The organism is Pseudoalteromonas sp. S1727 (assembly GCF_005886375.1).
GTDB lineage: Bacteria > Pseudomonadota > Gammaproteobacteria > Enterobacterales > Alteromonadaceae > Pseudoalteromonas > Pseudoalteromonas haloplanktis.
This window is the reverse complement of the sequence record NZ_PNDT01000007.1, coordinates 1-57,671: the sequence shown is the minus strand read 5'-3', so window position 1 is coordinate 57,671 and position 57,671 is coordinate 1. Positions and strand designations below refer to the sequence as shown.

Annotated in this window: 37 protein-coding genes (1 of these 37 running past the window's edge); 21 read left to right on the top strand and 16 right to left on the bottom strand. The window is 38.5% G+C overall.

The window, feature by feature from the left end; all coding sequences use genetic code 11:
- From CWB85_RS01720 to CWB85_RS01710, 3 genes are all read left to right on the top strand, one after another.
- A protein-coding gene (locus tag CWB85_RS01720; protein WP_171038971.1) for a sulfatase family protein crosses the window boundary here: on the top strand, nucleotides 1–189 show its final stretch. It extends 1,260 nt beyond the left edge of the window; only the last 189 of its 1,449 coding nucleotides appear in the window; the start codon falls outside the window, past its left edge; its stop codon occupies nucleotides 187–189.
- A 64-nt stretch (nucleotides 190–253) separates the two neighbouring features.
- The gene (locus tag CWB85_RS01715; RefSeq protein ID WP_138553921.1) at nucleotides 254–2,134 is read left to right on the top strand and encodes a CRTAC1 family protein; all 1,881 of its coding nucleotides are present in this window, start codon (nucleotides 254–256) and stop codon (nucleotides 2,132–2,134) included.
- A gap of 90 nt (nucleotides 2,135–2,224) precedes the next feature.
- Nucleotides 2,225–4,672, top strand: a complete 2,448-nt coding sequence (locus tag CWB85_RS01710; protein WP_138553920.1) for an alpha-amylase family protein — start codon at nucleotides 2,225–2,227, stop codon at nucleotides 4,670–4,672.
- A gap of 439 nt (nucleotides 4,673–5,111) precedes the next feature.
- Here CWB85_RS01710 and CWB85_RS01705 read toward each other — a convergent pair whose 3' ends face one another.
- The 5 genes from CWB85_RS01705 to CWB85_RS01685 all read right to left on the bottom strand — a co-directional run bounded on the left by CWB85_RS01705 (nucleotide 5,112) and on the right by CWB85_RS01685 (nucleotide 9,913).
- Nucleotides 5,112–5,618, bottom strand: coding sequence for a YgjV family protein (locus CWB85_RS01705; protein WP_138553919.1), 507 nt, complete (start codon nucleotides 5,616–5,618; stop codon nucleotides 5,112–5,114).
- Nucleotides 5,619–5,745: 127 nt separating this feature from the next.
- Nucleotides 5,746–7,197 (bottom strand): tetratricopeptide repeat protein, encoded by a 1,452-nt coding sequence (locus CWB85_RS01700; protein WP_138553918.1) that lies wholly within the window; start codon nucleotides 7,195–7,197, stop codon nucleotides 5,746–5,748.
- Nucleotides 7,198–7,233: 36 nt separating this feature from the next.
- A complete protein-coding gene (locus CWB85_RS01695) occupies nucleotides 7,234–8,652 on the bottom strand; it encodes a cellulase family glycosylhydrolase (RefSeq protein WP_138553917.1) in 1,419 nt (472 codons plus the stop codon).
- Nucleotides 8,653–8,667: 15 nt separating this feature from the next.
- The gene (rhaM, locus tag CWB85_RS01690) at nucleotides 8,668–8,982 is read right to left on the bottom strand and encodes an L-rhamnose mutarotase (protein WP_138553916.1); all 315 of its coding nucleotides are present in this window, start codon (nucleotides 8,980–8,982) and stop codon (nucleotides 8,668–8,670) included.
- 13 nt (nucleotides 8,983–8,995) lie between these two features.
- On the bottom strand, nucleotides 8,996–9,913 hold the full coding sequence (locus CWB85_RS01685; RefSeq protein WP_138553915.1) for a DUF4861 family protein: 918 nt from the start codon (nucleotides 9,911–9,913) through the stop codon (nucleotides 8,996–8,998).
- 265 nt (nucleotides 9,914–10,178) lie between these two features.
- Between CWB85_RS01685 and CWB85_RS01680 the strand changes: the two genes are divergently transcribed.
- The 12 genes from CWB85_RS01680 to CWB85_RS01625 all read left to right on the top strand — a co-directional run bounded on the left by CWB85_RS01680 (nucleotide 10,179) and on the right by CWB85_RS01625 (nucleotide 35,721).
- Nucleotides 10,179–11,645, top strand: a complete 1,467-nt coding sequence (locus tag CWB85_RS01680; RefSeq protein ID WP_249314758.1) for a sulfatase — start codon at nucleotides 10,179–10,181, stop codon at nucleotides 11,643–11,645.
- A gap of 164 nt (nucleotides 11,646–11,809) precedes the next feature.
- Nucleotides 11,810–13,219 (top strand): sugar porter family MFS transporter, encoded by a 1,410-nt coding sequence (locus tag CWB85_RS01675; RefSeq protein ID WP_283235126.1) that lies wholly within the window; start codon nucleotides 11,810–11,812, stop codon nucleotides 13,217–13,219.
- 102 nt (nucleotides 13,220–13,321) lie between these two features.
- Nucleotides 13,322–14,797 carry a sulfatase gene (locus tag CWB85_RS01670; protein WP_138553913.1) on the top strand — a complete coding sequence of 492 codons (1,476 nt, stop codon included), beginning with the start codon at nucleotides 13,322–13,324 and terminating at the stop codon, nucleotides 14,795–14,797.
- Nucleotides 14,798–14,952: 155 nt separating this feature from the next.
- Nucleotides 14,953–16,344, top strand: coding sequence for a BNR repeat-containing protein (locus tag CWB85_RS01665; RefSeq protein WP_138553912.1), 1,392 nt, complete (start codon nucleotides 14,953–14,955; stop codon nucleotides 16,342–16,344).
- 653 nt (nucleotides 16,345–16,997) lie between these two features.
- Nucleotides 16,998–17,585, top strand: a complete 588-nt coding sequence (locus CWB85_RS01660) for a sigma-70 family RNA polymerase sigma factor (protein ID WP_016710577.1) — start codon at nucleotides 16,998–17,000, stop codon at nucleotides 17,583–17,585.
- Nucleotides 17,582–19,273, top strand: a complete 1,692-nt coding sequence (locus CWB85_RS01655) for a LamG-like jellyroll fold domain-containing protein (RefSeq protein ID WP_138553911.1) — start codon at nucleotides 17,582–17,584, stop codon at nucleotides 19,271–19,273. The genes CWB85_RS01660 and CWB85_RS01655 overlap by 4 nt, the downstream gene beginning before the upstream one ends.
- 183 nt (nucleotides 19,274–19,456) lie before the next feature.
- Nucleotides 19,457–21,844: an alpha-L-rhamnosidase-related protein gene (locus CWB85_RS01650; protein WP_138553910.1), complete on the top strand. Its 2,388-nt coding sequence runs from the start codon at nucleotides 19,457–19,459 to the stop codon at nucleotides 21,842–21,844.
- A 580-nt stretch (nucleotides 21,845–22,424) separates the two neighbouring features.
- Nucleotides 22,425–23,390: a heparin lyase I family protein gene (locus CWB85_RS01645; protein ID WP_138553909.1), complete on the top strand. Its 966-nt coding sequence runs from the start codon at nucleotides 22,425–22,427 to the stop codon at nucleotides 23,388–23,390.
- Nucleotides 23,391–23,617: 227 nt separating this feature from the next.
- Entirely contained in the window at nucleotides 23,618–27,157 is a 3,540-nt protein-coding gene (locus tag CWB85_RS01640; protein ID WP_138553908.1) for a glycosyl hydrolase, read from the top strand.
- 143 nt (nucleotides 27,158–27,300) lie between these two features.
- Nucleotides 27,301–30,909 (top strand): glycosyl hydrolase, encoded by a 3,609-nt coding sequence (locus CWB85_RS01635; protein ID WP_249314756.1) that lies wholly within the window; start codon nucleotides 27,301–27,303, stop codon nucleotides 30,907–30,909.
- Nucleotides 30,910–31,029: 120 nt separating this feature from the next.
- Nucleotides 31,030–33,876, top strand: coding sequence for a family 78 glycoside hydrolase catalytic domain (locus CWB85_RS01630; protein WP_249314754.1), 2,847 nt, complete (start codon nucleotides 31,030–31,032; stop codon nucleotides 33,874–33,876).
- A gap of 447 nt (nucleotides 33,877–34,323) precedes the next feature.
- On the top strand, nucleotides 34,324–35,721 hold the full coding sequence (locus CWB85_RS01625) for a BNR-4 repeat-containing protein (RefSeq protein WP_138553906.1): 1,398 nt from the start codon (nucleotides 34,324–34,326) through the stop codon (nucleotides 35,719–35,721).
- 54 nt (nucleotides 35,722–35,775) lie between these two features.
- On the opposite strand, the gene tkt is transcribed toward CWB85_RS01625, so the two are convergent.
- From tkt to xylB, 4 genes are all read right to left on the bottom strand, one after another.
- Nucleotides 35,776–37,794 carry a transketolase gene (gene tkt, locus CWB85_RS01620; RefSeq protein WP_138553905.1) on the bottom strand — a complete coding sequence of 673 codons (2,019 nt, stop codon included), beginning with the start codon at nucleotides 37,792–37,794 and terminating at the stop codon, nucleotides 35,776–35,778.
- Between the two features lie 63 nt (nucleotides 37,795–37,857).
- Complete coding sequence (gene tal / locus CWB85_RS01615; RefSeq protein ID WP_036981656.1) at nucleotides 37,858–38,799, bottom strand: transaldolase; 942 nt, start codon at nucleotides 38,797–38,799, stop codon at nucleotides 37,858–37,860.
- A 36-nt stretch (nucleotides 38,800–38,835) separates the two neighbouring features.
- Entirely contained in the window at nucleotides 38,836–40,155 is a 1,320-nt protein-coding gene (gene xylA / locus CWB85_RS01610; protein ID WP_087532994.1) for a xylose isomerase, read from the bottom strand.
- A gap of 30 nt (nucleotides 40,156–40,185) precedes the next feature.
- On the bottom strand, nucleotides 40,186–41,643 hold the full coding sequence (xylB, locus tag CWB85_RS01605) for a xylulokinase (protein WP_138553904.1): 1,458 nt from the start codon (nucleotides 41,641–41,643) through the stop codon (nucleotides 40,186–40,188).
- 370 nt (nucleotides 41,644–42,013) lie between these two features.
- Between xylB and CWB85_RS01600 the strand changes: the two genes are divergently transcribed.
- Nucleotides 42,014–43,051 carry a LacI family DNA-binding transcriptional regulator gene (locus CWB85_RS01600; RefSeq protein ID WP_138553903.1) on the top strand — a complete coding sequence of 346 codons (1,038 nt, stop codon included), beginning with the start codon at nucleotides 42,014–42,016 and terminating at the stop codon, nucleotides 43,049–43,051.
- A 38-nt stretch (nucleotides 43,052–43,089) separates the two neighbouring features.
- Here the strand turns inward: CWB85_RS01600 and CWB85_RS01595 are convergent, their stop codons facing one another.
- The 3 genes from CWB85_RS01595 to CWB85_RS01585 form a co-directional block, all read right to left on the bottom strand.
- On the bottom strand, nucleotides 43,090–43,959 hold the full coding sequence (locus CWB85_RS01595) for a DNA replication terminus site-binding protein (protein ID WP_138553902.1): 870 nt from the start codon (nucleotides 43,957–43,959) through the stop codon (nucleotides 43,090–43,092).
- A 186-nt stretch (nucleotides 43,960–44,145) separates the two neighbouring features.
- On the bottom strand, nucleotides 44,146–45,498 hold the full coding sequence (locus tag CWB85_RS01590; RefSeq protein ID WP_016710609.1) for an ATP-binding protein: 1,353 nt from the start codon (nucleotides 45,496–45,498) through the stop codon (nucleotides 44,146–44,148).
- Between the two features lie 124 nt (nucleotides 45,499–45,622).
- Nucleotides 45,623–46,636, bottom strand: a complete 1,014-nt coding sequence (locus CWB85_RS01585) for a tyrosine-type recombinase/integrase (RefSeq protein ID WP_138553901.1) — start codon at nucleotides 46,634–46,636, stop codon at nucleotides 45,623–45,625.
- A 334-nt stretch (nucleotides 46,637–46,970) separates the two neighbouring features.
- Here CWB85_RS01585 and CWB85_RS01580 point away from each other — a divergent pair, with 334 nt between their 5' ends.
- On the top strand, nucleotides 46,971–47,333 hold the full coding sequence (locus CWB85_RS01580; RefSeq protein WP_171038970.1) for a hypothetical protein: 363 nt from the start codon (nucleotides 46,971–46,973) through the stop codon (nucleotides 47,331–47,333).
- Between the two features lie 291 nt (nucleotides 47,334–47,624).
- Here CWB85_RS01580 and CWB85_RS01575 read toward each other — a convergent pair whose 3' ends face one another.
- On the bottom strand, nucleotides 47,625–48,116 hold the full coding sequence (locus tag CWB85_RS01575; protein WP_249314752.1) for an Xre family toxin-antitoxin system antitoxin: 492 nt from the start codon (nucleotides 48,114–48,116) through the stop codon (nucleotides 47,625–47,627).
- Nucleotides 48,117–48,390: 274 nt separating this feature from the next.
- Here CWB85_RS01575 and CWB85_RS01570 point away from each other — a divergent pair, with 274 nt between their 5' ends.
- Nucleotides 48,391–48,798 (top strand): energy transducer TonB, encoded by a 408-nt coding sequence (locus CWB85_RS01570; protein ID WP_138553898.1) that lies wholly within the window; start codon nucleotides 48,391–48,393, stop codon nucleotides 48,796–48,798.
- A gap of 537 nt (nucleotides 48,799–49,335) precedes the next feature.
- Here CWB85_RS01570 and CWB85_RS01565 read toward each other — a convergent pair.
- On the bottom strand, nucleotides 49,336–50,349 hold the full coding sequence (locus CWB85_RS01565; RefSeq protein ID WP_138553897.1) for a GGDEF domain-containing protein: 1,014 nt from the start codon (nucleotides 50,347–50,349) through the stop codon (nucleotides 49,336–49,338).
- A gap of 192 nt (nucleotides 50,350–50,541) precedes the next feature.
- Nucleotides 50,542–51,957: an FGGY-family carbohydrate kinase gene (locus CWB85_RS01560; RefSeq protein ID WP_138553896.1), complete on the bottom strand. Its 1,416-nt coding sequence runs from the start codon at nucleotides 51,955–51,957 to the stop codon at nucleotides 50,542–50,544.
- 402 nt (nucleotides 51,958–52,359) lie between these two features.
- Between CWB85_RS01560 and CWB85_RS01555 the strand changes: the two genes are divergently transcribed.
- The 3 genes from CWB85_RS01555 to CWB85_RS01545 all read left to right on the top strand — a co-directional run bounded on the left by CWB85_RS01555 (nucleotide 52,360) and on the right by CWB85_RS01545 (nucleotide 55,694).
- Nucleotides 52,360–53,139 (top strand): DeoR/GlpR family DNA-binding transcription regulator, encoded by a 780-nt coding sequence (locus CWB85_RS01555; protein ID WP_016710615.1) that lies wholly within the window; start codon nucleotides 52,360–52,362, stop codon nucleotides 53,137–53,139.
- A 347-nt stretch (nucleotides 53,140–53,486) separates the two neighbouring features.
- Entirely contained in the window at nucleotides 53,487–54,683 is a 1,197-nt protein-coding gene (locus CWB85_RS01550) for an AAA family ATPase (RefSeq protein ID WP_212748228.1), read from the top strand.
- A gap of 6 nt (nucleotides 54,684–54,689) precedes the next feature.
- Nucleotides 54,690–55,694: a ParB/RepB/Spo0J family partition protein gene (locus CWB85_RS01545; protein ID WP_138553894.1), complete on the top strand. Its 1,005-nt coding sequence runs from the start codon at nucleotides 54,690–54,692 to the stop codon at nucleotides 55,692–55,694.
- Nucleotides 55,695–55,792: 98 nt separating this feature from the next.
- Here CWB85_RS01545 and CWB85_RS01540 read toward each other — a convergent pair whose 3' ends face one another.
- Nucleotides 55,793–57,115 (bottom strand): Fic family protein, encoded by a 1,323-nt coding sequence (locus tag CWB85_RS01540; RefSeq protein WP_138553893.1) that lies wholly within the window; start codon nucleotides 57,113–57,115, stop codon nucleotides 55,793–55,795.
- Between the last annotated feature and the right edge of the window lie 556 nt (nucleotides 57,116–57,671).

The following is a 57,671-nucleotide window of genomic DNA, read 5'->3' as shown; positions in this document are numbered from 1 at the left end:
AATGATATTGAAGAGAACCATGACATCAGTGCTCAACATCCATTGATTTTAAAAGATATGGTGCGCGAAATGGAAAAATGGAGCTGGGATAACCAACAACCACTGTGGTTCCATGAGCATTATGAAGGCGCGCATTGGCGCTTGAATGCGATGCCTCGTTTTGAGCAAACCTTTAAGACTGACCAATAAGCTATAACTAATACTAGCCCGCATTCTTTCAATAACAAAATGCGGGTTAATCTAAGGGCTAATTATGAAAAATAATAAATTACTGTCTACTGCACTTGGTTTAAGTGTGGTTTTTACTCAGTTAGTCGCATGCCAAAGTTTAGCTGTGCCTACTAGCACAGCAAGTGATACGTCCCGAGGGTTGGTTTTTAGCTCTGCAACCGCAATTAAGTTAGAGAACAAAAATCGTCGTAAATGGGATAACCCTGTCATAGCCGATTTTGATCAAGATGGTTATGCCGACTTGTTATTGGTTGATCATGGTTATTCTGTACGCCTGTATTGGAATAATAAAGGAGTGTATAGCAAAGGGACTGATCTGATCGTTGGAGATATGCACGGTATCGGTGTAGGTGACTATGATAATGATGGCAAGATTGACATTTTAATTGCTCGTGGTGGTGGTTCTGGCTCAAACGCTCGCAATACTAAAGTTTATCACTTTGATAAGCGTCAAGTTATTGAAGGTAAAGAGTTTACACCAGCATTACAGAATCTTCGCGGCCGTACAAGTAAGTTGTTTGATGGGGATAATGACGGTGATCTTGATTTACTATTGATGGGCTTTCCATCACGTAATATAGGTAAACAAACAGAGAATTTTGTTTATAAAAATACGCAAGGTAATCTTACTCATGCAACGGATTTACCAAAAACACATCGAGACGGACAAAAAGTATTAATTACTGATTTTAATGGCGATCATATTGATGACATTTTTGTATACGGTGATGGCAAGTTAATGATTTTACAAGGAGGGGCTGATCTCTCTTATACCGATGTCAGTAAAAATGTTCTGAGTACAGATATTTATGACATTACGGGTATTGCTGAAATCGACTATGACAATGATGGGGATTTTGATTACTACTTAACGCGAAGCTTTCCTTTAGAAGCTGGGGATACGTTTTATGATAAAGAAACACACGTTTTTGGTTTTTATACAAAGCGTGGACCATTTAAATTTGATGACTTACTCATTGGCGATACATTTAACTTAGTTAATTATCAATCCCCTTACCCTGATCAAGAAGTATTTATTGGTGAAGGAACTTACACCTATCAATTTGATGGTGAGCAACATAGCGGTCAAAACCTAAAATTAGTCAGTAGTAACGGCTTAGGCTGGCCAGATACAACTCCAAAAAAAGGCCTTTATGTTGGCTATATAGGTAATGATACTTGGCGCATTGCAGGTAATACATTCTCGCCAACCACTGGCGTGATCACCTCTGTTAAAGATTACAAGGCGACTACACGTAAAACGCCACCACAAGATTTATTACTTAAGAATAATCAAGGTGTTTTGACTGATGTCAGCCATGCAAGTGGGCTTGACCTAAAACTTGATACTACAGGGGTTGCTGTTGCTGATTTTGATAACAACGGCTGGCAAGATCTTTTTGTTGTAAAGCAAGGTAATTTAGTGACAGCGACGACCCAGTTAGTCTTTCTAAATCAGGGCGATGGCACATTCAAAAATTATAATGGACACCGCATTACTTCGGCTGAATTAGGCGCAGTAGGCGCGGGTGCTGATGCTTTTGATTATGACTTGGATGGTGCTATTGATATTGTTTTTGCTAACGAGCGCGGTCAGTGGCATATGTTTAAAAATCACTACAATGACGGCCAAAACTTTGCATTATTAAGAATATTAAATTCACCTTCAGGCCAAGTAACGGCACAAGGGGCAATCGTGGAAATATCAGCTTGTCATACTAAGCAAATTAGAAAAGTTGGCGCATCTGCAGCTCCCTACACTCAATCATTTAATAATGTGCTCCATGTTGGTTTAGGTGACTGCCAGCTTATTGATAATGCCACAGTGCGTTTTAGTAATGGTGAAACCATGGTTGAGAAGCATATTAAACTTAATAAGTTAACAGTGTTAGGACACAACTAGTTATTTATTTAAATGAGGTAAAAGCAAGGTGTGTTGCTCTGCGCTTTTATCGTTACTTGTTATTCCATTACTAAAATTGAAGATAACATTATGAGAAAAAAAATATCTTATGCCATATGGGCTAGTTTATTACCATTTTGCTTAGCATCTTGTGAAGACACTACAAACTCATTTCAACAAGAAGCTAAAAGCACTGAAAGTACTCACCCAGCTCCTTTAGCCAGTGAAAATGCTTTGGTGATCAGTGCACAACAAAAAATGGCCGTGTTAGAAACTAAAATGGCGCAAGCAGAAGCACAAAATATCGATGTAACACGTGAAGAAACAGTAATGTGGTTCGCTAAGGAATTTTTAAAGTTTGCTGATTGGGACGAAAAAAATGAAGCCGCGGTTGAAAAAGCATTTTCATATTATGCGCCTTACAGAGATAAATCCAAGCAACTAGCTAAAGAGCTACCTGATTTTGAACGAAGTAAAGTTAACGATATCCTCGACGCGGGTATCAGTGAATTAGATTTAGTGCTAAATGGTGGAATCAAACGTCGCCCAGTCAATAAAGTTGATTGGCAAAATATTGAAGTTGCAGAGAATATGCTGAAAAGTAACTCAAAACCGATATTTCTTTATGATTATTTTTCAAAAACTGTCGGACAGCCACTTACTAACAAAGCAGTTTATAACGATCATTTAGGTGCTATCTATCATGGTGGTGAAAATTTATACCCAGTTGATCATGACCGTGCTATCAACTCGTTCTTATTAAAAGAAGATGGTAGTTACGATCAAGCACTTTTAGATGAAGTAACGCAAATAGATGGTAGCAATGTTGGGTTTTTGATTTACTGGAACATGGGTGTACCACAGTGGATTGAAAAACGAGAGCCGGAAGTACGAAAAGGGCGTTCACTTTTTACCGGGTATGATATTGATAACCCATTGATCCGAGATACTTGGGGAAAAATAGCCAGAGATACCGGTGAGTTGACGCGAGGTAAAAAAGTAACTCAGTTAGGGTATATTCTCGCTAATGAACCTCATTGGTTTTCTGAATCGGATCATTGGAGTCATCAGTTTAAAGAAATGAATGATATTTCATCTTATACGCTGAATAACTTTCGTGATTGGTTAAAAGATAAATATGCAGGGGAAATTGCAGCGCTAAATAACAATTGGCAAAGTGATTTTAGTTCCTTCGAAACTGTGCAAATTATTATTCCTATAGATAAAAATACGCAAGGTACACCTATTTGGTACGATTGGAATCGTTATCATATGGATAGGAGTATCAGTTGGTTTTCTCATTTACAGGATGAGTTGAGAAAAGGGAACCCTGAGGCTGATACTCACCTAAAAATTATGCCAAATATGTTCAGTGAGAATAACCGTTCCCATGGAATTGATGTTGAGGCATTAACTGAACTAACCTCTTTTATTGGTGATGATGCCAAGGCAGCTGAAAAACGTTTTCTTCATCTAACAACCGAGCAAGAGTGGGAAAAACATTACGCTTATATGTGGGAAGAGTTGAGTTTGTCATATGACTTTATGGAATCTGTCGCGCCAAATAAAATTCATGTGAACTCAGAGTCTCATTTTCTATCAGCTTCATGGTGGCGGGACTTAGATACCTCAGTTGAGTATGTAGAGAACGTGTACTGGTTAGCGACGTTACAGGGAATGGACGCGAACATGGCTTGGTTTTGGGCACGTGATCCTGATGGCTCATTTGAAGACCGTCTAGAAGGGGAACTCAACTTTTTTGATCCCGCTTTGGCCGGATCTTTTGCGGGCTCTGTTAATCAACAACCGCATATAGCCAATGCATATACGCAAGTAATGTATGACTTGAATAGCTTCTCAGAAGAAGTGATTGCGCTACGAAAGCAACGCCGGCCAGTAAGAATGTTTTATTCAGAAACGTCAGCCATCAATAAAAAAACTCACATGTCACAGCAGTTTAAAATGTATGAAAAGTTATTTTTTGATGGCTTCCCTATGGGGTTCACGACTCAAAAAATTATTGAAAAACAAGATAACTCCCAATGGGATAATATTGTTGTTTATAAAACTGAGTTTGTAACAACCGCAGAATTACTCGCTTTGCAATCATATTTAGATCAAGGCGGTACTGTGATTATTGATAGCCCTCAGAGCCTCAGTAAAGATGAATATGGTAATCCACACAAAAACACGTTAAAGGCATCAAAAGGCAAGTTAGTTCAATTAGATGGAAAGCAAACTTTAGCACAACTACGTGCTGTGGCGCTTGAATATGCACAGCCCGGTCTGCCTGATATTACTTTAGTGGAAAATAATGGTACGCAGCATAAAGGTGTTCGCTGGCAAGTCGTTAAACAAGCGGACGGCAGTTATTTGGTTAGCTTATTAAATTTAGGTAAACAGACTGCGGATATCACGTTAGCTTTAAGGGATGGTAAATCCATTAAGGTTATAGATTTATTTACTGAAAATAAGCTAAATACACAGCTAAGTTTACCATCGAAAGGGGTTAAATTACTTAAGGTTGTTGCAAACTAGTAGAGCATTTATAAAGTTTTGAAGTGAGAACAAAAGCAAGGTTCGGTTTCGAGCCTTGCTTTTTTTATTACATGTAACTTGTTTTGGTCTATTGCACTAGCAGAGTGGTTACTCATATACTCTGGACAAACAATATTATTTATTAAGCTGCCGGCAAGTTGTTCAACATTAAATACATTTCCACTAGCACCCGATTGAAATTTAACTTTATTTAACAACAATTATAGGGACAGCCAATTAGCTTTATGTATCTCTTCCTAAAGGTACTGGGTTGATGGGCTTGCGATTGATCAACAAGATAATATTATATATTGCATGTTTCTTGAAAAACAAACGTTATCAGTTAGATATTAATAAACATTGAATTTTTTGCCGAAGATCTTGATAATATTGGTGAGCATGACTATATGAGCCAGCCAGTTGATTTTATAAATCTCAATTAGCCTTTATTAGCTATGTCATGTTTATGTAATTTGTAAATAGTTGTTGAATTAATAATTATCACTGTAGTTTCTAATAAAATTCCACCAAGTGAACCTACTATCACGTTATTTATAAGCCATAAGCATGAACCAACGAATACTACCAAACGCATCTTGATTCCATTAAGGCAAAACAAAGCATATGTACCAATACAGGAACCCACTATGGCGATATAATCTGTCCATTGGTTTATAGTAAAATAACCAATCAACATGGTAAGTATAATGAATAAGCTAGCGACCCATTTCGCTTTTGTTTGTAATGAAACTGCTGTTCGTCCGACAGCAAATAAAGAACAAAGTGAGGAGGTTACTGCATTTAATAAGTAATAGTGTAACGCATGGTTCAAGTTCATCACAATCATCATCATTTTAAAACGACGATCATCTTTTTGCATAAAACACAGCATTGCAAATATAAAGCTTATAAATCCTAAAGCTTGAGCAAAATAATTATCAAACACATACTCACCTAGTATTATTGCTGTTTTATTAAATGGTAGAACCGATAGTTGCAGCCTTAGGGATATAAAAATTAATCTTAATGAATTGAAGAGCCAGATATCCTAAGAGGCAGCTGTCCTGACTATGTTATTGCTCAGTAATATATACTCTACCAACGGTTGAACGATCTAATAGTGCTTGCCATTCACTCGTATCCCAATTCGCTGAGTTGCCTCGTTTAATAGCTGTGCGCATATTACTTACAAATTTGCTAAAGTCTCTTGCCTTCCTATCACGAAAAGATAAAGCTAACAAATAATAGTACTCAGGGTTATTGGCATGTTTATGCTCAATTACTTGTAAATCAAGTACGGCAGACTCCACATCAATTAATGATTTATCTTTGGCGTTAAGCTTAATATCAATTGCTCTGATACCTGAATTAATATCGCCTTTATTCATTGCGGAGCTGAACCAAAATAATGCTTTTCGTTGATCTTGTTGCACCCATGGGCTGGAGTTTAGGATCATGCCTAAGCGATACTCGCTACGAACTAATCCGTATTTGCTCGATTGAGAAATCCAATTGATAGCAGTGGGGATATCTCGTTGTTCTCTATAAAGCAACAGTCCGTATTCATACATCGCGCCGGGATGGCCCATGTTCGCTAGCGCTAATAGTTTTTTTTCTGCTTCGCCTTCTTCTTGAGTTAGCCAAGGAAAATTGAGCAGCGCCATCGCATGGTGATATCGTTCGTTTAAACTTTCTCCTTTTGCCAACTTTCTAGCTACGTGGAGTATTTGGCTATACATTTGCTCATTCTCATTTACCAGCGTTGATTTTGAATGGCCAGCTGCACCAAGAAATACGCGATGAACAAAATCAATATGATGGCCATTAATTGAAGGTTTAGGTTGTGGGAAATGTACGAACTCTTCAATTAACCTTGAAACTGGCCCGCCTAATTTTTGCACTTCGAAATAATTACGCACAGATCCATCAGGGGCAATATCTATGTCTAAAATTAAATAGGGCTCTTTTGGCGTAGACATAAAATAAGCATCTTCATTACCGCCTTCTTCAATCGCTAAGTTGTTCATATTAGCAATTGAATTGTCAACGAAGTCTTCACTATAAAATACAGGCTCTAACTGGGCTTTATCATCAAATGTAACCCGTGCAGTTATTGTATCTTGTTTAAGCACAGGGAAATACTTTGCATCAATAACACTTTTACCCTGTTTGCTTTTATAGTCATTCATGACTTTTTTAAAAGCTGCCTGAGATTCTGTTGGTAGTTTTAGTAAGGTATTCTCGATGACTTTCTGCGCATCAAAATAGTTATATTCTGCTGCTAAAGAATAATAGATAAGTGCATTAATAATATCTTGCTCTACGCCTAAGCCCTTGGCATAGATTCGTGCTAGTTGATAATAAGCATGAGGGTTACCTAGTTGTGCTGCTTCTAGATAGCCAGATTTTGCCAAGTCGTAGTGTTGGGCAGTAAAATAGCTGTCAGTTTTTAGTATGTCCGCAGCCGTCAAGGTTGAGGCATACATGGCTGTTGCTAACAACAGCCATTTTGTATTCTTCTTCATTATATTTTCCAATAATGATAGCCATTAATGTGAGCGTTATTTGCCAATTTTTACTGCTGGATCAGGTTCTTTATATATTCCAGGCTTAATTTTAATATTAATTTGTGCTTTATTTTTAGGCCACGATAGTATAATTAGTTGCTGTCTATCATTATCCCAAACTACTTCACTTGGTTGTGTATTTTTGGTTGAGTGATGAACATCTAAACCTGCTTTTATCGGGCTTTTACTCATAATGAGGTCATCGCCAATGTAGACAGTAAATCCATCTGGATAATGCCTATCTGCACCAACAAAAATACGTGAAACCCCTTTAGCATTATCACTTGTGATATTTAAATCTAATGTGCGTGTCGCAAAGTGAAATTTAAAGTTTTTGATGTCACCGGCAATTAGTTGTGGGTATGGGCGTGCAATAATGTCAGTTATATACTTTCTTTCTACAGTACCAATTGCTTGTTCATCACTGAAAATAGCCCAAGTAGAAGGACCACCTGGTAAAAAGTTTTGATAACTACGATTGCCTAGAAACCATGCTTTAATTGAGCCAACCCCCATTTCATCAAAAATTTCAGCTGTTTTTATATAAAACTCAATGTAATTTAGTTGTTCTTTGACTGAGTTGTCTGTTGTTACTAGGGTAGGGAATCCCCATTCACCAATGAGTATCGGTGCACCTAATAACTCAGATTCTTTATCAAATCTTTCCATCGTTGGAGCTATGTAATCTAAATGCTCTTGGTAGATATGTGGGGCAAAAATAATATTTTTACGATCTATTCTTTTTGTTATTTCTGCATATTGGTTTTTGTTGATGGCATCGCCTTTATTCATGAAAATGGTTTGTATTAAAAACTGTTTATTGTCGCTGTACGGAATAGCAGCATCGATAATTTTTTCATATAGCGGGATCAAATAGCGACGAGTTAGCTGATCGTAAGAAATATCCATATCTTTTTTACGAGGCTCGTTGACTAAATCATATCCAATCACATAATCGTTATCTTTAAACGCTTCCCATATATGCTTCCAAGCATTGATATAGGTTTCTTGTTCGTTATTTTTGTTTAGGTATAACTCTTCCCACGAAAAATCAGTTGCACCATACACAGTCATTTTAAATACTGTTTTAATGCCAGCCTCGCGGCCTAACTTAGTAGCACGTTTAACTCTGGCTAAATATTCAGGTTCAAACGTGTTGTCGCCAAGCTCACTTAATTTGCCCATTTCAAGTCGAATAACTTGAACATTGGCACCCATTCTTACCATTCTTAAATAGTCTTCAGGGTTGAAGTCTACCGCACCTGCATGGTCATTGGTATTAATGACATAACCTCTAGGGATCATATGTCTACCATCATTATCTCTTAAACCGTGTTTAATATCGGCAAAACTAAACGGTGATATTAACCAAATCGTTACTAGTACCAAAACCTTACAAATGCGATGTGACATAACGGCTCCTATATTTTAATCTAAGTGGAATACTTGTTCGATAGATGTAACAATTGGCGAATTGTCGGCGTTTGTTTCCATAATGTCAGACATAAATGCCCACCACTTTTTAACAATCGGTGTAAGTGGTAGGTCGTCCATTTTGTGATCATTAGTTCTTTTCAAAACAGCAAATAGTGTGTTTGATGATGGCTCATGAAATATTGAGTAATCAGATACACCTGCGTTTTTTAGCTCTATAACTAGTTCAGGCCAGATCTCGTCATGACGCTTTTTATATTCAGCTTCATTGCCTGCTAGTAAAGTCATGGTGAATGCAATTTTTTCCATGTTAATACCTATATTATTTTTTAAATGTATCTAAATAGTTTTGCCATTGAGCACGTGTTGTAATCTCGCCTGCTGCTTCCCATGCAAAACCAGCATGGTACTCAAGTGAGCCATCTTTATCTGATTTTGTGAATATCCATATGTGACTCTCGTCTTTTGCTTGTTTAGCTATATGTTGAATATCTTGTACTTTAGAAGGATCTATAATCGCGCCGGTACCGAGAGCTTTGCCGTCAAACATTTCCCAAGCAGAAATTCGCCCTGTTTGCTTATTATGCGCCACTAAGGCTTTCTCATCATGAGTTGTAACGCCGATAGCAATTGGGAGTGAGGCCGGTTTACCATTGAGTTTGAACGTGGAGTTGACTTTATAAAGGTTAGAGCCCATTGAGAGAGAAATCGTTTTTGATTCGTTAACTAACCCTAGTGGTGTTTGCCATTCATATTGAAGAGTGAATACAACTTTTTCTGGGCCATTTTGCTGAATTTCAAAACTTTTATAGTTATGGGCTGTATAATCCTTACCATCAACCCAAACTGCAGAACCACCAACACCACGACTAATACCGACATGGTATGGGTCATAACCCTCACCTGAGTCTCTGTGGTATGAAGCGGTGCCTTTAAATGCTTGGTCGTACCATTTATCTATGATCGAGTAATCAACCTTTTTTAGCCAAGCATCCACGCCACTCGCGTGTCCTTTTATAGGGGCTGCTGGTCCATACACTCGAAAAGCAACTTTATCATTCTCCCATGCAAAGTCGTCCTGTCGTTTAGGGACATATACAGCATATGCCTTTACTTCTTTCGCGTAGGTATTTTGCTCTTGAACTACGGTTGAGGTTGCATCTGCACAGCCGGTTAACACAGCATAGCTGGTGGCTATAACGAGCAATGAAGATGTTTTTAAATTAAGCGATTTTTTCATCGTAATACCTATTTATCGTGTGTTTATAATGAGTTAACTGTGCACTTTTTAATTATTCAATGCGCCATAGTTATATTAATTATCCTGCACTTTATATTTCAAATTAGCGAACATAGGAGCGACTTGGCTGAGAGTTAATATATTTTGTTGCATCTACGTGATTGATATTGCATCATTGTGACTAATATTGCAATTTAATGTGTTAATCTTGACTGTATAAAGTTGATCTCAATTGCAGCAACTAGAGCAGGGTGGGGGATAAATTTTGAATAGACGAAAGTTTCTCATTGGTAGTGCTGGTTTTGCTGCAGCAACCATGACTGCATACGAGCTTGACTGGTTAACTCAATTAAAGAAAGAATACCCGAATGTGTTAATGCTAATTATTGATGATTTAAATGATTGGATTGGGCCACTAGCTGGGCACCCAAACACAAAAACGCCTAATATTGATCGACTCGCCAACATGGGAACGGTGTTTACCAATGCGCATGCTCCCGCTCCTTTATGTGGTCCATCACGTGCGAGTATTATGACGGGGCTTGCGCCCTCCTCTACGGGTATATATGGGCACATTCACGATAAAGATATTAAAAATGCAAACGATAAAGCCAGCCAATCTATTTTTTTAAGCGAGTACTTTAGAAAGCATGGTTACTACACTGCAGCTGTTGGTAAAGTTTTTCATGAACGAGTAGCGCCAGATAGCTTTGATACCTATGGCGGTCGTACAGCGGGGTTTGGCCCGTATCCACAAAGCAGAATGAAATGGCATGATCCACGCACAAATACTGACTGGGGGGCATTTCCCGATACAGATCAGCAGATGCCAGATTATGAATCAGCGCAATGGCTTGCGAAGCAGCTTGCGATGGATTATGACAAGCCATTTTTTATGGTAGGTGGGTTTTTACGCCCGCATGTGCCTTGGCATGTACCTCAGAAGTGGTTTGATATGCATCCTGTCGAAGAGCTTGAATTACCGGCATACTTTAAAAATGATTTAGATGATGTGCCAGAGATTGCCACGCAAGTATCGGAATTACCTATGATGCCTACCACTGAATGGGCTATTGAAAGTGGTGAGTGGAAAAATATGGTTCAAGCATATTTAGCAAGTATTTCATTTGTTGACTCTTGTATCGGAACTGTACTTGATGCGCTTGAAAAAAGTGAATATGCGGATAACACGGCTATTGTTCTATGGGGAGATCATGGTTACCAATTAGGAGAAAAAGGTAAGTTCGCTAAAATGGCTTTGTGGGAAAGAGCAACTCGCACACCATTAATAATCAAACCACCCAAGTCATCTGGTGGACAAGTAAGTAACCGTCCTGTCAGTTTACTTGATTTATACCCTACGCTTATCAAAATGTGTGGGTTACCCGAAAACCCGTTAAATCAAGGGCAAGATTTATCACCATTGCTAAATAACCCTGATGCGCAATGGGAGCATGCTGCAGTCACAACGTATGGCCCAAATAATCATGCAGTGAAAACAGAGCGTTATCGCTATATACGCTACGAAGACGGTAGTGAAGAGTTATACGACCATGAAAATGATAAGAATGAATGGCATAACGTCGCGGAGGCAGACGAGTATAAAAATGTGAAAGCGCGTTTATCTGCCTTTCTGCCTAAAGAAAATGCCAGTTGGTCTGCTGCTTCATACTATACAGGTAACCCGTATTTTTCAGATTTAACCGAAAGATCATTAACAAAGAGTAAGTAATAAAGCCGTGAAGAACAAAATAGCTTGTTGGTAAAAACTAAATATTCAACGATTTTAGAGAAACACTAGGATTTTGAACAAATAGAAAGGGATTTAGCTCTATTTAAATAAAGTTTGATATGCAGATATCGAATTAAAATTCTATAAAGATAACAACACACACAATTTGGATAATTATGAACAATAAAGAAAATGTATTATTAATTGTCATGGTTTGCTTTGTCGCAACAATTGGCGGTTTTTTATTTGGTTTTGATAGTGGTGTTATAAATGGCACTGTAGATGGCTTGCAAGCTGCATTTGGTTCAAGCAGTGCGGGCACAGGATTCAACGTATCAAGTATGTTGATTGGCTGCGCAATTGGTGCTTTTAGTGCCGGCCGATTAGCTGATAAATTTGGTCGCCGCCGAATCTTACTTGTTGCAGCTGTGTTTTTTATTATTAGTGCCTGGGGATCTGGGGTTGCAGATTCATCTTTAGAATTTGTGATCTATCGTATCTTAGGTGGTTTAGCTGTAGGTGCTGCATCAGTGATGACGCCAGCTTACATTAGCGAAATTGCTCCAGCACGATACAGAGGTACGCTGTCTACTTTACAACAAGTTGCAATCCTTTTTGGTCTGTTTAGTGCTTTTGTTAGTAATTACTTTTTGGCAAACAGCGCTGGCGGTTCAACAGCGGTATTTTGGCTTGATTTAGAAACATGGCGTTGGATGTTTTGGGTTGAGCTAGTACCTGCAAGTTTATTTTTTATCGCTTTATTTTTTATCCCAGAAAGCCCACGTTATTTAATTATGGCGGGGAAAAAACAGGCTGCAATAAATGTACTGTCTCGCTTATATGGTTCTGAGTCAGCGCAATCAAAACATGACGAGATAGCAGCTTCACTTGCTGTTGATAAACACCAGCCAAAACTTTCTGATTTAATTGATAAATCTAAAAACAGATTACGCCCAATTGTTTGGGTGGGTATTGGTCTTGCTACATTCCAGCAATTAGTCGGTATCAATGTGGTTTTTTATTATGGAGCAGTGCTTTGGCAAGCGGCAGGTTTTACAGAGTCTGATGCATTACTCATTAATATAATCAGCGGCATGGTCAGTATTTTAGCGGTATTTATTACTATGTACTTTATTGACAAAGTAGGTCGAAAGCCATTTCTACTGATTGGCTCTGTCGGCATGACAGTTACGCTCTCGATTATGGTTTACGCTTTTTTAAACGCAGAAACTGGCGCATCGGGAAACTTAGAGTTGGGTGATCAAGGTATTGTTGCTTTGATAGCTGCAAACGCATACGTGTTTTTCTTTAACTTATCGTGGGGCCCTGTTATGTGGGTCATGTTAGGTGAAATGTTTCCTAACCAAATCCGCGGCTCAGGCCTTGCGGTCGCAGGTTTTGCACAGTGGATCGCCAACTTCTTAATTACTTGGTCATTCCCAATTATGCTTACTGGTATTGGTTTAGCAGGGGCTTATGGTTTTTACGCAATTTGCGCGCTAATTTCGGTGGTATTTGTATTTAAGTTCTTAAATGAAACGAAAGGCAAAGAACTCGAAGAGATGGGTGGGTAATTCTATATATTTCAGATAACAGTGTGGGGCTAATGAAACCCAAGTCCCACCTTTTGACCCACAATGACATTTATAGTCAGATAATTATAAGCTAGGAAAAATATGAAATTACATACTATATTCATTTCTTTATGCGTTATGTTATTGAGTGCCTGTGGTGGAAAAACCAATACTTCTGCTGTTGAGTCACCGCAAACGTCTACGTTGAAAAAGCCAAACATTTTAATGATTGTAGTTGATGACTTAGGTTGGTCTGACGTAGGTTACAATCAAACTACTGACTTATTTGAAACCCCCAATATTGATGAGCTATCAAAGCAAAGCTTACGTTTTGATCAAGCTTATGCGGGAGCAGCAAATTGTGCACCTAGTCGTGCGGTTTTAATGTCTGGCCAATATGGTCCACGCCATGGTGTTTATACGGTCTCTCCATCGACGAGAGGAAATGAGAAGACGCGTAAATTAATTCCAATTAAGAATAAGCGTGGGCTAAACCTAGAAGTAATTACATTGGCTGAATCGTTAAAAGCAGCGGGTTATGCGACGGGTCACTTTGGAAAATGGCATTTGGGAGCAGATCCGGATAAACAAGGCTTTGACACGAATGTTGCTGGTAGCCACCAAGGGATGACCTTTCATTATTTTAGTCCTTATAAATTACCTAATATTGAAGATGGACCAAAAGGAGAGTACCTAACAGATCGCTTGACTACAGAAGTAATTGATTGGGTAAAATCTAAAAAGAATGAGCCATTTTTTGCATACCTACCCTATTATACTGTACATACCCCATTTCAAGCGGTCGCTGATACTGTAAAAAAATATCAGGATAAAGGTATCAAAGATATAAAACAGGCAACTTATGCGGCGATGGTAGAGTCGATGGATACTAATGTTGGCCGTATATTGTCGATGCTTGAGGCTGAAAACTTAGCTGATGATACCCTCGTTATTTTCACCTCTGATAATGGTGGTTACCGCATGTCATCATTTCCTTCACCATTAAGAGCAGGTAAGGGCTCTTATTATGATGGGGGATTACGTGTTCCTTTATTGGTTCGTTGGCCTGATGTGATAACTCCCAATATTGAGCAGACACCAGTTATTAATGCCGATTTTTATCCAACACTTTTGAGCTTTGCTAATGCTGAGCAACCAGACCAAGAGTTGGATGGAATGGATCTGAGCTCACTACTACTAGGAAACGAAACAATTACATCTCGTGATTTGTTTTGGCATTTTCCTATTTATCTTCAAGCACATCATGCTTTAACTGACCAAGGACAAGATCCCTTATTTAGAACTCGCCCCGGCAGTGCTATTAGAAGCGGTAATTGGAAACTAATTCAATATTATGAAAATAATGAATTTGAATTGTACGATCTTGCTACTGACCAAGGTGAAACGGTGAATTTAGTTAACAGTGCGCCTGAAAAGTTTAAAGAGCTTAAAACAAAGCTACTAAATTGGCAGCAACAAATTGGTGCTGATATACCTACGCAATTAAACCCCAAGTACGATGCTCAGTTTAATGAGCAATTAATTGCTGAGAAGTTATTGCAAATTAAAGAGCAGTAAACCGACAAAATATTAATTTACAATATGTGGTAACACACTAAAAATCGATGATGCTTATCTCATTGTGATATAGGATTTTGTTACCACATTTATATCTTGTAGCTTAAATAGATAACGATATTTAACAGATCTATTTAAATTTGAGAGAATTTATTATGCACTTAAGGCGTACTAATCATAAAGCTAAGTATATATTTCTTTGTAGCTTAGCCTTTTTATCTATTCTAGTGAGTTTTGCATCGCAATCACGTCAACATGAGCAAACAGTTACTTCAATAGCGATTGACCGTGTGTGGTCTGGGCATCGCATTAAACCTTATTTGTTAACTAGAGGGCAGCAACAGTTTGTTGCTTACTATGATGCAAATCGGCAAATGACGATTGCACACCGCCACTTAACTGGAAAATGGCGTTATTATAAAGTTGATAGTTGGCTTGGTTGGGATAGCCATAACTATGTCACGATGGAGTTAGATTCTGACGGGCATTTGCATGTAATGGGTAATATGCATGCTGACCCTATTGAATATTTTCGTACTAGCGAGCCTTTGAATGTTCGTTCACTGAAACGTATCGATGTTATGGCTGATGAGGCATTAGAGCAAAGAATGACCTATCCAATATTCTTGCTAAATAAGAATAATGAGCTAATTGCCAAGTATCGGGATGGTGGCAGTGGTAACGGAAATGAAATCTATAATATCTATGACACTAAATCAAAAACTTGGTCGCGTTTGCATGCAAATAAATTTCTAGATGGTGAAGGGAAGATGAGTGGCTATTTTGAAGGGCCAACGCTAGGCCCTGACGGAATGTTTCACCTGATTTGGGTATGGAGAAATACCCCTAATGCAGCGACTAACCATAGCCTATCTTATGCAAAGAGTCCTGATCTCGTTAATTGGCAGGATTCAAATGGGCAAAAGTTAGCGTTACCCATCACTTTAAAAATGACAGAAGTTGTTGATCCTGTCCCTCCGTTTGGAGGCATGATCAATGGGAATGTTAAGTTAGGGTTTGATCAGCAGAAAAAGCCAATAATTGTTTATCATAAATATGATGATAACGGTGATACACAAATCTATATTGCTCGTAAAGGCAGCTCAGATGACTGGGAAAGCAAAAAGATTAGTAGTTGGAAGGGCTTTAGATGGGACTTTGGCGGGCACGGTTCACTAGGCCGTTTTATGGTTAAACCTTATGCACTGCAAGTGATAGATGAACAGACATTAGGTGTTACGGTTAGACGTGAAGATGATGTTATGCGCTTTATAGTAGATGCTAATAGCTTAGAGACAGTTAAAGTTGAAAAAGCAGATATCTTTCCTCCGATGATTGAAAAGCAAACTTTAGCTGCTAATAAGCATCTTGCAAAAGATAAAACTATAAAGCTAGAGCACCATGTTTTTGAAGGACAGGGTGATTCAAGCTCAAATGGCAAAAAATATTACCTATCATGGCAAAGCCAGCCAGGCAACAGAGATAAAGCTCATAGTGTGATTACTGAACCGAGTGTTTTACTTTTAAATGAAATAGCTCAGCCTTAGCTACACCGCTACTTAATAGCCTGAAAAGCCGCTAGTAAGTTACTTATTAGCGGCTTTTGAATTATAGGAGGATACATTACCTTTTAGAGCTTCATATAAAAATAAAACATAAAGTAAAAGCTAAATGTCACAGCTTGAGATTGGAAAAGTATTGGGCTAACGATATAACTTGAATATAAATTCATTTCGACAGCAAGGTACATCTAGTCTTCGCCTATTTCAGATACGTCACGTCGCCAGCCCAAATATGATTTGGTGCTACCACATTGTGGTTCTGATTAAGCAAGTTATCAGTTATTGTATCCGAGCGCTAACGGTTGGTTGCCACTTCATAAGTCATTCGTCGTTTAACATTTAAATTGAGCCTCGTCATTAACTTTATAGTTTTATAAAACGTTATTTTGAAGCCCTTTTCGTAAGTTCTTATATAACTAGCGATAGCGATCAGTTGCAATTTGTCTTTTCTAAAGTAGATGAAACAGTTTGACCAAATTAAGTGTTAAGTATAGGTTAGTGAAAAGGTATAACTGTACTTCCCTCTCTAAGGTACGTCATGATTTGCTACCTTGCAAACGTGAGATAACCGGAAAGACAGACCTATAGTGTTGTATAATTATTAAGTCTCTTGTTATTGATGAAAATCGGATTGTATTTTGTTATTTAATAAAATAGTGAAACTTGAACCTTCTGCTAGCAAAGCGTTATGCTCTACTGACGCCAGCCGAGCACAACAGTTTAACGAGTTATTTGAAGCCGATAAAAATCGACTTTATCGCTATATATATGCTTCAGTTTGGAATACTAGTGCTGCTGATGATATTTTTCAAGAAACCAGCTTAACCTTATGGAATGAATTCTCTAAATTTGAACTCGGAAGTGACTTTTCAAAATGGGCAACTTGCATTGCCTTTAATCGTATTAGAGCCTACAAACGCAAACAAAATAAATATCAGTTGGGATTAGAAGATGACTTATTACAAGAATTTAGTAATAACCTTTCTGTGCTAGAAGAGAATACGGTACCTCAAGAAACAAGATGGCGTTATTTAGAACATTGTCACAGTTTACTCTCTCCACCAATGCAGGAGATATATCAATATTTTTATAATCATAACTTAATGGCGCAAGAGATTGCAGATCAATCTGGCCGATCTATCTATGCTATTCGCAAGGCTATCCACAAATTAAGAAAAAAATTATTCGATTGTGTTGAGCAAAAAATTAGCGGAGATGAGAAATGAAGAGAAGTGAAAAGTTTGCCGCTATCCGAGAAATAGCTGACGAAATAGGTACTAAAACAGCTACGCCCGAACAACAAAAAAAATTGTCACAATTACTTAAAGGCAATCTTGAAGCACAACAATTTTTTTATGATTACATGAGTATGCACGCCCAATTACTCTCTGGCGCTGATAGTAATTTAGAATTTTCTTACAAACGCAAAGCTGAAACCGCCATCACAGAAGAGTTTGTGATTAGACGAAAAGACAACGCAGATATCATTAACGACATAAATATAGATGCAAGTAAGTTACAGCAAAAAACAGTTTCACCATTAAATACCTTGGCAGATCTAAGTAATGCACAACCACAAAAAACTCCTCATAAGCTGTTAAAATTCTGGATAATACTCACCGCACTAACCTTTTTACTATTCTTAGTTTGGCAATCATTTAATCAAAACACTTTGCCAGTTATTGCAGAAATTGAACAAGGAAAAATTTCCATTATTGGTCAGGGGAGAATCGAAAACTCGCAGCTATTTTCGGGCGAATACCAAGTTGAACAAGACGCCGGTTTAATACTAGCCAGTGGTGACAAGTTGCGCTTAACCGCTCATACCCATATTAAGTTTTTTAATCACAATGAAATACTCCTAACTCAAGGAAAATTGATCATTGAGCCAGTATCAAATAACAATATTATTCTTCATGGCCCCAATTTTACCTTACACTCAAATGGTGGTTCGCTTACTATCGACTTAACTCAAGCGCATCTCAATCCCATCATCCAAAGTAGCGATAACACCTTATTAATTCCTAGCCGTTGGCAACCTAAACATTTTTGGAGTTTTGATAGCCAAAGTGATCGCGCGATTGATTCAGCGGGCGGAGCAACAGGCATTCCCTCGACAGGAACCTTGCGAACAAAGGGACTAGTAGGACAAGGGGCATTTATTTTTGATAATAGCGCCAATGCAAGAATAGATGTTGGCTCAGGTGGAGGTACAGCACCAGCGACAGGATCTTTTTCGGTTACAGATGGCGTTACCATTGAAGCGCTGATTCGCCCTGAGTATTCAGGCAAGTTTAAAGAAATAGATGTTATCTTTCGAAAAGATAAGGGCGATAATGAACTTCGCATGCTGCTCAGCTTTCAGCATGATCAAGGTAAAAACTACCTGCGACCGGAAGGTCAATTTAACGAAAGTTTAAGTTTTGGTCTTTACATTGTTGGCCAAGGCTATCATGAATTAAAGCTACCACTGGATGGACTCAAAGGGCGCCCGACATTAGCGCAACTAAAACAAGGTCATTTTCATCATGTTGTGGCCAGTTACAATGTAAGCACAGGTTTAAAAGCCATCTATATAAATGGTGAACGACTTGCAAGTTACCAATATCCACCAGGGTCAAAAATTCTAAGTGGTGGTCCAGGACAGGCTTCTATCGGTAATAATCCAGCAGAGTCTCGTTGGGCGGTGGAGGCTTTTTCAGGCATTATTGATGAAGTTGCATTTTACGATTTTGCTTTACCTTCAATGTCAATAAATCAGCACTTCAAAAATGCCCTAAAAGGGCATAACTACTTTAGTTTACTGCAAAGTGCTGACCCACTCCCTAAAACAACCCAATTACCCTTACCTATGCGATCTACACTTGAACTTGATAGATTAACGGGATTACCACTACAACTTACATCACAATAAAACAATAGCGTTAAAATCACTTCTGCCAAGGCTTTACTCAAAATCTTGGCTAGATTTTATTAAAAATTAAAAATTAAAAAAAGGGTATCAATCCCTCATATTGGTGACTAAGTCTTATATACAGTAAAGCATTTATACATCACAGCTAACCATTGCTATGTAAAATGATAATTAGGACACCAAATGACTAAACGAAAAACATTCTTCTGGTTCATAGCCAGCTTATTAACTTTATTTTCTTTCCAATCAGCCGCCGTTAAATGGGATGCAGAATGGATTTGGACCAAACAAAAAATTGGCAATCCAAACGATTGGGTGATGCTACGTAAAGAAGTCGACATCACTGATTTTGATAAGATAACGCCTAATGAAGCAATAACCGCTTATATCAGCGCCGATACCAAATATTGGTTATGGATCAATGGTGAAATGGTGGTGTTTGAAGGCAGTTATACTGGCGGTCCTTCGCCGGTAAAACCCTCCCCTAGGGTTGACAGTTTTCCCATTGCTTCTAATAAATATTACGACCAAGTAGATATCAAAAAATATTTGAAAAAAGGCAAAAATACCATTGCCGCTTTAGCATGGTATTACGGTGCAAATGGCGACAAAGGCACCCATATTTCTGCGAGAATTGGTGGTTTTATATTTCAGGCTAAAGTGGATGAAAAGCTCATTATTTCTGATACCTCATGGAAAGCTAAAAAACATGAAGCTTACCAACCTGTAGCGAAAGAAAAACATCGCCGTGTTGCTGCATGGAGTGTTAATTATGATGCCCGCAATGATATGGGTGATTGGGGTAACGACGCATGGTATTTACCAGGTTATGATGACTCTAACTGGGAGCTGGCTAGCAGTGCTAAAAAACCACCGCGTGCACCGTTTTTCGAATTATTTCCGAGTGAAATACCACCGTTAAATAACTTTGGTTTAGCCAATTGCACTAATTTCCCAGAGTCCAAATTCCCGTTTGTCAGTGACGGTAAAAAAATCAAATGTAAGTTAGATTTTAATAAAAATTTTACCCCTTATTTTGATATTGAAGCACCTGCGGGCTTAAGCATTCACATTAAGTCTAATATGCGATTAAACACTATTGAAACCTTTTACACGACCAAACAAGGTCGCCAACAGTTTGAATCTTATTCTTGGTTAAATGGTCGCATAATAGAATACACCATTCCCAAAGGCGTAACCGTGCACGGTTTAAAGTACCGTTGGACAGGTGTTGGCAAGCCTGTTGGTCATTTTGAAAGTGACGATGCATGGTATTCACGTATATGGCAAATGTCAGAAAACACCCTGTATATTTGTGCCCGAGATAATTTTATGGACACCCCCGACCGTGAACGCGGTTTATGGATTGGCGATGTCGCCGACCAAGCTAGTTATCTATTTTATAGCATGGATAAACCCGGCCGAGATCTATTGAAAAAAGCGATTAAAGTCACTATGGCCTTTAGTGATTCAGAATCGGGCGTATTTGCAGGCTTAGGCCCGGGACGTTTTCGTGAACTACCGGCACAAAGCTTACAGTTTATTGAACAAGGCGTTTGGCATTATTATTACAATACTGGTGATTTAGAAACCCTCGCCTACGCTTACCCCTATGTGCATAAATATTTATCCATCTGGGAAAAACAAGAGAATGGTTTAATCGTTTTTAGGGATGGCGCTTGGAAATGGACTGATTGGGGCCCGCAAGACACTATTGATTACGATGTAATCCAAAACGCCCTGTATTACAGCGCTTTAGTATCTGCTCGTAAAATGGCAAAAGTCTTAAACGATAATACTCATATGGCGTTTTACGATCAACGAATTACAGAGCTTAAACAAGCCTTCCAACAGCACTTTTGGCAAGATGGTTTCTATAGTAGTAAACCGAACAAACTCAAAGATGATCGCGCTAACGCCGTCGCCATTATATTTAGCTTAGCCGAACCAGCTCAGTACCAACAAATTGTCGATAACGTATTGATCCCTAATCAATATGCCAGTCCGCATTTTGAATGGATGATTTATAACGCCATGGCTATTGCCGGCCGTTATGACGATGCGCTAGCACGAATGAAACAACGTTATGGCAAACAAGTGGATAACAAAGAGCGCTCAACCTTAACCGAATATATGACAGGTGGCGGCACCGAAAACCACGCATGGAATGCGCCAGCAACCGTATTAAGTCAATATATTGCCGGTATCGCACCAACGTCTGTTGCATGGGAAACTTACGAAATCATGCCAAATATGGCGCACATGAAACACATCAAACAATTAGTGCCGAGCGTGCAAGGTGATATTGAATTTGAAATAAGCCGTGATAATAACAGTATCAATATGACGCTAACGTCACCTAAAGGCAGTACAGCAACTGTCGGTATTCCAAAGGCCTACTTCAAGGTCAACACGCTAAGTATCAATGACAAGCAGGTATTCAAAGCAGGTTTGTTATGGTCAACCGACAATACAGATCAATATCCAGGTATTCGTTATATGGGAGAAGACGATAAATACTTGAAGTTTGAACTGGCTCCAGGCGATTGGACCATTCAAGCAGGTCAATAGCCATCGTTTGAGCAAACACATGTATATCGGAGTCATAATCTGATTTTTAGGAATGTGACTTCGATATACAAAGCATTGAAGAGTAAGCTAGGAGTACAATATGTTTAATGATAATAACGTGATAAATAAATCAACTTTAATCACAATATTCAAGCATCGTTTCACAAACACCAATACGATTAAACAAATTAGACTGCTAGCCCAAACTTAAAATGCGCCTTTGTGCACATTACAAACAAATTTTAAGAATCCCGAGAAACATAACTACCCTGAAACTTGGTTTCTGGATAATGGCAAAATATTAGTAACCGAGGTTTATCCGCAGATCAGAATGTCAGCAGAGAGCAGCGCCTATAAAAGAAAAAGTAGCTGCTCAAACAACGATTGCTCAAATGCAAGCTGCTTTTTAAAAATCGTGATACAGAGTTTAGAACTCACGCGTGATGGCATTGGATGAGTGGTGAAGTATCCGACTTAATTGGTGCGGTAATACTTAAAGAATGGATTGCTGTCGCTCTTGATTAAGCTGACAAGCTATTTTAAATAAATTGAATAATAATTAACGTTGGACAATAACAATATGAAAAAAATAGCCTTATATGCTGTAAGCATAACAATATTGGCTACTGGCTGTGCTAATGATATTCAACTGGCTAAAACGGCAACGGTTGTTAGCGAGGAGAGCACAACATCAGTAAGCCAAAAAATGCCGCCTGTAGTATTAGACGGAAAGCTCATTTACGAATCCTTCGAAAATGGCGGCTGGAATGCTCCTGGCGCTCGCGGCTTTACGCCGGGTTTGATCGAATCCTTACCAAAAAACTTTATGTTTAATCAACACCAAGGTGAACATTCCTTTGTCTTAGAGAGAAAAATAGTACGCGGAGGAAAATATGCCGCTAAATTGGTTTGGCATCATGAGAATCCTGCGGCCTACAATGGCAAAGAAGACAAAATAGATAATGTTGACCGCAAAGCAATGTTCCATGGTTATAAAACCAAAAAAGTGATGGGGGCTCATGCTTGGTATGGTTTTAGTTTCTATTTCCCCGGTGAAGGTACTAAAAACGAAGATAATCACTGGCTGTTTTTTCAAATCCACGGTAGTGCAGATAAACGCTTAAAAGAGCACTCGCGAAATCCGCCTTTCTATATTTCACTCGATAAAAATGGTCTATATGGTGGTTATAAATGGGATCCTGATGAAAAGAGTACTACTAGAAAGGGGAAAGGCACCAAAAATTATCGAATTCCAGGCGCTAAAAGCCAATATCTTGACCGATGGGTCGATTTTGTTGTTCATACCAAAGTAGATTATTCAGATGCTAAAACCGGTGTAGTCGAACTATGGGTTGATGGCAAGAAAGTGCTCAATGAGCAAAACGTTCAGTTTGGCTATAACGATGATAAAGGCATTTACCCATCGTGGGGTATGTACTTTAACGGTGATTTAAGTGTCATGAATCACGATCACTTTTTATACCTTGACGAAATTCGTATGACGGATGAAGAGAATGCAAACTATAAGGATGTTGCACCTCGTTAGAATTAAACACAATGATGTACTTCATATCATTAGATCTTACTTTGGGTATGCTTGGCTTGGTTCATAATAAAGAAATAAGGTAAATTATATAATCCCACTTCCGCCAAGGTTTTTGCTCAAAACCTTGGCGAGACTTTATTTATTTTTACTAAAAATTTAAAAAAAGGGTATCAATTTCTCATATTGGTGACTAAGTCTTATATACATTAAAACATTTAGGACTCCAAATGACTAAGCGGAAGACATTAATTTGGCTGTTTACCAATTTATTAATTTTATTTTCTTTTCAATCAGCCGCGATTAAACAAAGCCAACCGCTAGCTCAAACTCAAAATGTCCCTTTACCTTTTAGCACATTAAAAACAAATTTTAAGAATCCCGAGAAACATTATTACCCTGAAACTTGGTTTCACCTCAATGGCAAAAATATTAGTAAACTAGGTTTAACCGCAGATTTAGCCGCAATTAAAAAAGCTGGATTACAAGGTATACAGTTATTTAATACCCGATCTCAGCCATACCCGAATGTCGAACAAGTGCCAATTTTAACCCCAAAATGGGAAGAGATGATTAGTCATATCGCAGATGAAACAGAGCGTTTAGGATTAAATTTAACTCTCCAAAACTGCCCCGGTTGGTCGATGGCTGGTGGTCCTTGGGTTCCCGCTGAAGAGTCACAGCGAGAGTTAATTGAGCATGTATTTCAATTAAAAGGCGGGCAACTTGTTCAAAAATCGTTAGATCTTAAAGCTGAGTATTTAACTTTTGACCGTAACTACCAAGATATTAAAACCATCGCCTTTAAAACGCCTAAAAATGAAAGTTCGGTTAAGCCAATTCCCCAAATTTCACCCATGAGTTATCAAACTAATAATTCGATGGTGCCATGGGATACCGTATTTGAAGAAGCAAAACAGGTGATGTATGACCCTAAAAAAATTCATTCACAGGAGCCTTATAGAACCTATCAACAGAAGAACATTCAATATGTTGATGAAAAACCGACGTGGGTGGCCGTCACATTTGCAGAAAAAACCACCTTACGAAGTTTAGAATTACCCCCTATTCGTACTGTTTTGACTAATCGCCTTTTGCCCAAGGTAAATATCGGCATTTTAGTTGAAGCTCAACAAGATAATGAGCAGTGGCAAACCCTTGCTTCACTCAAAGTTCCTACAAGTCATTGGTACGATAATGATTACCCCGTGACGTTTAATTTACCTGAAACAAAAGCCAAAACCTTTAAATTAACCTTTACTGATGATCCCTTATTTTTGTCTTATGTCCGTTTAAATGGTCACGTGCGTTTACATAACCATGAAGCTAAAGCCTCAAAAAGCTCGCGCGGTTTACAAAGCGACATCAAGCAATTTGTTACTGCTGAAGATACGATAAACCCCAATGACATTATTGATTTAACCTCATATGTTAATAACCAAGGTCAACTAAACTGGCAAGTCCCCAAAGGTGACTGGACAGTGATCCGCTTTGGTCACGTGAATATGTTAAAAACCAACCGTCCTGCCGAGCCAGAAGCAACCGGTTGGGAAACCAGCAAGCTCGATAAAATTGCAATAGAAAACCATTTACGCCATGGCATGATGGGGAATTTAATGCGCGATGGTGGCCCACTAGATGGTCATAAACTACATGGCATGTTAATCGACAGCTGGGAAAGCGGCGTGCCTACATGGACCATGCACAAAGATGATTTACCCCAAGCATTTAAACAGCGTCGTGGTTACGACATGATGCCATATTTACCTGCCACATTAGGCTATATCGTCAGTTCAGTCGATGACACAAATAAGTTTTTAAGGGATCTTCGTCAAACCATGGCTGATTTGTATGTCGATAATTTCTTTGACCATTTTAGAACCGTGGCTCACGATATGGGATCTAAAGTTTACACCGAGGGGGCAACCGGCGAAACATTACCTGGAGATCCCTTACGCTATTACGGCGTAAGTGATTTCCCAATGACCGAATTCTGGTACCCGAAAGCTCCGCAAAATCAAAAAGAAGCCAAACCTATCTACGCCGCGGCATCGGCTTATCATTTATATAACAAACCGTTTTTAGCTGCTGAAGCCGCAACGCAATTAGGGGTGAAATGGAATGAGTCCCCTAAAGATATCAAATACCTGATCAATGAAAATTTTACCAAAGGTGTTAACCATTTAGTCTTTCATACTTTTTCTCATACCCCACAACTTGATGTCGTGCCCGGATCTAGCTTTGGTGGCAATATTGGCTTCCCCTTTTTACGCACGCAAACATGGTGGCGTCATACACCTACATGGATCAAGTCTTTAGCGCGCAGCCAATATTTATTGCAACAAGGTGAATTTGTAGCCGACGTACTTTGGTATTTAGGTGATGATTTAGACCGTCATCCGTTTGATACCCATCCATTTCCACAAGGTTATAAGTTCGATTATTTAAATGAGGAACTATTGCAAGAAAAAGTACACATCGCTAACGGCCAATTGTATGTTGAAGATGCAGGTAAGTATAAAATCATTATGCTGCGTGACTCTCAGCGCATGTTGTTATCCACCGCGCAAAAACTTAAAGCTTTAGTAGAACAAGGCGCGGTAATTTTAGGTAACAAACCACAAACATCGCCGAGTTTGATGGATGATGCCCAAGATTTAAGCAAGCTCACCCAAATAGCAAACCAGTTATGGGGCGATACCAGTACCGGCATGAGAAAAGTGGGTAAAGGTAAAGTTTATTGGGGGCATACATTACCACAAGTATTGAACGCTGAAGCAATTCAGCCGGATGTTTCGTTTGCCAAAAAACTTGATTTACGCTGGATACATCGCAGTATTGGCGACACTGACGTTTATTACATAACGAATCAGCTCGATAAACCTATTGATGCTTCCATCCGATTAAGAACAACCGGTACAGCACCAGAAATTTGGAATCTAGATACAGGCAATACACATATTGCGTCAATTTGGCAGCAAGATGATTCCCACATGAATGTTGCTATTAGTCTCGATCCTCATGGTAGTCTGTTTATTGTGATTAACAAAAAACGTGCAGATGCAGCCACGGTGAAAAAATCGCTAGAACAAGGGTATATTGCGCTTAAACAAAGTAAAAGTTCCTTATTAAGTAGCCAACAGAATTGGTTTAAAATTCACGATACTTACACATCGCCGCTATCTTTTATAAATGGTCAGTTACTGCCAAAACAAACAGGTATGTATCAATGGCTCTCACATAACGGCGGTATCGATGAGCAATTTATTCAGACAGAAACCAAGCCCTTAAATAAGCCTTGGGTATTAGAATTTGAAGCCGGCTGGGAAACGCCATCACAGCTAACGTTAACAAATTTAATTCCGTTAAATGACCACGCAGAGCCTGCTATTCAACATTACTCAGGCACAATCGCCTATAACACTTCATTTACCCTGCAACATAAATCAAAGTTGATGCAATTAGATCTCGGTCAAGTGGCCGATATTGCCGAAGTGTGGTTAAACAACCAACGGGTCGGGACTCGCTGGGCCCCCCCTTATACCTTTGATATTACAAAACATGTAATTGATGGAGAAAATCAACTCAAGGTGTTGGTCACAAATACCTGGCGAAATCAACTGATATACGATGCCAAACGAAAAACATCACATAAGAAAACTTGGACGACCAATCCACCAAAAGAATATGAAACACAACTTGATCTTTCAGGACTCATTGGTCCTGTGAGTATTCAGCAAATTAATAATAACAGTGTAGATGGGATATAAACATCGGCATGATCAATTATAGAGATCCATTCAAGATGATGAAACAGATTAACGAAACTTTAACGCTTAGATATACGAAACAATCAAAGCGAGCTTTTTCAAAGTATGGTCGTTTTTCCATTTGCGCTTTTAGCTTTTTAATATTGTCTGCTTGCACAGACGTTGAAGAAATTTCAACAGTTGATTCTGGCGCTGAGCAGTTTGAAGAACAAGCAATACAAGCATTAAGCTTATCTTCCGAACAATTTTATCAAGCGCCTACAGAAGTATTAAAAGCCAATTTTAAGACGCCGCCTGAGCAAGTAAAACCTTGGGTTTATTGGTATTGGGTTAGTGATCACATTTCGAAAACGGGGATTGAAAAAGACTTAGCGGCGATGCAAAAAGCCGGTATTAATACTGCGCTAATCGGTATTATTCATCTTAAAGACGAACAAGGCGAAGTCAAAGCCTTAACGGAGCCGTGGTGGGATCATGTGCGTTTTGCCATTAAAAAAGCAGCTGAATACAACATAGACATTGGATTATTTAACTCACCCGGTTGGAGTCAGTCGGGCGGACCTTGGGTGACACTTGATAAATCAATGCGTTATTTAGACTCAAGTGAACATCAAGTAGTTGGCCCAAAACAACTTCACATGGCGTTAAATGCACCAGAAGCCAAAGGCCTAAAAAGTAACAGTGCCGACTTTTATCAAGATGTTCGTATTGTCGCGTTTAAAACACCAATTTATGAACAAGACAAACTAACAGCAAGCAATAGCGAAATTAGTATTAGTAATCCGAACACAAATACTTTGCTAAAAAACCAAGCGGTAGACGCACTGTTTGACGGCGACCGCAGCACTATTTATAACTTGCCACAAGAAGTACTTAACCATCAACGTAAAGGCTCTCGAAGCGAAGGTCAGCTGCAAATTGATTTAGTGCATCCAACAGTATTTCAAGCCCGTAGCTTAGAGATTTATCCTTACAAAACCTTAAAAACAACCGTTACCCTGTCTGCTAAAAATAAGGCTGGTGTATTTGAAGAAATTAAAACCTTCGAAATGCAACGTCCACGTGATATGGCAGCTATTGGTCCAGATCATGACGCGCCGATTGCCGTCACTTTTCCAGCGGTTGATGCCAAACATTTTCGTTTAACGTTTAATGGATTTCATCGTTGGCGTAGCGATAACCCAACCGACCCAGTTGGTTTTAAAGATATCGTATTATCAAAGGCTTACAAACTTGAACGTTATGCCGAGAAAAAACTAGCCAAAGTTTTCCCCAACCCGATGCCTAAATTTGATACTTACCAATGGCCAATGTCTACTGATGTTAGTGATCCGGCGTTATTAGTTGCCGCTGATGAAGTAATAGATATCACCAAACATGTCGAAGATGGACACCTAACTTGGCAAGTACCTGCGGGCGATTGGACAATTGTGCGTTATTTTATGCGCACTACTGGCACCGAAAACGGCCCATCAAGTGGACCCGCTCGAGGCCCAGAAATAGATAAACTCAGTAAAGAAATTGCTCAGTTTCATTTTGATGCGTACATCGGTAAATTTATTGAAAGCATGCCAGCAGCTGATCGCACCGCGTTAAAATATGCTGTCGTTGATAGTTACGAAAAAGGCGCACAAAACTGGAGTGACGGTTTTGCTGAAAAATTTGAGCAACGTTACGGTTACGACCCTGTTCCCTTTTTACCAGTTTATAGTGGCCGCGCTGTTAACAGTGTTGCACAAAGTGAGCGGTTTTTATGGGATGTCCGCCGGCTAGTTGCCGATGGTGTTGCCTACGAATATACCGCAGGTCTTAGAGAAAGAGCCCACCAGCACGGGTTAAAACTGTGGTTAGAAAACTATGGTCATTGGGGTTTTCCCGCTGAGTTTTTACAATACGGTGGCCAAGCTGACATCGTCAGTGGTGAATTTTGGGCCAGTGGCAATTTAGGCGCAATAGAACTCAAAGCCGCTTCCTCTGCTGCCCATATTTACGGCCAAAAAACCGTGATGTCAGAGTCTTTTACCTCGGGGCGTGATACCAGTTTTAAAAATCACCCATGGAATTTCAAAAAGCGTGGTGATTGGTCGTTTGTAGAGGGGATAAATCACACCTTGTTACATGTTTATATACATCAAGCGTATGATGACCGTTTTCCGGGGGTAAATGCTTGGTTTGGCTCTGAGTTTAATCGTAATAATACGTGGTTTGATTTTATGGGCAGTTGGCTTGATTATATAAAACGCGCGAACTACATGATGCAACAAGGGAAATATGTTGCTGACATTATGTATTTTATTGGCGAAGATGCGCCGAAAATGACTGGCGAAATTAACCCCGCAGTGCCTGAGGGCTATTCCTACGACTTCATAAACGCTGAGGTGATTTTAGAGCGGTTAACCGTTAAAAGTGGTTATTTTCATTTGCCAGATGGCATGCATTTTAAATTATTGGTGTTACCTAATTTAACAGCCATGCGCCCAGCGGTGTTAACTAAAATTCAGCAACTGGTTAAACAAGGCGGTACGATTTATGGACCTAAGCCAATACATTCTCCAAGTTTAGAAAACTTTCCGATTGCCGATCAAACCGTCCAACAGATTGCAAATTCATTGTGGCAAAACATTGATGGTGAAACTGTTACCCAAGCCAGTTACGGCCAAGGACAGGTTTTTTACACTGCAAATATCAATGCAAGCAACAGCGCAGATCTAAGCAGTGTCTTATCTACCACCAACACGCCAGCAGACTTAACGGGCTTGCCAGAAAATGTTATTTGGAGTCATCGCAGCAGCGATACTCATGATATTTATTTTATCGCCAACCAATCAGAGCAAAGCCTTGATATCAATCCAAGTTTTAGAATTAACCATGCAACTGGCAGTGCCGCGTCGTCATCACACATGCAGCCACAACGTTGGAATGCAGTGACTGGTGACATTGTTGATATTGCCCGGTTTGAATTAACCGATAACAACACCCGCATCCAAACACCGGTGACTTTACAAGGGTTAGAGTCGAGCTTTTTTGTTTTTGAAAAATCACCCGCGGCAAAACAAACCAGCCATAAAGTCAGCATCAAAAGTATTAACAAAGAAGAAAAAAACATGTTTTTACCATCGATGTTTAACCAAGATGGCACGACAACGATTGACGTTAGCGAAAATGGCGTTTACCAAGTCACAACAACAGACAATGTTAAACGCACATTAAAGGTTGATGATATCCCAACGCCACTAATACTTAACAAACCTTGGCAGTTAACGTTCGAACAAAATCGCGATGTGCCAAACACACTCACCTTAAACCAGCTCTCGTCGTTAACCACTTTAGAAAGCAAAGCCCTACAACATTATTCAGGAAAAATAAGTTATCAAACCACCTTTAGTCTTGATGAAAACATGTTACTTGATGATCAAACCTTACAGCTCGATTTAGGCGAAGTTGGTGTGATTGCGCGCGTAACGCTTAACGGTAAAGATTTAGGTGAGTTATGGAGCCGACCGTTAACGGTTGATATCACCGACGCTGCGCAACTTGGCGACAATACATTAACCGTAGAAGTAGCAACCACTTGGTTAAACCGTATGGTCGGAGATTTAAAATATCCTGAACAGTTCCCCGACAATCAAGTGGTTAAAAACTTTAATACCGACGTAACCTTTACCACTAAATTGTCAGCCCAAACGCCATTACAACCGTCAGGTTTGCTTGGGCCAGTATCGATTAGACCTATCCGCGCACTTAGGTTTTAAGCCATGTTTTGTGCCATAAAAAATCATAAAATAACGAGTATTAATAATAGAGAGCCTATGTTCCAGTCCATTTTAAAAAAATTAACTAACAGCTATATCAATACCAAATGCAGCATTTCCATGTCCTTGATATTTCTGTTATCGGCTTGCACCATTACCAATAATACCGAGTTTGAAGGACAAGTCCCTATAGCCCTAAAAGTCGGTGAAGGTTTTATTAACCCAATTGGTTATTACGAACAAAACCCACGATTTTCTTGGCAATTACCGACAACTATTCATAACAATAATGACAATCTACTCGGTCAAACGAAGTACCAAATTGTCGCAGCCAGTCAGCCAGATTTATTACCCAGTCAGGCTGACCTTTGGGATAGTGGCGTGGTGACGAGTGCGCAAAGTACCTTTGTTGATTACCAAGGCAAAACATTAGGTTCAAGGCAGCAAGTATACTGGCAAGTGCGTTATTGGGATGAACAAGGAGAAGTATCAAGCTGGAGTGATGTTGCACACTTTGAATTAGGTTTATTATCTAATAAAGACTGGTCGGCCAAATGGATCGAAATCAAACAAACAGCCCCTGTTAAACTAAGTAATTACGGTACGCCGATTCATATTCCACAACATTTACGTACTGAGTTTGAGTTAAAAACGGCTAACTCAAGCACAAGTGCTAACAATACGAATATCAAAAAAGCACGGTTATACATTACTGCAAAAGGAGTATTTGAAGCTTTTATCAATGGTCAGCGGATTGGCGACGATATTTTAACGCCGGGTTACACCCCGTATAAGAAGCGCATTGAAACCCTCACCTACGATGTCACAGCACAGTTACAAGATGGCAAAAATGCATTTGGTATTCAGCTAGCTGAAGGCTGGTATGCCGGCCGTTTTGGCCCTAAACGTCATTGGCATAAAAAATTAAACCTCTCCCCCAAAGTTTTAGCCCAACTTGAAATTGAATACAACGACGGGAGTAAGCAAATAGTAGCAACCGATAATAGCTGGCAAGCGACACAAAATGGCCCTATTCGTACCTCGGGTTTATACGATGGTGAACGTTATGATGCGCACTATGAATTATTCGACCAAAACGTGTCGTGGCACCAAGCCGGTTATAACGCATCGAACTGGTCAAATGTCACCATCAGCGCATTAGAGCCACAAGTGCTATTGCAACCTAAACGCCACTATACTTCGAAAAATAAACAGCTATTACCTGCCCTTGCGATAAAACAAGTCGGTGGTAAAACCGTATTTGATTTAGGGCAGAACATGGTGGGTGTGCCTAAAATTAGAGTTCCGATGAAAAAAGGCCAAACCCTGAATTTACGTTTTGGCGAAGGGGTCAATCCAGACGGTTCATTATTTACCAAAAACTTAGGCAGTGCCAAACAGCTAGATTTTTATACCGCCAAAACCGATGGAGTGATTGAGTGGCAACCGCAATTCACCTTTCATGGTTTTAGATATGTTGAACTCAGCGGTTTTGATTCAACTGTTGAGCCAGAGCGTTCATGGGTAACGGGCGTAGTGCAGTATACAGATTTTGATATTAACGGTAAATTCAACACTTCACACCCAGAATTAAACCAATTCCAATCTAATATCGAATGGGGTCTAAAAGGTAACTTCTTAGATATTCCCACCGATTGCCCACAACGAGCAGAGCGTTTAGGTTGGACTGGCGATGCTTTAGCGTTTGCCAATACCTCACTTTTTATTGCTGATAGTCATGCGTTTTGGTCGGCTTGGTTACAATCGATTCGGGAAGAGCAATTTGACGATAACAGTATTCCGGTTGTTGTACCTAATGAAGTAGGTGAAATTGCCCAAGCAGGTTGGTCTGACGCGGCAGTGACCATTCCATGGGATGTTTACTGGCGTACCGGCGACAAAAAAATTCTCGCGGAAAACTACCAAATGATGACCCGTTGGATCCAATATCACCAAACCCAACTAAAAGATGGCATCAGTGAAATGTGGACGGTGGGTGATTGGTTACAACCTTATTCAAAACGTGAAGATTCTCGCCGTGGTGAAACCGATAACAGCCTCATTTCTACCGCATTTTATGCACGTTCGGTTGAGCTCACTTTAAACAGCGCCAAAGTATTAAGCAAAATCGACGATGCTAAAAAATACAGCAAATTATTAGCCGAAATAAAAGCCAAATTTCAGCAACACTTTTTTGCTGACAATGGCCGGTTACAAGTAGGTGAACAAGCACAAACGGCTTACCTACTCGCGATTGGTTTTGATTTACTCGACGCTGAAATGACCCAAAAAGCAGTGCCGCATTTATTAGCAACGTTTGAAGCTGCTAACGGCCATTTACGCACCGGCTTTTTAGGAACTCCGTTGATTGCGCCGGTATTAGATAAAATTGACCGCGCCGATATTGCGTTTGATTTAGTGTTTAAACAAAGTTACCCGTCGTGGTTATTCTCGGTGACACAAGGTGCGACAACGGTCTGGGAACGTTGGGATGGTTACACCCACGATAAAGGTTATGCTAAAAAAGCAGGATCGCTCAATCACTATGCCTATGGCGCAATTGGTCAGTGGTTATATGACAGAGTTGCTGGTATTAGCCCGTTAAGTGCTGGGTATAAAACTATTAGTATTGCCCCCCTTATTTCAACACATTTAACCTCTGCTGAAGGCGAATATAAATCACCTTATGGTGAGATAAAGTCGAAATGGCAAAAAACAGATTCGGGGTTAATCCTAGAAGTAATCATTCCTGCCAATACGACAGCTCGTATTCAGATCCCATTAATAGAACACACAAGTCTAGCTAAAAAGTCGCTCTTAAACCAAAAAGAAAACACAGCTACACTTTTTGGCCAGAAGGTTCTAGTGAATGGTGAAATATTGAATGACGAAGACTTGGTTGGGCAAGATAAAAAAAGCAAAACCATTACTGTCGATGCCGGCAGTTATATCATTGAGGTGAAATAAGTGGTGCACCTTAACATTAATGACTTGAGCGAATATACCGCTACATTCCTTATAAATATCAAAATAACTAAGGAAAGTAGCTATTTTATACCTCTCTTAGCACTTGGATTAACAACATGCTGCATTGGAGCCTGTGCTAAAAACGCCTAAAGACAAAGAAAGTGACCAACAAGAGGAAATCTGATTATTTCAGGTAGCGCAATATACGCAGCGCTGAAATTAATATAGTACACAAAAAGTATTCGTACTATTTGTTTCTACATGTTTTTAATAAAAATATATTTTTAGGGTTTCTTTCTGATATATCACAAATAGTAGATTGTAGTATTTCCGACTTATTAAGTTGCATTAACTGTCAAATTCAATCAATATTACTCATGTGAACGGGCATTAAAATGCACCTTAATATAACTAAAACTTTATAATCAACAGGTTATTGGTGATCGAATGAAAAAAGTAAGTGTGTTAGCAGCAGCTGTAACTCTATTCCTATCTGGGTGTAGTAATAATAACTTAAAAAAAGTAGAGCAAAGCGATCACTTTGCTGATGATGCGATTGGAAATCCTTTAGCGATCGTTCAACACCCAGCTGGGATTTATCGAGATGGTATCACCTATGTTTCTTATCAAGGACCACTAGAAGATCCATATGTTGCTTCTTACAACCATAAAACACAAGAGTGGAAAGGCCCTTATAAAGCAGGGATAAGCGACATGGGTAAAGACCCATCGAGAAAGATAGATAACCACGGTAAACCAACAATGTTAATGGACGACCTAGGTTACATTCATGTTTTCTTCGGTGGTCACGGTGGTATGCCGCACCATGGGAAAAACCCCTTGGGTAATATACATTATGGGCGAAATATACATGTCGTTTCAAAAAATCCGTATGACATTAGTAGTTGGGAAGAGCTAGACACAATACCTGTATTTGGCACGTATAACCAAGCGGTCAAAATGGATAATGGCGATATTTATTTATTTTATAGACATGGTGCACACCGAAGCGATTGGGTTTATCAAAAATCAACAGATCACGGACGTACATTTGAAAAACCTGTTTCATTCTTAAAGCACAAACGACGCGATGACCTTGATGCAGTAGATAGCTGGTATGCTTGGGTTGAAAAAGGTGAAAATGACGAAATCATTGTTGGCTATGATTATCATATTTGTTGGGATGGTAAAGCCGGTATTAACGGCCGAGGTCACACTACAGAGCGGCATAATGCTTATTATATGACGTTTAATACTAAAGATGACACATGGCGTAATGTTCAAGATGAACAATTAAATCTCCCTATTACACGTGAGGTGGCCGATCAGAAGACTTTGGCCTTCAACACCGGGGAAAAATGGACGTTTAATGGCTCTGTACATTTAGACGCCAAAGGCCATCCACATTTAGCTACTAATGTCGGAAAAGATTTAGGTTATAAAACAGGTGGTCCGAAGCAAACGACGCATATTCGCTGGGATGGATCTAATTGGATTGTGAACGATGCCGTAAATGTAGCAGCGGTTGCGAGTAATCAAGATACACGCGGTGATTTCATGGTTAAATCACCTGATGAAGTTAGCTTTATTCTTGAATTTAAAGATGGAGATGATGGCGTTATTTCATACTGGAACAGCAATGATGCAGGTAAAACCTTCGATAAAGGTGATGAACTAATTCGCCGTAAAGGAGCAAACTGGGCATTAACGTCAATAATCCAAGATGGACACCCTGATGCAAGAATGATTGTTGCCGAAAAGCAGAAGGGAGAAGCTAATCGAAGAGTCTATTTAATTGGTGATAATGGACCAGTTAAACGCTTGAAGTCAGAAGTAGGTAATTAAAAATGCGCCGGGCTTTGGGAAGCTTAGCGCATTAATTGGATAAAGCTGGGTCGATTATGCGTTGGCGTTTATTAATGCCAACGCTGTATTTACTACATTGTCGGCGGTAAAGCCAAAGTGCTCTAGTAATACATTACCAGGGGCTGACTCACCGAAGGTGCTCATACCAATCACTTTGCCTTGTAAGCCAACATATTTTAGCCAGTAATCTTGGTGTGATGTTTCAATTGCGATACGGTTTACCACTGAGGTAGGAAGTATAGCTTGTTGATAATCACTCGATTGCTGATCAAAAATTGTGGTGCTTGGCATCGATACCACACGCACGGCTACACCCTGTGCTACAAGCTCTTTTGACGCTTGCATTGCTAAATCTACCTCAGAGCCGGTAGCTATTAAAATTAGCTCTGGTGTTGCAGAACAATCAGCTAGAATATAACCGCCTTTTTCTATGTCACTTATTTGCTGAGCGTTACGTTGCTGGTGGTTTAGCCCTTGGCGACTAAAAATAAGCGCTGTAGGTTGCTGCTGATTTTGTATGGCATTTTTCCACGACACAGCGGTTTCTACCGTATCACATGGGCGCCATGTTACTAAGTTTGGTGTCATACGTAGGTTAGCAAGTTGCTCAATAGGTTGATGAGTTGGGCCGTCTTCACCTTGGCCTATAGAGTCATGGGTATATACAAATATATTTTGGATCCCCATCAGTGCCGACATTCTTACAGCGTTACGGGCATATTCCATAAACATTAAAAATGTTGCACCGTAATTAATAAAACCACTGTGCAGTGATATACCATTCATAATACCGCTCATACCAAACTCACGCACACCATAAAACAGGTAATTACCGCCGGCATCCTCTGCGCTTATTCCTTTTGAGCCTGACCAAAGCGTTAAGTTAGAACCAGCTAAGTCGGCCGAGCCACCCAGTAACTCAGGTAAATGTGGAGCAAACGCTTCAATAGTGTTTTGCGAGGCTTTTCGGCTGGCAATGTTTGCTGCGTCTTTATCACATTGTGCAATATAGTTATTTGCGATATCTTCAAAGTTGTCAGGCAGGGCACGTTTAATAACGCGACGCTCGAACTCTTTGGCAAGTTCAGGATAATGGCTAGCGTATTCGTCAAACAATTGTTGCCATTGTTGTTGTTTTTCATCACCGCTTTTTTTTGCATCCCAATGGGCGTATATATCATTGCTGATACTAAATGCCTCACTCGGTAGATTTAAAAATTTACGTGCTGCAGCTATTTCATCATTACCCAGTGGTGAACCGTGGCAATCGTGAGAGCCTGATTTATTTGGCGAGCCAAAACCAATCACGGTTTTACAACACAGCAAGGTGGGCTTATCGGTTACTTGTTTAGCTTGTGCAATGGCGTCAGCTATTTGTACAGGGTCGTGACCGTCAATATCTGTAATTACATGCCAGCCATAAGCATCAAAGCGCTTAGCGGTGTCGTCAGTAAACCAGCCTTCTACGTGACCGTCGATAGAAATACCGTTGTCATCCCAAAAGGCAATTAGTTTTCCAAGGCCTAATGTGCCTGCAAGAGAACATGCTTCATGGGAGATACCTTCCATTAAACAGCCATCACCCATGAAACAGTATGTATAATGATCAACCAGATCAAAACCATCTTGGTTAAATTGGGCTGCGAGGGCTTTTTCGGCAATCGCCATGCCTACAGCATTTGATATACCTGCGCCAAGCGGGCCAGTGGTTGTTTCAACGCCTGGTGTATAACCGTACTCTGGGTGCCCAGGGGTTTTTGAATGCATTTGTCTAAATTGCTTTAGTTCATCAAGTGGTAACTCGTACCCGCTTAAATGCAATAAAGAATAAATGAGCATTGAACCGTGACCGTTGCTGAGTACAAAGCGGTCTCTGTTTGGCCAATTTGGATCTTTTGGATTGTGATTTAAAAAGTCGTTCCATAGTACTTCGGCGATATCGGCCATCCCCATAGGAGCACCCGGGTGACCAGAGTTGGCTTGCTGTACTGCATCCATGCTCAGTGCGCGTATGGCATTTGCAAAGGGGGCACGAGAAGAAAGCTGGGTCATATATTACCTCAAATGTCATTAAAAAAGCCTGCATGTAAAGTGGCAGAGCAGGCTTGAGGGGAACTAGTCTAGTAAGTCTTCAACTAATTTAGCTAAAATACGCTGATCTTTAGCAAAGTTGCGAATACCCTCACCGAGTTTTTCACAGGCCATGGCATCTTCGTTGTGCTGCCATAAAAATTGCTCGTGAGTCAGCGGAGTTATTTCGCTTTGTGACGCTTTGGAAATCTTTGCACTGTCGAGCTTAGTTTCAAGCGTACCTTCTTCATTTTGCAAGCTATTAAGCAATGCAGGCGAGATTGTCAGTAAATCACAGCCTGCAAGTTCAATAATTTCTTCGATGTTTCTAAAGCTTGCACCCATCACTACGGTTTTATAGTCGTACTTTTTGTAGTACTGATAAATTCCTGTGACTGATTGCACACCTGGGTCTTCGCTTGGGGCGTAATCTTTGTTCTCTCGTGCTTTGTACCAATCTAGAATACGACCAACAAACGGGGAAATAAGGGTAACATTAGCTTGTGCACAAGCAATTGCTTGAGCCATCGAAAAAAGCAGTGTTAAGTTACACTTAATACCTTCTTTTTCTAATTGCTCAGCGGCTTTAATACCTTCCCATGTTGAAGCAAGTTTAATAAGTACACGGTCTTTTGAAATACCAGCTTGCTCGTAAAGCGAAATCAGTTTACGACCTTTTGCAATACTCGCTTGTGTATCAAATGATAAACGTGCATCTACTTCACTTGATATACGACCAGGGATCACCTTTAATATTTCGCAGCCAAAATTAACAATAAGTTGATCGCAAATTGCATCAACATCATTGCCAGCTTTATCTATTGCATCATCTATTAAATGTTTATACTGAGGTAATTTTGCTGCTTGTAGGATTAATGATGGGTTCGTTGTGGCATCAACTGGTTGCAGGGCTTTGATTGATTCCACATCACCACTGTCGGCAACGACTGTGGTTACTTTTTTGAGTTGTTCTAACAAGTTCATAATGATGTACGCCCCGGTTTTTAAGCCGAGGCGATGTCCTTATACGTAGCGGTTTACAATATTTTCAAGCAGTTCCTGACGACCAGAAACTTGCTTAGGATCGATGTTGTTCTCGTGTACTAGCGCAGCAAGGCTTTCTAATGACTGTTCACCTTTCAGAATACTCTGACCCAAGTCTTCTTTCCAACCTGCGTAGCGTTTTTCAACAAAATCAGCAAGCTCACCGCCTTCAATCATGGCTGCTGCATTAAGTAATGCTTTTGCCATCGTATCCATTCCGCCAATATGGCCAATAAATAGATCATCGCGTTCACATGATTGACGACGCAGTTTAGTATCAAAGTTAAAGCCACCAGTCGTTAAACCGCCTGATTTTAAAATCTCGTACATAACGAGCGTACATTCAGCTACATCGTTAGGGAATTGATCTGTATCCCAACCATTTTGCATGTCACCACGGTTAGCATCAATACTACCCATAATGCCTTCAGCACAGGCAACTGCAATTTCGTGGTGGAAGCTATGACCCGCAAGTGTTGCGTGGTTTGCCTCAATGTTTACTTTAATTTCGTCTTGTAAACCGTGTTTGTGTAAGAAACCTGCAACCGTTGCTGTATCGTAATCGTACTGGTGTTTTGTAGGCTCTTGTGGTTTTGGTTCAATTAATAATGTGCCTTTGAAACCAATTTTTTTCTTATGCTCAACTACCATTTTTAAGAAGCGCGCGTACTGCTCGCTTTCTTGCGCAAGATCTGTATTTAGTAGCGTATCGTAACCTTCACGGCCACCCCAAAGTACGTAGTTTTCACCGCCTAAACGATGGGTAATTTCCATAGCGTGTTTAACTTGTGCTGCTGCGTATGCATATGTATCTGGATTTGGATTTGTAGCACCGCCAGCACAAAAACGTTTGTTTGAGAATAAGTTAGCCGTACCCCAAAGTAGTTTTACACCAGTGCGCTGCATTTCTTTTTCGATAATGTTTGCAATGTGCGTTACGTTATCATGGCTTTCCTGTAGTGTTGCGCCTTCAGGTGCAATATCAACATCATGAAAACAAAAGTAAGGTACGCCTAGTTTTTCGAAAAATTCAAACGCAACTTTTACTTTTTGTTCTGCAAGTTCAAGTTGGTTGCCGACAGGTTGGATCCAAGGGCGGTCGAACGTACCTTCACCAAAAATATCAAAACCTGTAGAACAAAAATTATGCCAGTAGCAGGCAGCAAAACGTAAATGTTCTTTCATTGTTTTGCCAAGAACAACCTTGTTTTCGTCGTAGTAACGAAATGCAAATGGGTTTTTAGAGTTTTCACCCTCAAATTTAATTTTTTCAACGTTAGAAAAGAATTGCTCGCTCATAATGTGCTCCATTAATTTAAAATTATTCTATTAAAAGTATGTTTTTACACTTTGATAAAGTGCTTTGTATGTTGTGTATTGCTGTGCATAAAAGTCTTGCATAACAGGGTCTGGCTCAATTGTTTGCGTTACTTTGCCATTAACACACACTTGTTGTGCAGGGAGTTGCTCTACTCCTATTCGGGCAAGTCTTGCAGCGCCAAATGCAGGGCCAACTTCTGAACCTTCTCGGTAAATTAGTGGGCGATTAAGTACGCTTGCGATGATTTTTCCCCATAGAGGGCTTTTTGCGCCGCCACCTATAACAGTTACATCGTCAATTTGTGCACCTGCATCAAGCAGTACTTGCTGTCCGTCGGCAAAAGCAAAAGCGACGCCTTCTAAAACTGCGCGGCCAAGGGTTGCTGCATCGGTATCACTGTCTAATCCAAAAAACACACCTTTGGCATCAGGGTTATTATGCGGGGTACGTTCGCCGGTTAAATAAGGTAAAAATATCACTGAACTCGGCTTGCTAAAGTCGCATTTCCGAACTTGTTCAAGCAATGCGCCTTCATTTTCAAAGCCGGTTAATTTAGTGACCCAGCTTAAACAGCTTGCAGCGCTTAACACCACTGACATTTGATGCCAAGTATTTGTAATACAATGACAAAACGTATGTACGGCACCTGCTGGGTTAGGTAAGTATTTTTCGTTGGCAACAAAGTAAACGCCTGACGTACCTAATGATAGAAATGCTTGATTTGGTGTTATAACGCCGACACCAGCCGCGCCTGCCGCATTATCGCCACCACCGGCAATTACAGGGACTTGTTCCATGCCCCATTTTGTCGCAACCTCAGCGGTTAACGTGCCAGTGATCTCTGTTCCTTCAAACAGCGTCGGCATGTGTTGTTCAGTTAATCCTGTTGCTACAAGCATTTTTTCTGACCAAGCTCTTTTTTCTACATCAAGCCATAATGTGCCTGCAGAGTCCGACATATCTGAAGCAAAATCGCCGGTCATTAAAAAGCGTAAGTAGTCTTTTGGTAGTAATACTTTAGCGACTTTTGCAAAGTTTTCTGGCTCATGCTCTTTTAACCATACCAACTTAGGCGCTGTAAAACCGGGCATTGCAATATTGCCGGTAATGTTACGAGAGTCCGGCTCTCGTTTTTCAAGTTCTACGCACTGTGCTGCGCTACGTCCGTCGTTCCATAAAATGGCAGGTCGGATAATATTATTGTCTTTATCAAGTAATGTAGCGCCATGCATTTGACCAGAAAGCCCAACCGCTTTGACCGATTGTAGTAATGCAGGGTGAGTATTTTTAAGTTCATCAATTGCGGTGCAGGTGGCAAGCCACCAATCTGCAGGGTTTTGCTCAGAGTAAAGTGGAGCAGGACGAGACACGTTTAACGGGCTGCTTGCTTGAGCAAGTAAACAATCTTGCTCGTCTAAAATAATTACTTTTACACCTGAAGTGCCTAAATCGATACCAAGGAACATAAATTGTTATACTCGAATGTTGTTTAGTGTTAGCGCTAACATTATTGGTTTGGTATTATGAAGTCAAGTTAGTTTTAAGCTATGTAGGATAAATGTCACATTGCGTTGTAATTGAGGTTGCAAAAAAGCTGGTGAAAAATTATTTACTCATGTGTAAGTTGGTGTGTGATAGAAATGTATGGGTAAATTTATCTGTTGTTATATCTATTACACCAGTGAAAGTTAGCGATAACATTTGTTGGTGCTGATTTTTATCTAAAATAGAATGATTTAAACACTGCAGGCAATATCAAGCTTTGTAATTATGTATAATGTGAAATTAAGAGGTTAATTATAACAATCGAATGATTGTTAGTAGGTAATATTAAACATGGCCGATCATAAAAGAGCAAGAATACAAGATGTAGCCGAGCAGGCTGGTGTATCAATGATGACAGTTTCGCGTGTGCTCAATCAAGACAAGAAAGTAAGCGATAAAACGCGTGAAAAAGTAATGGCGGTTGTTGAACAATTAAATTACCGGCCAAATGTGTCAGCAAGACGCCTCGCAAGTACTAAATCGTTCTTTTTAGGGCTTTTGTACGATAACCCAAGTGATACATATATTAGCCAATTTCTGTTAGCAGCATTAAAAAAATGCCGAACTTTGGGTTATCACCTTATCGTAGATGAAGCCCATGCTGATATAAATAAGACGATTGAATCGGTGAAGCAACTTATTGATGTAACACAAGTTGATGGCATGATTTTACTACCACCTATGTGCGATAACGAAGCTGTTTTAGATGTACTAACTAAAGCTGATGTTCCTTTTGTACGAATAACTCCAGATACTAAATTAAATCGCTCACCATATATTTGCATGGACGATTACCAAGCGGCCTTTGATGTGACAGAGCATTTAATAAATCAAGGTCATAGTAAAATTGCACATATTATTGGCGACACTAAACAAGGTGTTAGTCGCATGCGTTATCAAGGTTATTTAGATGCACTGCGCTCTAATCAAATAGTGACGCCACCTGAGTATATAGAGCAGGGCAGTTTTACCTATCAATCAGGTATGGAAGCTGCGATGAAGTTACTTTCACTTGATGATAAGCCGACAGCAATTTTTGCAGCAAACGATGATATGGCAGCCGCGGTTATTTCAATTGCTCAAAAGCAAGGTATTAATATTCCAAATGAACTGTCGGTCGTGGGTTTTGATGATACGCAACTTGCAACAGTTGTGTGGCCAAATATTTCTACAGTAAGGCAACCTATTAACGAAATGGCTGAGTTGTCTATTACATTACTGGCATCTGGGCAGTATAACGATTTAAGTAATGTAAAAAGCTTAGACTTACGACATATTTTAGATTTTGAGCTGATAGAAAGAGAATCTAGTTCAATAAAGAGCAATTAAAAATTTGGTAATGATGCTGGCATAACTTGAGCTGAAGTTTATTGTTCGCTGACAACGTATAGACGTTGAATTAGATAGTTATAAAGTTGCTTTTTGTTCTTTTGGCTAATGTAACTTTTCAGCGGTGTAATTTTAGCTGGTTCTTCCCCAAAAATAATTACGGGGATATGACCATAAAACATTACAGTGGCTGTATCATCCATAAAAGAGACATTTAATTTTGGGGTAACGGGAAGAGGGCGTTTAATTTTAATAAGAGCCCCTGCCTTAGCACTAATTAGATTAATTTCTTTATTGACCCAGGGAGCCCATTCGGCTTTTGTTTGACCTGTAGGTGGATTTTCTCTACTACCTTTTAAGTATGCTAAAAACTCTTCTTTTTTTATAGTTCGCATACTATTTTTATTACACCAAGTAAAACCGACGCGCTTCACTGGTGCTGAGGATGATTTTATCAGGCGATAAATTTGTAATGTAATTGCGTTTGGGCAAATATTTTGAATGAGTTCTCGTTTTTGACCAGGGTTTAATTTTGATGTAGTAAGCAGGCTTTTAATACGTTGCTTGTGCTGGTTACAATGAGCAACCAACTCTGTCACTTGCTCTCTATGTATAGGATCTAATTGAATAAAACCAGGTAAGCGAAATGGATATTTCGCTGAGTGTTCGTAATCAGGCGTAAATCTTGAGAATGCACCAACTGACATACTTAAAGCAGTAAACCCTGTATAAGTTTGCGGCGTGAGAAACTCCCAGCCACTCGTATTGTTTGCTATATCACCTGAGGAAGGTGGTAATTTATAGCATTCAGCATGAATTACTGTCGCATCCAATAAGTAGTCGTTTAGTGTATTAACGGCACCCACTAGTAAACGATATTCAAATTCAATTTCACTATATAAAGCCATAAAAACTATACCATCATACTAATAAAGGTAACTATGGCACACCCTAAACGACTTGTATATTTTAATTTTGATCCGGTTATCGTCTAACTGTTGATCTTGAATTTAAAATGTTCAAAACAGATGGAGGAGTGTTTCGTATAATATTAATTACTAGTATGATGGTATAGTTTTAGACAAAGAAAAACATTACTGTCTTTCTTTTGTGTATGAAAATTCTAGCAATATTTCATCTAAGTTATCTAAAGCAAAACCTCTAAAGGAAACTTCATAGCCTTTCTTATTTAAGCTCTGTAGTAAACTTTTGGATTTCATTATTAGCTTGGCTTCGCTGTAACGTTTATAACGGCGCTTAACTTCAGCAATTAGTATTTTTTTATTAAAGTCATCTATTGCAACAATATCGATTTCATCTTCACCTTTGCTATCCCAGTAACTACCGATATTATTAAACAGCTTAGACTCTGCAAGAATTGCTTTAAATAGTTCTTCCAGTTGTGATCCTGAATAGGTATCAAAGTCACGATCAATAATGCGTTTTATAAAATCGTAGTTTTCTATCTCTACTGCACTTCTATTACTGTAGATAAACCTAAACCAAAAACTTAAAAATTCATCAGCTATTTCATAGCGAATATCTCTAGAATTATCTTTTGCAGTGATAGGCCTGAGCTTATTAATAATATCAAAATCTTTTTCAAGCTTTTCAAGATTTACGCCAACACCTGTATTGAGGTAGCTTTCTATTCTAGGACGACTATTATATCCATTGGCTATAGCACCTAAAACATCAAAATAGGCTCTGTGCTCTGATCCAAAGTCTTCTACAAGTCGGTGCATACCTTCTTTGATTAATGGAGAGCCATTAGAAATCAGCTTCTCTAAAGGGGCGGAGCCTGAGTTATTCAACCATTCTAAATATTTAGGGATGCCGCCTGATAAACACCACCAAACAAGGAAGTCATTAGGGTTATACTTACCATTATCTTCCATTATTTCTTTAATATAACTAGGTGTTAGAGGATTAATTTTAAAAAAGTGATCGTCACGGTTGAGCAATGGTTGCTTTTCATCTTTAAAGAGCTTAGTCATAAGGTTATATAAAGAGCCGCAGCAGACTAAGTGCATCATGGATTTATTTTTATAGTTATCCCATAAGTTTTGTAAGTCGGAGAAGAGGCTATTATTAACTCTTTCAATATCCTGAAATTCATCTATAACTAGAGTAATAGGCGTTTTTGTTGAATAGTCTAATAAAAATTCAAAAACATCTTTTAAAGATTCTGGGTGAAAAAACTTTGTATTGAATGTGCTTTGTATAATTGCGCTAAACTCAGCTACTAACGCACTTTCTGATTTACGACTGATAAATAGATAGATATGTTGATTAGTTACTTCTTTAAATACTTCGTTGAGCAAACGAGTTTTACCTACACGACGACGACCAACGACAACACTTAATCGTCCTTTCGTTTTCTCTGTATTATCAGAGATATTTCTCAGCTCCTTTAGCTGTAACTCGCGGTTATAAAACTTTTGCATCTCATTTACCTAACACTGATTACTGATTAATTACACTATACACTACTGTATTTTTTATTACAGTATCTTTTATTACAGTACACAAGCCATATTCTAGCTAAAGGTTACATCCAAAATCACTGTGTTAAGGTATAGTCTTAAACAACTTATCATCTACGGTGTCCATTACATCTTGGTGATCTACTTGAATATATCGCTCAGTCGTTTTGATACTCGAATGCCCCATGAGCTTGGCTATATGCTTTATATCAGCACCGTTGCTATCTAATAAAGTCGCATATGAACGCCGCAAACTATGTGGCGCTATATCCTTGTCGATCAAGCCATATTTTCTACACAACATATACATAGCTTCTGTAGACAAACCACTTATCCGGCTTTCATTGCTTACTAACCACGCAGGCAGAGAGCCTGATTTATAAATCCGAACGAACAACGGACCTGGTGTAGTTCCTCGTACATCGAGCCATTCTTGTAAAGCTGCTAAAGTGACATTATGTAATTTTACCTCACGCTGTTTACGTCCTTTGCCGTCAAAAATAATCGTGTGAGATTGAAGGTTGATATTTTCTAGCTTTAGGTTTACGAGTTCAAACCGCCTTAAGCCACAGCCAATAAATAAGTGAAAAATAGCTTTATCGCGCACGGCCATTATCGAGTTGCTACTTGTAATATCAATAGTATGAAGCAACTCTTTGAATTCAAATTCATTTAACACATTGTGTTTTTTCTGTCTTCCGGCCTGCGGCTTTTGTACTGATTTAATGCGCTCCCAATGTTTAGTATCAATAAGATCTAATAGGTATGCTTCAAAAAGCACACGTTTTATCACTGAAATATATAAACTAATTGTGTCGGGGGCTTTATCTTTATCAATTAATATCTTAACTAATTGGTTTAATGTATTTCTATCAAAGTTTTGCCAAATGATGCTGTAATAACCGGGTTGACCCAAGTGTTTCGCTATTGATTGTAATACTCGTATGACAGTCTGTTGTGAATTAGCTGATTTAAGTGACATTAAATAAGCATAAATAGGGCAGTTATCATCACGCACAACTGGCGCAATCTTTTCCGCCCGTATGCTAAGAGCGAGGGCCTTGCTACCATTTGTAATGTGTTTCAGTCGTGTATTCATATTGCTATTCCAACACCATCCCGAAAATTAATTATCACTAGCAATATGCTCATCAGTGTCATTCGTATTTCAACCAGATTTTATCAATCGGCTTAAGGAGAATTTCTAGTGTAATTTAAAATACTACATATTACTACCGTAAATGTTTATTTATGGTAGTAAGTGTTATGTTAAATTACACCAATAATTAATTATCAAGCAACTTTCCTTAAAGATTTAAATTTTAAGAGCAGGGCGATACAATGCACTAATTAGTGCTATGATTTTGCTACAAACACCTTGATGTCATATAATGTGCCATTATATAGGCCGATATTAGTAACATTTTATGGATATGCTATTAAGTCCTGTAGAAAATAACAGGCAATATGAAGAGCCTAAGTTTTGGCTGAATTTTCTTCACACGAATATAGAAACACTTGCTAATGCAACAAACTTACCTATTTCCAGCTTAAGAGGAAAGGATCGTATTCGCTCGCCAAAAGTGCAGAACCGGTTGCGTGATGTGCATGCTATCTTGATCAGTGTATCACCATGGTTTCAAAGCATGGATGCCGCATGGCTTTGGTTCAGAAGTGCACCGCTGCCTGGCTTTAACAATATGTCTCCGTCAGAAGTACTTTCTATTTATGATGATGATGGTGTGGCCTTGATCCAAAAACACATACGTCGCAAAAAATTTGGTGGTTTTGCGTGAGTTTTCTCGACGAGGTAGATTTTGTTGTCGAGCCATTTGAAGGCGTTGTTTACAGAATGCACAATCCTGAATCGGCTTTTGCGCCATTATCAGGAGAAGGCGCAAGGTTGTTTGGTTGTTGTTGACATATTTGTACTAAAAGATGGCATAAATTGGTTAGTTAAAAATAAGGGTAAATAATTTAAATACGTTTAACTGTTTGGTATTTATAGAAATTTAAACTATTTTTAATAGTGAACTGCCGAAAAGGCAGAGGCTAAATAGAAAGGCCCCAGCAAACGCGGTTTTTCTTTAAGCGTTATAACCGTGTTTAAGGCTATTAACAACGTTCCTAATTAACCTTCTACCCGCAATTGTATTTACAAATGTTAAAGGTGTTTTAGAGCTAAATTGTAAGGAGCATGTATTTAGCCATTTATTCCATCGTTCAATATTTTCAAAGTAATCAATACAAGTTGATGCTAAATGAGCCAACTCAAAGGTATTTTCACTCAAAGTTGCATTTAAACGTTTATGCTCTTTTTTATGACGTTCGAAAATTCTAGTATTTGTACCAATTGCTTTAGCAAAGGATTGAATATCCCAACGTAACTCAAGCCTAAATTTCTCAACACTTTTTATATCTAAACCACGCTGTATTAATTCAATTTCATCTAAAGGGTTTGAGCTTAAATTAACTTTTCCATTGCTAAGTATATCTACAAATTTATGATTAGCACTAGGTTGAATATCACTAGGCATACATACCTCAAAGCCAGAAAAAGTTATATTTAATAATAGCACTCCTACTATCCAGCTGATAGTCGGGTTAGAGTGATAAGCGGTCGTTAGCAGTTACTTTTCAATTTCGTCAAAGTATATTACCTGCATAGTCAAGAAAGCGACCGAGTCGCTCGTTTTTGTCCTGAAGTAAAAACCAAAACTACTGTATTTTAGTAGTACTGGCAAATAGTTAAGATGTTTGTTACGAATGAGTAATTAAGATAAACGAGCGACGCTGTGGTAGAAGAACGTGCGTGTCGCATAAATACTAAAAAGTTAGATGCTCTAGGAAATTATGAAATATCCAGTCAAACTTTATCTTGTTCTGCTCATGGTGGGCTGCACTTCAACAATTCAGCATGAATTACCTGGAGAAAAAATTTCAACTAGAAAGGCTGCAGATTTTAATGAAAAATCTGATGTTCCAAAGTGGGTTAGTAAGAATAAGAGCCTAATTGAATCACATCTATTTGTTTGCGAAACTTGTTTCGGTCACAAAGTGCAGGTACATATAAATATTGATGATAATGGTTATCTAAAGTTTTCTAAAATCGTGCGTTCTACGGGCCAAAAGGAACTAGAAAAAGAAGCGTTAAAAGCCATTAAATCTTCGGAACCGTTTGATATTTCGTACCTATGTGAAGAAGACAAAAAAGTAGTACAAAATATAATATTTACCTTCGCTCCAGAAAAGAGCATATAACAAGTGACTAAGGTTATGAATGACTGCTCATGGCACATAGCAGCCAACTAAACTTGGCAGTATTTTTATGGGATTGACCTCATAAAGCCTGTATTTGGTAAATTTATGGCACTATTTGCTTCAAACAACAATTAGCTGTTGAAGCACTATTAGTGCCCAGTTATGCCAATGAAGGCGGAGTAAATATGGTGTTCATAGAATGGTCAAATACATCGATTCAAATCCATGATCCAGAACACAGGCTTAAATCCGTGTATGGTGACAAGTTAGAGCTAATATAATTTAGCTAAAAAATCAACAGTTTAACAATAAATAGTCCGATACTATCTAGTATCGGACTTTATATTGAGAGCAATATTTTACGAACTCACATCATTGCTCACAATAATCCACTAAGAAATTGGCATATTTCACGTCTAGCTAAGCATTAAATCCAATTTCGTTTCTAATATAGCACCAAAAGTAACAGTAGTAAGTTAAATACTGATCCATTGTTGATTCCCCTTGTATGCTATCTTAAACACCGGCTTGTCTTTATTAACAACAAATTTGATTCTTACCGTTGTTTTTTGCGCGATATAAATTGTTGTCTGCGGAGTTAATCGCAGAGTCTATCGAATCTGCAGGTGAGATTTCTTTAACACCACCACTAATTGTAAAATGAACTGATTGGTTTTCGATATTCATAGCTGTATTTTGGATCTTTAAGCGAAGAGTATCTGCAATTTTTATAGCGGCATTTTCGGTCGTATTTTCTAACACTAATAAGAACTCTTCACCTCCCCAACGTGCAATAATATCCTTACTGCAGCAAATATCAGTAAAAATAGACGCTAAATGCACAAGAGCTTGATCTCCAACACTATGCCCGTAAGTGTCATTGATCTTTTTAAAGTCATCTATATCAAATAAAACGATTGAAAGAGGAGCATGCTTAGGTTTGTTTAACTCATTTATATAATCTATTGTGTAACGGCGATTTGGCAGCCCGGTTAAGGGATCTTTTGTGGCTAGAGTTTCGTTTTCTTTTGCTAAAGCAATGATTTTTTTACTGTGGCTTTCCCTAAAAAATTCATAAAAACCACTCAGTAATACCACAATAAAAAAACATAAAATAATTCTGAACACCAATTCAGGACTGTTATATTCATATATCTCAAAATAATCAGCCGAAATAAAAGCAGCAATAATACACAGTATGAATACGGAGCTATCGATAGCACCGAGTTTTAGCCCCCTTATAAAAAAAGTCACTGGAGGTACAATAAAAATCCATATTGGGCCAGTCTCTTTTGCCCCGCCTGTTAAAACAAGATATAACATCAATGTATAGAGTGTGTATGAAATTATTGAAGCTGCGACTTTCTCTTTTTTATGTATAAACCAAGAATACAAAAAAAGGCTTGAGCAAGTAAAAAGAGAAAAAAACAATATATATTGCTGGTTAAATATTGCTAATGATCCCATTAAAGCCGTTGCAGAAAAGCCTATGCATGCAAAATACTTGATGACCAGCTTCCTTTCATCTTGATCAAAGTAATTTTTTAACAAAATTGACCTATCATTAAAGGTTTATAACACATTAATATAATGCAGCTAGCTCATGTTCTCTACTTAAAAATAAAATATATCCTCTAATTACAATCAACTCTAGTAGCAGATCCTTAATGCAAAAACATACGTAAAAGTTCCCACTGACGCGATTGCGCTTAGCCAGCGGGATTTCTTTGGTTGGAAGTCTTATTAAATATTGTTGAGTTTAGCCTCTGCACATAAACGCCATTGTTTTTGGTATTCCTTGAGACCTGTTAATTCAGTACTGGCTGATGGTGAGCATTCAAGATTGCATTTTACATGACCCCAATCAGATAAATACCCAGCACCTTGAACAGTGCCAGTTGAATCCATTGATAACATAACCTTATTATCTTCTCTTAACTGGTTAAGTACCGCACATAGTAAAGGGTTTTTCAAAAATGCACCTTCGATGAAAATATCACCTTTTGCTCCAAGCATATCAAGTTGGTAATCAATCATTAAAGCGCAATAAATAGTTGCTAGTGCAATTCCACTAACTTTATCAACATTCTCACTAAATCCACTTTCTGATCCACCAAATGGACCACTCCCATCACTAAAATCAGGTAAAGCGAAAACTTGCTGATCAATAATATTCTGAATATCGTCGACATTAAACTGCTCACCTAGCCAAGAACCAGCCTTGTCGCAAATTGCTTCAAACTCTCTGCCCCCCATAAATCGGGCACATGCTATAGGCTCTCTCATAGCATCGATATTTGCTAACATATCTTTTTTGGCGTCCAAGTTATTTAGTGGTACTTGTGAAGCCATTAAAATAGTCCACGTTCCTGTAGATACTACAGTAAATGGTGCATCTTTCTGTGTTAGTTTATAGCGTAAGAAGCTCGCATTGCTATCGTGAATGCCATTAAAAAAGTGACATTGAGGATCTAAACCAAGCTCCTCAATCAGTTCAACCTTTACTAATCCACAATCGAACCATGCAGGCTCCACTGGTGGTAACAATTCCTCACACTCTAAATAATCAACCAAAGAAGAGTACTTATTATCTTTTATTGACCACAAATCTGTATGGCAACCTAATGACGTAATTTCACTAACTCTTTGACCTGTAAAGCGCCACGCCCAATACTGTGGGTACATTAAAATATCAGTAGCTTTCGCAAAATCATTAGCGAATTTAGTTTTTAACCAATAAAGTTGACGACCTAAATTTAAACCGGCAGGTAGAGATGGGGAATAAGTATCGCTAAATAATGGTCGAATATTATCGTATTCAGGGGTTTCTTCAAAAGTACCTGTATATTCATAATCAAGAATAGGAAGAACGAGACCATCTTTAGATGTTGTATTCCTATCAATCAATGCCGCAGTCGCACCATGTGTAGTAATATTTATAGCTTTAATTCGGTACTTTTGTGTAACGTCTTTAATACCTGCAATAAGCCAATTCCAAATGGTATCTATATCTATACTCGGAAAAGGACCATTATTGTCAACAATGTTTTTCATTTGTTTTGAAAATACAGAATCAAAAACACTATTTAGTACATGCAATTTTACATGTGTTTTACCTATATCAATCACTAAAGAGCCAGATGTTATTTGAGCAGTCATTTTTTATTACTTATTATTCATATAATTAAGGGTATAGCTTGTTGTAACTAATAACTAAACTATTGATTTTAGTGATTAATAATGGTTACTTGGTTAAGCTATATGATGGTATTAGTAAGTTTACACATAACAGAGGTGATTGCAAATGATTTATATAGCTTGAATATGAGCGATTCAATAGCTTGGAGATTAATCTTTCCGCAAAGTGCTGAACGATTTTTATTTATAACAATTTTCATGAACACCACAATGCATTCACAAGCCATTGTTTTAAATCAATTATTTATAAAATCTATTTTTTCCTTTTTCAGTTATATAATGATAAACTTTTACTAATAGATACGCTCATAAGTTGGTAAATAAGCCTTTTCGAGGCTTTCGAACTAAATGGAATAGTTATAAATGTTAGAAAAACATAGACAGCAGCTAATTAAAGAAATCGTAGATCAACAAAGTTTTGCTAGTGTAAAAGTTTTAACTGATAAATTATCTTCATCTGAAGCCACGATTCGCCGAGATTTAACTAAAATGGCTAAACGCGGTGAAATAGTTAAAATTAGAGGTGGAGCACAATCAAACTCCAACAAAAGAAAAAATATTCAAAGCTCCGCATTTAATGTTGATAAAACTAAAAGAACAGATACAAAGAAATTAATAGCCAAAAGAGCTGTTGAATTATGCGCTGAGAATGATTCAATCATCATTAATGGTGGTAGTTCAACCTACATGATGGGCGAATATTTAACTGATAAGAACTTAAACATCTTAACAAATTCATTTGTTCTAGCGAATTATTTATCTGAAAATAGCAATAATTTAGTTTCACTGCCTGGTGGCGAAATATATCGCGAACAAGGGATCATATTAAGCTCTTACGAGAAAGATAATACTGAGCATTATCGAAGCTCAATGATGTTTATGGGCACACCCGGTATCGGTAAATTTGGCGTTATGGAATCAGATCCATTATTGATACTTTCAGAGCAGAAGCTAAAAAAACAAACGGATAAGTTAATTGTTCTTGCTGATAGCACAAAGTTAGGAAAGCGTAGTAACTTTGTTTTCTGTCCACTAGAAGAAGTAGATGTGTTAATCACTGATTCAAAAGCAGATAAAGAACTAATTGATTACTTTAAAGATCAAGATATTGAAGTCATCATCGTTGATTCTTTAGACGATTAGAGTTACCACTAACATTTATACGTTTTACATTTTTAAGTTATTACTAATAATTTAAAAATGTAAAACACCACCTCAATTATTAGACATAGCAAACCTATTGTCACTTACCAAAAATAAAAGTATCTAGATTTCCCGTTTACGCTCCCTGCCGCAAATTAAAATTTATAGCTTAACCACTTACTTAAGTACTGACTTTTAGATTCCACATTGTGGAATACCTAATATAAAAATTCGCAGCTGTAATCTATGCTAAACCAATTATTTCTTCAGATTGTCATTTACATTACCATCAATATGCAGCATTATAAGACTAATACAAGAAAAGCTGCACACAACAAGGTATCAAGATGGATGATAGGATTTTAAAAATAGCTACAAGAGCCAAGCTTACTTTAGAAGCTCTTTCTGAAAAGATCACCAGTTCAAAAATTGAATTTGACGCAGAAAACTATGAACAAACTTTTTCAAAGTCCGCAGTTGCCAGTTTGCCAGATCTTGCAAAAGCGAAAGTCGATAAAGCCGTTGCTGAAATGGAGCTGCAAGGCTATCAATTTCAAAAGAAGCAGGCTGGACTCAATAATGTATACAGCATGGGTCAAAAGGATGTCACTGCTATTTATGAACATCGTGGTGTGCCAAAATATCGAGACCAATTCAAAGAAGCTCACACCGTATTTCTTACAAATTTAAAAGGTGGTGTGGCTAAAACGGTAAGCTCTGTAACGCTTGCTCATGGATTAAGATGTACTCCAGCATTAATAAAGCATGATTTAAGAATACTTGTTTTAGATTTAGACCCACAAGCTAGTGCAACAATGTTCATGAAACATGACTTGTCGATTGGAATTGTAGATGAAACTGTCGCACAAGCAATGCTACAAAATGTAAGCCGCGAAGAGCTAATTAACGACTTTATAAAACCCTCGAGCGTTGATGGTGTAGACATAATTCCGGCATCCATTGAAGATGCATTCATTGCATCACAATTTGAAAAACTGGCTAATGAACATTTACCAAATCAAAACATTTATGATGTTTTAAAAAATAACATCATTGATAAATTAAAAAATGACTATGATTTTATTTTTATCGATAGCGGCCCTCACCTAGACGCTTTTCTACTTAACTCTTTTGTCGCAGCTGATACTTTCTTGATACCTGTACCACCTGCACAAGTTGATTTTCACTCAACGTTAAAATTCATGCAGAGATTGCCTGAGTTATTTGATATGGCTGAAAGCGCTGGCAGTGAAATAAAGCTCAATTCTATTTTTGGCTATATGGCTAAAATAGCTCGTAAATCCGACCATGCAGATGCTCAAAGCTTATTAAGAGAAGTGTGTGGCGCTGATATGTTAGATACCTCACTGCCACTGTCGACAGCTTTTGAGCGTTGTGGTGAAAGTTTTGGTACGGTATTTTCAACAAACCCTAAGTTTTATCCAGGTGATAGAGACGCACTCAAAAAAGCACGTATTAAAGCCGAAGAGTTTACTCGCTCAGTATTCGATACAATTACATTTAATAGAAAGAACGAAGGTTAATTCGCCATGAACAATAAAAAAAGAAACGTCATAGGTCGTAAAATTTCAAATACGAATCTAGACGCTCTGATCACACAAAGTGCTAGCGATGGTTTAACTGAACAGTCTCCTATTGATGGACGAGATATTAAGTGGGAAAGAGTAACAATACAAAGCCACGATGTATTTAATAAATGTATTAAATCTATTTATAATAAACGTTCATTCGACGATTTATCACTTGCATCAGTTTTAGATATTTATCATTCAATTAAGTCTTCAAACGGTAATACAGAGCCTGTAAGAGCCGAATTAGTCAATGGTAAATACGAAATTCTAGGCGGTTTAAGACGAGCATATACAGTCTCGATACTCCCAAATACTAAGCTAAACCTAATTGTAGCTAAGGATCTAACTGAAAAAGAACGAGCTCACTTTGCTCGTGTAATGGATGAGTACGCTGAGCCTAGCTTTATGGATAAGGCTAAATCAATAAAAACACTCAAAGCAAAGTTAGATTCAAGCAGTGACAAAGAAATAACAGGTCTAGAGTTAAGCGACATTCTAGGGATGAAAAAAAGTAATGTTTACTACGCATTAAGCTACGCAAACCTCCCGGCAGAACTGATTGGCTTATTCCCTGCATTGAAATATATTGCGACTCCCCTATTACGTGAATTAGTAAAACACAATAAAGATGGCTATTTGGAGTCGTTGGCTCAACAATTTCCTGCAATAAAACCAATTACTTTGACTGGAAATGAAACAGCTGAAGAAATTAATGATATTGAAGAAGGTCTTCAAAAATCGTCTAAGAAACTACAAGTAGACCTCTTAGCAAAAATTCGTGCTGATAAAGCGTCTGCACCAGTTAGCTATAACGGAAAATTAAAAGATTTTGCTAACCAAGAGCTTGCAGGGATCAAAATCAAAACCACTAAGTCAGGTTTAAGTATCACCATTAATGAGTCAAAGGTTGACCCTAAAATACTCGATAAGTTAATTACAGTATTCAATGGTAATGAACAATAACATGCTAACTTAAATTGAATAAATTTTAACTGAACTACCAGATTTGATTTCTAAAATTGAATCAAATCTGGCAATGAATAGCCGATTTAAAACTATATTTACTTGTTTCGACCTAAAAGCTTTTCTAACTTTTGCCCCGCTACTTTATCATCTAATGATAGAGCCTTATATTCATCAATAAGCTTTGTTAAGCCTGAATTTTTTTCACCACGAAAATATTCAATATTACGCTCTATTTTCTTCAAGATCTTAATTAGGCTAACATCATTAACTAGTGAAACATCTTCTTTGTCAGCAAATAGGTTTTTCTCTTGCGGGAAGTTCACAAAGTAACGTAAACCACGCTTACCTTCACCTGACGGGTAAAGCAAGCCATTATCAACTAATGATTTTAAATCCCTCGTTGCGGTTGCTGGTGGCGCCCCGGTAATTGCTCGATATTTTTCATTAGTTAAACCATCACGCACAAAGCCGTCAGCGCCTACAGTGAAGATTTTTTTCATCACCTTTTCTTGCCGTTGGTTGAGTTTGACTTCTCCATATTCAGCCCAAAATTTTGATTTTTGCAATACAAATTCAACGGATTCAAGCGATTTATCTTGCGAAGTTCTAACCAACTCAATAAACCACGCTATCCACTCATTAATTTGTAAGCCAGTATTAGTATTTCTAAGCTGTTGATAATATTCAATTCTATTAGTATTAATCATGCTCGACATACTAAAAAGCGGAGGTCTCGAAAAGTCTTGAAATAATGCATGCTCGGCTATGGCCCTACCAACACGGCCATTACCATCTTGAAACGGATGAATAGCGACAAACCATAAATGAGCAACTGCTGCTTTTATAGGGCCTGAACAATTGGCGCTGTTATACCACTGTATAAAAGTATCCATTTCATGTTCAACCTCAGTGCGATTATTACCGGGAGCTTTGTAGGTTATTTCACTGTCACCGTATAAGTCTTCTCTTATTACATCAATAGGCGAATCTCTATAATCGCCTTTAGTAATAGGGTTTACATAATAATCTTCACTACCGTGTAATAGCTGCGTGTGCCAATGACAAAGTAAGGTTTTAGACATAGCGCTTTTAATGCTTTTGCGCACATCAACAAGCATCGCCGCAATGCCTTTTTCTTTAGGGAAATAACCACCACGCTCTGGTTCTTTTAATCCTAGGAAACGAGCAACCGATGAGCGCACCTCTTCACGGTTAAGTTTTTCACCTTCAATGGCACTGGTGCTTAATGCTTCTTCCACTAGTAAGTGGACAAATGCATCGTTATGGTCATTTAACGGTATTTGCGATAATGCTCCTTCAATGCTGTAGGCTTTTTTCGAATACTCGCTAACACTTGTCTCAAAGCGTGTCACATCATATTCAAATTGAGGCCAATTTTTTTGTTGCCAATGATACATGTGATTTAAACCTTCGTTTGCTATAAATCAATTTATATCAAATTATGATTTAAAAAGATATATTTTATGAATCACATGGAGGTGAGTTTTGATTTATAAAGTGAAGATGTATAAATCAAAATAATCCTTTTGGGCAGGATTGAGTTATTTAAACGTCCGCTTTGTAAAAATGTTCAAATCGTTGTAAATGGTAGCGACCATCTCTTGAGAGTTTAAAATCGCCTGTCCGGTGAAGTCCAACTTATACATCGAAACTACTACACTTAAATAGCTTATAGCTAAACTGTCAGGCTTGATTATCAAAACTAAATCAAATCTGGCAGTCGCGCACATGGAAACTCTAGCCTTATTTTAAGACTAAGCTCACTTCATTTTCATAAATACGTAAAGTTGATTGGAGAAATGTGATAAACATCTCAATCATAATGAAAAAGAGCTTTAGATGGTTACTTAGACAAAAAAGAAAATATTCTGACTTTATACACAAAAGGCGCCTCATTCACAGAGGCACCTTTAGTTTTAATACACAAACTTCACTAAAATTAATCAGCAAATT

Coding starts and splice junctions, on each gene's coding strand:
- CWB85_RS01550 (WP_212748228.1), top strand. CDS start 53,487: ATGGATGATAGGATTTTAAAAATAGCTACAAGAGCCAAGCTTACTTTA.
- CWB85_RS01630 (WP_249314754.1), top strand. CDS start 31,030: ATGTCCTTGATATTTCTGTTATCGGCTTGCACCATTACCAATAATACC.
- CWB85_RS01540 (WP_138553893.1), bottom strand. CDS start 57,115: ATGTATCATTGGCAACAAAAAAATTGGCCTCAATTTGAATATGATGTG.
- CWB85_RS01710 (WP_138553920.1), top strand. CDS start 2,225: ATGAGAAAAAAAATATCTTATGCCATATGGGCTAGTTTATTACCATTT.
- CWB85_RS01665 (WP_138553912.1), top strand. CDS start 14,953: ATGCACTTAAGGCGTACTAATCATAAAGCTAAGTATATATTTCTTTGT.
- CWB85_RS01625 (WP_138553906.1), top strand. CDS start 34,324: ATGAAAAAAGTAAGTGTGTTAGCAGCAGCTGTAACTCTATTCCTATCT.
- CWB85_RS01695 (WP_138553917.1), bottom strand. CDS start 8,652: ATGTCACATCGCATTTGTAAGGTTTTGGTACTAGTAACGATTTGGTTA.
- CWB85_RS01545 (WP_138553894.1), top strand. CDS start 54,690: ATGAACAATAAAAAAAGAAACGTCATAGGTCGTAAAATTTCAAATACG.
- xylB (WP_138553904.1), bottom strand. CDS start 41,643: ATGTTCCTTGGTATCGATTTAGGCACTTCAGGTGTAAAAGTAATTATT.
- CWB85_RS01555 (WP_016710615.1), top strand. CDS start 52,360: ATGTTAGAAAAACATAGACAGCAGCTAATTAAAGAAATCGTAGATCAA.
- CWB85_RS01715 (WP_138553921.1), top strand. CDS start 254: ATGAAAAATAATAAATTACTGTCTACTGCACTTGGTTTAAGTGTGGTT.
- CWB85_RS01685 (WP_138553915.1), bottom strand. CDS start 9,913: ATGAAAAAATCGCTTAATTTAAAAACATCTTCATTGCTCGTTATAGCC.
- CWB85_RS01640 (WP_138553908.1), top strand. CDS start 23,618: ATGACTAAGCGGAAGACATTAATTTGGCTGTTTACCAATTTATTAATT.
- CWB85_RS01655 (WP_138553911.1), top strand. CDS start 17,582: ATGAAGAGAAGTGAAAAGTTTGCCGCTATCCGAGAAATAGCTGACGAA.
- rhaM (WP_138553916.1), bottom strand. CDS start 8,982: ATGGAAAAAATTGCATTCACCATGACTTTACTAGCAGGCAATGAAGCT.
- CWB85_RS01670 (WP_138553913.1), top strand. CDS start 13,322: ATGAAATTACATACTATATTCATTTCTTTATGCGTTATGTTATTGAGT.
- CWB85_RS01570 (WP_138553898.1), top strand. CDS start 48,391: ATGAAATATCCAGTCAAACTTTATCTTGTTCTGCTCATGGTGGGCTGC.
- CWB85_RS01560 (WP_138553896.1), bottom strand. CDS start 51,957: ATGACTGCTCAAATAACATCTGGCTCTTTAGTGATTGATATAGGTAAA.
- CWB85_RS01580 (WP_171038970.1), top strand. CDS start 46,971: ATGCTATTAAGTCCTGTAGAAAATAACAGGCAATATGAAGAGCCTAAG.
- xylA (WP_087532994.1), bottom strand. CDS start 40,155: ATGAGCGAGCAATTCTTTTCTAACGTTGAAAAAATTAAATTTGAGGGT.
- CWB85_RS01645 (WP_138553909.1), top strand. CDS start 22,425: ATGAAAAAAATAGCCTTATATGCTGTAAGCATAACAATATTGGCTACT.
- CWB85_RS01600 (WP_138553903.1), top strand. CDS start 42,014: ATGGCCGATCATAAAAGAGCAAGAATACAAGATGTAGCCGAGCAGGCT.
- tkt (WP_138553905.1), bottom strand. CDS start 37,794: ATGACCCAGCTTTCTTCTCGTGCCCCCTTTGCAAATGCCATACGCGCA.
- CWB85_RS01590 (WP_016710609.1), bottom strand. CDS start 45,498: ATGCAAAAGTTTTATAACCGCGAGTTACAGCTAAAGGAGCTGAGAAAT.
- CWB85_RS01650 (WP_138553910.1), top strand. CDS start 19,457: ATGACTAAACGAAAAACATTCTTCTGGTTCATAGCCAGCTTATTAACT.
- CWB85_RS01700 (WP_138553918.1), bottom strand. CDS start 7,197: ATGAAGAAGAATACAAAATGGCTGTTGTTAGCAACAGCCATGTATGCC.
- CWB85_RS01595 (WP_138553902.1), bottom strand. CDS start 43,959: ATGGCTTTATATAGTGAAATTGAATTTGAATATCGTTTACTAGTGGGT.
- CWB85_RS01585 (WP_138553901.1), bottom strand. CDS start 46,636: ATGAATACACGACTGAAACACATTACAAATGGTAGCAAGGCCCTCGCT.